Origin of the sequence: Streptomyces sp. NPDC052042, from assembly GCF_044548345.1 — a bacterium.
Lineage (GTDB): Bacteria > Actinomycetota > Actinomycetes > Streptomycetales > Streptomycetaceae > Streptomyces.
Map to the genome: position 1 here is coordinate 57,143 of NZ_JBIUBU010000006.1, position 57,671 is coordinate 114,813.

At 70.7% G+C, this 57,671-nt stretch carries 45 protein-coding genes and 2 pseudogenes (1 of these 47 cut by a window edge); 28 read left to right on the top strand and 19 right to left on the bottom strand.

Annotated features, from left to right (window positions below):
• The first annotated feature begins 33 nt into the window (after positions 1-33).
• From ACIHCL_RS13120 to ACIHCL_RS13155, 8 genes are all read left to right on the top strand, one after another.
• Positions 34-765 (top strand): S1 family peptidase, encoded by a 732-nt coding sequence (locus ACIHCL_RS13120; protein WP_399860696.1) that lies wholly within the window; start codon positions 34-36, stop codon positions 763-765.
• Positions 766-1,112: 347 nt separating this feature from the next.
• Positions 1,113-1,325, top strand: a complete 213-nt coding sequence (locus ACIHCL_RS13125) for a hypothetical protein (RefSeq protein WP_399860699.1) — start codon at positions 1,113-1,115, stop codon at positions 1,323-1,325.
• 87 nt (positions 1,326-1,412) lie between these two features.
• Positions 1,413-2,018: a TetR family transcriptional regulator gene (locus ACIHCL_RS13130; RefSeq protein ID WP_399860701.1), complete on the top strand. Its 606-nt coding sequence runs from the start codon at positions 1,413-1,415 to the stop codon at positions 2,016-2,018.
• Between the two features lie 55 nt (positions 2,019-2,073).
• Positions 2,074-3,675, top strand: a complete 1,602-nt coding sequence (locus tag ACIHCL_RS13135) for an MDR family MFS transporter (protein ID WP_399860703.1) — start codon at positions 2,074-2,076, stop codon at positions 3,673-3,675.
• Positions 3,676-3,925: 250 nt separating this feature from the next.
• A complete protein-coding gene (locus ACIHCL_RS13140) occupies positions 3,926-5,815 on the top strand; it encodes a glycerophosphodiester phosphodiesterase (protein ID WP_399860706.1) in 1,890 nt (629 codons plus the stop codon).
• 419 nt (positions 5,816-6,234) lie between these two features.
• A complete protein-coding gene (locus tag ACIHCL_RS13145) occupies positions 6,235-6,810 on the top strand; it encodes a 2Fe-2S iron-sulfur cluster-binding protein (RefSeq protein ID WP_399860708.1) in 576 nt (191 codons plus the stop codon).
• Positions 6,807-7,799 (top strand): FAD binding domain-containing protein, encoded by a 993-nt coding sequence (locus tag ACIHCL_RS13150; protein WP_399860711.1) that lies wholly within the window; start codon positions 6,807-6,809, stop codon positions 7,797-7,799. The genes ACIHCL_RS13145 and ACIHCL_RS13150 overlap by 4 nt, the downstream gene beginning before the upstream one ends.
• A complete protein-coding gene (locus tag ACIHCL_RS13155; protein ID WP_399860712.1) occupies positions 7,796-9,928 on the top strand; it encodes a xanthine dehydrogenase family protein molybdopterin-binding subunit in 2,133 nt (710 codons plus the stop codon). Before ACIHCL_RS13150 ends, ACIHCL_RS13155 begins: the two co-directional genes overlap by 4 nt.
• 298 nt (positions 9,929-10,226) lie before the next feature.
• On the opposite strand, the gene ACIHCL_RS13160 is transcribed toward ACIHCL_RS13155, so the two are convergent.
• The 4 genes from ACIHCL_RS13160 to ACIHCL_RS13175 all read right to left on the bottom strand — a co-directional run bounded on the left by ACIHCL_RS13160 (position 10,227) and on the right by ACIHCL_RS13175 (position 14,664).
• Positions 10,227-10,841, bottom strand: a complete 615-nt coding sequence (locus ACIHCL_RS13160; RefSeq protein WP_399860714.1) for a hypothetical protein — start codon at positions 10,839-10,841, stop codon at positions 10,227-10,229.
• A 588-nt stretch (positions 10,842-11,429) separates the two neighbouring features.
• Positions 11,430-11,870 (bottom strand): MarR family winged helix-turn-helix transcriptional regulator, encoded by a 441-nt coding sequence (locus ACIHCL_RS13165; protein WP_399860717.1) that lies wholly within the window; start codon positions 11,868-11,870, stop codon positions 11,430-11,432.
• Between the two features lie 437 nt (positions 11,871-12,307).
• On the bottom strand, positions 12,308-13,672 hold the full coding sequence (locus ACIHCL_RS13170; protein ID WP_399860720.1) for a radical SAM protein: 1,365 nt from the start codon (positions 13,670-13,672) through the stop codon (positions 12,308-12,310).
• 155 nt (positions 13,673-13,827) lie between these two features.
• Positions 13,828-14,664, bottom strand: coding sequence for a pentapeptide repeat-containing protein (locus tag ACIHCL_RS13175; protein ID WP_399860722.1), 837 nt, complete (start codon positions 14,662-14,664; stop codon positions 13,828-13,830).
• A 337-nt stretch (positions 14,665-15,001) separates the two neighbouring features.
• Between ACIHCL_RS13175 and ACIHCL_RS13180 the strand changes: the two genes are divergently transcribed.
• From ACIHCL_RS13180 to ACIHCL_RS13200, 5 genes are all read left to right on the top strand, one after another.
• Complete coding sequence (locus ACIHCL_RS13180; RefSeq protein WP_399860724.1) at positions 15,002-15,505, top strand: hypothetical protein; 504 nt, start codon at positions 15,002-15,004, stop codon at positions 15,503-15,505.
• 148 nt (positions 15,506-15,653) lie between these two features.
• Positions 15,654-15,881, top strand: a complete 228-nt coding sequence (locus ACIHCL_RS13185) for a hypothetical protein (protein ID WP_399860727.1) — start codon at positions 15,654-15,656, stop codon at positions 15,879-15,881.
• Positions 15,882-16,340: 459 nt separating this feature from the next.
• Positions 16,341-17,507, top strand: a complete 1,167-nt coding sequence (rhaI, locus tag ACIHCL_RS13190) for an L-rhamnose isomerase (protein WP_399860730.1) — start codon at positions 16,341-16,343, stop codon at positions 17,505-17,507.
• A gap of 81 nt (positions 17,508-17,588) precedes the next feature.
• Complete coding sequence (locus ACIHCL_RS13195) at positions 17,589-19,634, top strand: bifunctional aldolase/short-chain dehydrogenase (protein ID WP_399860732.1); 2,046 nt, start codon at positions 17,589-17,591, stop codon at positions 19,632-19,634.
• Positions 19,635-19,644: 10 nt separating this feature from the next.
• A complete protein-coding gene (locus ACIHCL_RS13200; RefSeq protein WP_399860735.1) occupies positions 19,645-21,171 on the top strand; it encodes a rhamnulokinase family protein in 1,527 nt (508 codons plus the stop codon).
• 493 nt (positions 21,172-21,664) lie between these two features.
• On the opposite strand, the gene ACIHCL_RS13205 is transcribed toward ACIHCL_RS13200, so the two are convergent.
• A complete protein-coding gene (locus ACIHCL_RS13205) occupies positions 21,665-22,732 on the bottom strand; it encodes an enoyl-CoA hydratase/isomerase family protein (protein ID WP_399860738.1) in 1,068 nt (355 codons plus the stop codon).
• Positions 22,733-23,068: 336 nt separating this feature from the next.
• Between ACIHCL_RS13205 and ACIHCL_RS13210 the strand changes: the two genes are divergently transcribed.
• Entirely contained in the window at positions 23,069-25,222 is a 2,154-nt protein-coding gene (locus ACIHCL_RS13210) for a SpoIIE family protein phosphatase (RefSeq protein WP_399860740.1), read from the top strand.
• Between the two features lie 77 nt (positions 25,223-25,299).
• Here ACIHCL_RS13210 and ACIHCL_RS13215 read toward each other — a convergent pair whose 3' ends face one another.
• The 3 genes from ACIHCL_RS13215 to ACIHCL_RS13225 form a co-directional block, all read right to left on the bottom strand.
• Entirely contained in the window at positions 25,300-25,788 is a 489-nt protein-coding gene (locus ACIHCL_RS13215) for a GNAT family N-acetyltransferase (RefSeq protein ID WP_399860742.1), read from the bottom strand.
• Positions 25,789-25,939: 151 nt separating this feature from the next.
• Complete coding sequence (locus tag ACIHCL_RS13220) at positions 25,940-26,353, bottom strand: roadblock/LC7 domain-containing protein (protein WP_399860745.1); 414 nt, start codon at positions 26,351-26,353, stop codon at positions 25,940-25,942.
• Positions 26,354-26,717: 364 nt separating this feature from the next.
• The gene (locus ACIHCL_RS13225) at positions 26,718-28,160 is read right to left on the bottom strand and encodes an LCP family protein (protein WP_399860747.1); all 1,443 of its coding nucleotides are present in this window, start codon (positions 28,158-28,160) and stop codon (positions 26,718-26,720) included.
• 540 nt (positions 28,161-28,700) lie between these two features.
• On the opposite strand from ACIHCL_RS13225, the gene ACIHCL_RS13230 reads away from it, so the two are divergent.
• Positions 28,701-29,276, top strand: a complete 576-nt coding sequence (locus ACIHCL_RS13230) for a TerD family protein (protein ID WP_399860750.1) — start codon at positions 28,701-28,703, stop codon at positions 29,274-29,276.
• A gap of 402 nt (positions 29,277-29,678) precedes the next feature.
• Positions 29,679-30,278 carry a class I SAM-dependent methyltransferase gene (locus ACIHCL_RS13235; RefSeq protein ID WP_399860752.1) on the top strand — a complete coding sequence of 200 codons (600 nt, stop codon included), beginning with the start codon at positions 29,679-29,681 and terminating at the stop codon, positions 30,276-30,278.
• Positions 30,279-30,473: 195 nt separating this feature from the next.
• On the opposite strand, the gene ACIHCL_RS13240 is transcribed toward ACIHCL_RS13235, so the two are convergent.
• Positions 30,474-31,379, bottom strand: coding sequence for an oxygenase MpaB family protein (locus tag ACIHCL_RS13240; protein WP_399860755.1), 906 nt, complete (start codon positions 31,377-31,379; stop codon positions 30,474-30,476).
• Between the two features lie 220 nt (positions 31,380-31,599).
• Between ACIHCL_RS13240 and ACIHCL_RS13245 the strand changes: the two genes are divergently transcribed.
• The gene (locus ACIHCL_RS13245) at positions 31,600-32,670 is read left to right on the top strand and encodes a hypothetical protein (protein ID WP_399860758.1); all 1,071 of its coding nucleotides are present in this window, start codon (positions 31,600-31,602) and stop codon (positions 32,668-32,670) included.
• 241 nt (positions 32,671-32,911) lie between these two features.
• On the opposite strand, the gene ACIHCL_RS13250 is transcribed toward ACIHCL_RS13245, so the two are convergent.
• The 3 genes from ACIHCL_RS13250 to ACIHCL_RS13260 form a co-directional block, all read right to left on the bottom strand.
• Positions 32,912-33,466, bottom strand: coding sequence for an MOSC domain-containing protein (locus tag ACIHCL_RS13250; RefSeq protein WP_399860761.1), 555 nt, complete (start codon positions 33,464-33,466; stop codon positions 32,912-32,914).
• Between the two features lie 5 nt (positions 33,467-33,471).
• A complete protein-coding gene (locus tag ACIHCL_RS13255) occupies positions 33,472-33,654 on the bottom strand; it encodes a hypothetical protein (RefSeq protein WP_399860763.1) in 183 nt (60 codons plus the stop codon).
• Positions 33,655-33,758: 104 nt separating this feature from the next.
• Positions 33,759-34,814: an acyl-CoA desaturase gene (locus tag ACIHCL_RS13260; protein ID WP_399861220.1), complete on the bottom strand. Its 1,056-nt coding sequence runs from the start codon at positions 34,812-34,814 to the stop codon at positions 33,759-33,761.
• Between the two features lie 435 nt (positions 34,815-35,249).
• Between ACIHCL_RS13260 and ACIHCL_RS13265 the strand changes: the two genes are divergently transcribed.
• From ACIHCL_RS13265 to ACIHCL_RS13305, 9 genes and pseudogenes are all read left to right on the top strand, one after another.
• Positions 35,250-38,192 (top strand): DEAD/DEAH box helicase, encoded by a 2,943-nt coding sequence (locus tag ACIHCL_RS13265; RefSeq protein ID WP_399860765.1) that lies wholly within the window; start codon positions 35,250-35,252, stop codon positions 38,190-38,192.
• On the top strand, positions 38,189-39,784 hold the full coding sequence (locus tag ACIHCL_RS13270) for an SWF or SNF family helicase (RefSeq protein ID WP_399860768.1): 1,596 nt from the start codon (positions 38,189-38,191) through the stop codon (positions 39,782-39,784). The genes ACIHCL_RS13265 and ACIHCL_RS13270 overlap by 4 nt, the downstream gene beginning before the upstream one ends.
• 1,198 nt (positions 39,785-40,982) lie before the next feature.
• Positions 40,983-41,576, top strand: coding sequence for an N-acetylmuramoyl-L-alanine amidase (locus ACIHCL_RS13275; protein WP_399860770.1), 594 nt, complete (start codon positions 40,983-40,985; stop codon positions 41,574-41,576).
• Between the two features lie 110 nt (positions 41,577-41,686).
• The gene (locus tag ACIHCL_RS13280; RefSeq protein WP_399861223.1) at positions 41,687-42,946 is read left to right on the top strand and encodes a GAF domain-containing protein; all 1,260 of its coding nucleotides are present in this window, start codon (positions 41,687-41,689) and stop codon (positions 42,944-42,946) included.
• Positions 42,947-43,047: 101 nt separating this feature from the next.
• Positions 43,048-44,571 carry an aldehyde dehydrogenase family protein gene (locus ACIHCL_RS13285; protein ID WP_399860773.1) on the top strand — a complete coding sequence of 508 codons (1,524 nt, stop codon included), beginning with the start codon at positions 43,048-43,050 and terminating at the stop codon, positions 44,569-44,571.
• 210 nt (positions 44,572-44,781) lie between these two features.
• Positions 44,782-45,303, top strand: a complete 522-nt coding sequence (locus ACIHCL_RS13290; protein ID WP_399860777.1) for a hypothetical protein — start codon at positions 44,782-44,784, stop codon at positions 45,301-45,303.
• A gap of 144 nt (positions 45,304-45,447) precedes the next feature.
• Positions 45,448-45,689: pseudogene (locus ACIHCL_RS13295) on the top strand (transposase); the annotation flags it as partial.
• Positions 45,690-46,132: 443 nt separating this feature from the next.
• The gene (locus ACIHCL_RS13300; protein ID WP_399860780.1) at positions 46,133-46,936 is read left to right on the top strand and encodes an IclR family transcriptional regulator; all 804 of its coding nucleotides are present in this window, start codon (positions 46,133-46,135) and stop codon (positions 46,934-46,936) included.
• A gap of 330 nt (positions 46,937-47,266) precedes the next feature.
• On the top strand, positions 47,267-48,208 hold the full coding sequence (locus ACIHCL_RS13305; RefSeq protein WP_399860783.1) for an AraC family transcriptional regulator: 942 nt from the start codon (positions 47,267-47,269) through the stop codon (positions 48,206-48,208).
• Positions 48,209-48,351: 143 nt separating this feature from the next.
• Here ACIHCL_RS13305 and ACIHCL_RS13310 read toward each other — a convergent pair whose 3' ends face one another.
• The 4 genes from ACIHCL_RS13310 to ACIHCL_RS13325 form a co-directional block, all read right to left on the bottom strand.
• Positions 48,352-49,827: an aldehyde dehydrogenase family protein gene (locus tag ACIHCL_RS13310; RefSeq protein WP_399860785.1), complete on the bottom strand. Its 1,476-nt coding sequence runs from the start codon at positions 49,825-49,827 to the stop codon at positions 48,352-48,354.
• A gap of 82 nt (positions 49,828-49,909) precedes the next feature.
• The gene (locus ACIHCL_RS13315) at positions 49,910-50,473 is read right to left on the bottom strand and encodes an NADPH-dependent FMN reductase (RefSeq protein WP_399860788.1); all 564 of its coding nucleotides are present in this window, start codon (positions 50,471-50,473) and stop codon (positions 49,910-49,912) included.
• Positions 50,470-50,976, bottom strand: a complete 507-nt coding sequence (locus ACIHCL_RS13320) for a flavin reductase family protein (protein WP_399860791.1) — start codon at positions 50,974-50,976, stop codon at positions 50,470-50,472. Before ACIHCL_RS13320 ends, ACIHCL_RS13315 begins: the two co-directional genes overlap by 4 nt.
• 27 nt (positions 50,977-51,003) lie before the next feature.
• The gene (locus ACIHCL_RS13325) at positions 51,004-52,146 is read right to left on the bottom strand and encodes an LLM class flavin-dependent oxidoreductase (protein ID WP_399860794.1); all 1,143 of its coding nucleotides are present in this window, start codon (positions 52,144-52,146) and stop codon (positions 51,004-51,006) included.
• Between the two features lie 245 nt (positions 52,147-52,391).
• Between ACIHCL_RS13325 and ACIHCL_RS13330 the strand changes: the two are divergent.
• Positions 52,392-52,616 (top strand): annotated as a pseudogene (locus ACIHCL_RS13330) (transposase family protein); the annotation flags it as partial.
• Positions 52,617-53,064: 448 nt separating this feature from the next.
• Here the strand turns inward: ACIHCL_RS13330 and ACIHCL_RS13335 are convergent.
• Positions 53,065-53,445, bottom strand: coding sequence for a hypothetical protein (locus tag ACIHCL_RS13335; protein ID WP_399860796.1), 381 nt, complete (start codon positions 53,443-53,445; stop codon positions 53,065-53,067).
• Between the two features lie 118 nt (positions 53,446-53,563).
• Here ACIHCL_RS13335 and ACIHCL_RS13340 point away from each other — a divergent pair, with 118 nt between their 5' ends.
• Complete coding sequence (locus ACIHCL_RS13340) at positions 53,564-55,666, top strand: prolyl oligopeptidase family serine peptidase (protein ID WP_399860799.1); 2,103 nt, start codon at positions 53,564-53,566, stop codon at positions 55,664-55,666.
• Between the two features lie 63 nt (positions 55,667-55,729).
• Here ACIHCL_RS13340 and ACIHCL_RS13345 read toward each other — a convergent pair whose 3' ends face one another.
• The gene (locus tag ACIHCL_RS13345) at positions 55,730-56,746 is read right to left on the bottom strand and encodes an ABC transporter ATP-binding protein (RefSeq protein ID WP_399860802.1); all 1,017 of its coding nucleotides are present in this window, start codon (positions 56,744-56,746) and stop codon (positions 55,730-55,732) included.
• Positions 56,743-57,671: the 3' portion of an ABC transporter ATP-binding protein gene (locus ACIHCL_RS13350; RefSeq protein ID WP_399860805.1), read on the bottom strand. 76 nt of this gene lie beyond the right edge of the window; only the last 929 of its 1,005 coding nucleotides appear in the window; its start codon lies off the right edge, out of view; it ends in the stop codon at positions 56,743-56,745. Before ACIHCL_RS13350 ends, ACIHCL_RS13345 begins: the two co-directional genes overlap by 4 nt.

A 57,671-nucleotide genomic window follows, 5' to 3' on the forward strand; every position in this document is an offset into this window, starting at 1 on the left:
ACACACCGCGTGTGTCCCACGAAACGAGGAAGCATGCGCATATCCAGACTGGTCCCCGCAGTCTCGGCCGCGGCGGTCACCGTCCTCGCCCTGCTCTCCCCCAGCGCCTCGGCAGCCGCAGCGGTCCCCACCCAGGCGGCGCCGGTGACCAAGGCCGTACAGCCCATCATCGGCGGCGGAAACGCCCAGAACGCCCCCTGGGCCGCGCGGCTGTTCTCCAACGGCCGGGAGACGTGTTCGGCCACGATCATCGCGCCGACGTGGATCCTCACGGCCAAGCACTGCGTCACCGGTGGCGGGTTGTCCTTCCGGATCGGCAGCCTCGACCAGCACAGCGGCGGCACCACGGCGAACGGAACTCAGGTCTACACCCACAGCGCCGACCTGGCACTGGTGCGCCTGGATCGTTCCGTCCAGGCGACCTACTCCCAGCTCGGGCAGCCCGGGACGGTCAAGGTCGGGCAGAACGTGCAGGTATGGGGCTGGGGTGCCACCTCGCAGTGCGGCTCCGAGATCAACTGCCAGTCCCGGTACCTGAAGGTGGCCAATGTGACCGTGACCAGCGGCTGCACCGACGCGTACGGTGGTTCGGCGATCTGCGCCCGGCGGGGCGACGGCATCACCGCCGGCGGTGATTCCGGCGGCCCGATGACGCTGGGTGGCGTCCAGGTCGGTGTCGCCTCCACCAGCGACCGCCAGACCACGACGGCGTACACGAACGTCACGGCGTACCGCTCCTGGATCCAGTCGATCGCGGGCGTCTGATCACGCACAAAGCCTTTCGGCCCGTCGAGGCCGCATCAAGGGTCGCCTGATTCTCGCTGGTCCGTGGCGTCCGCACCGCGTGTGCGGGCGCCACGGACCGTTCGGGCTACGCCATGACGACCGCGGCAGAACCGGCGTGTCCTCATCGGTCCGCCGCGGCCGAGAAAGCAGGATCTGAGCGAAACGCGCCGCGGCTGCGGGCTTCTCCATGAGAATCGGCGCGACCGGTGCGGGGCACCGACCTCGATGGGTACGGCGCCGGCCTCCACGGATACGGGGACATCGGCCGGCTCTCGCCGCCACCGGCACGTTCCCCGGACCGTCCGGACGGCCTGGCGGGGCCACCGATGGGCGCCGCACCCCTGGTTGCGGCGCAGCTCGGCCCCGGGCTGGTACTGTTCAGCGCCGACGTCGGTGACGACGTGCCCGCGACCGTGGTCGGCCGCATCGGGATCCGCTTCGGCGGGGATGTCGGCGTGCGTGCGCGGGTCTCCTTCGAGGCGCAGGCGGTCGCCGCGCTTCTGCCCCGCCGCCGGGTACGAGCTGGAAACTCTCTGTGAGCGCCGTTCCGCCTGGCTCGACTCGTCTTCCTTTCTCGGTCGTAAATAATTTTGCACGGCGCGCAAAATTTTCTAGCATGCACGTTTGTGAGTACCGCCGATCTTCCCCTTGGGCTGCGTGAGCGCAAGAAGCGCGCGACACGTGTCGCCCTTGCGGATACGGCGCTGCGCATGGCCGCGGAGCACGGGATCGAGAATGTGACCGTGGAAGCGGTCACCGTCGCGGTCGGCGTCTCGGTTCGCACTTTCTTCAACTACTTCCGATGTCTGGAAGACGCGATCACACGGCCTGACCAGGACAACACCGAGCGGATCCGCCGGGCCGTGTTGGACGCGCCCGAGGAGGTCACGGCAGTCGATGCTCTGCGGGAGGCCATCGCGGGGGAGCTCGCCCACGTCGAGGAGGACCACGAGCGCTGGGAACTCCAATGTGCCGTGCTCAGGAGGAATCCGTCACTGCTGCCGGTTTTCCTGGCCGCCCAGGGCGCTGACGAACGCGCGCTGGTCGGGGCCGTGGCAGAACGTCTCGGCCTGGATCCCGACTCCGACCTCCGCCCCCGGCTCCTCGCTCATGTGACCGTCGCCGCCGTACGCGCCACCGTCGAAGTCTGGGTGGCCTCGGGGCGGAGCCGTGCCTTCGAAAGCATCTATCGCGAGGCGTTCGCCTCGCTGGCCGCCGGTCTGAGCGGCTGAAGCACCGTCCGGGCCCCACCGGGGCCCTTCACCAGAAAACGAGGAACGTCAGCCGATGACCGCTGCTGTCACACCCGATGCAGACGCCACCGGTGTGCCCGACGGGGCCGCACCAGCCATGACGCGCCGGCAGATACTCCAGGCCATGTCAGGGCTGATGGCCGGCATGTTCGTGGCCATTCTGGCCTCCACCGTGGTCGCCAACGCCCTTCCCAGGATCATCGCCGATCTGCAGGGCAGCCAGTCCTCCTACACCTGGGTGGTCACCGCCGAACTCCTGGCGATGACGGCGACCGTCCCCATCTGGGGCAAGCTGTCCGACCTCTACGACAAGAAGCTGCTCATCCAGCTTTCCCTCCTGATGTTCGTCCTCGGCTCGCTCGTCGCAGGCTTCTCCCACAGCGTCGACCTGCTCATCGTGAGTCGTGTGGTGCAGGGCATCGGGGCGGGCGGCCTCACCGCGCTCGCCCAGGTGGTGATGGCCTCGATCGTGCCGCCGCGTGAGCTCGGCCGCTACTCCGGAATATTCGGAGCCGTCTTCGCCGTCGGGACGGTCGCGGGTCCGCTGATCGGCGGTGTGCTCGTGGACACGTCGTGGCTGGGATGGCGCTGGTGCTTCTTCATCGGCGTGCCGTTCGCGCTGCTGGCGATCGTGCTGCTCCAGCTGACCCTGAAGCTGCCCACGGTCCGCAGACAGGTGAGGATCGACTACCTCGGCGCCCTGCTCATCATGAGCGGGGTCAGCGCCCTGCTGTTGTGGGTGACCCTTGCGGGCAACAGGTTCGACTGGCTGTCGTGGCAGACCGCCGCTCTGGTCATCGGCGGTGTGGTGCTGCTGGCCGCCGCAATCCTGGTCGAGGCCAGGGCCGTGGAGCCGATCATTCCGCTGAGCCTCTTCCGCAACCGCACGGTGGCGCTGTCGACCACGGCGAGCATGCTGGTCGGTGTCGCCATGTTCGGCGGCACGGTGTTCCTCTCCCAGTACTTCCAGATCTCGCTCGGCAAGTCGCCGACCGCCGCGGGCCTGATGAGCCTGCCGATGATCCTCGGTCTGATGATCTCCACGACCGTCGCCGGGCAGATCATCGCCTCCCGGGGCAAGTGGAAGGGCTTCCTGATCGCGGGCGGCATCATCATGACGGCGGGCATGGGCCTGCTGGCCACGATCGGCGCGGACTCCTCGTTCGGGACGCTCAGTGTCTACATGGTGGTGCTCGGCGTCGGCGTCGGCATGCTGATGCAGAACCTGGTGCTGGCAGCGCAGAACGACGTTCCCGCGTCCGAGCTCGGCTCGGCGACCTCGGTGGTGTCGTTCTTCCGCAGCCTCGGTGGTGCGATCGGCACCAGCGCGCTGGGCGCCGTGCTCAGCAACCGGGTGACGAGCGAGCTGGAGAAGAGCTTCGGCGGGGCGGGGGGTGGGGGCACCACGCGCAGCGTCCCCGACCTCGCCACTCTTCCCGAACCGGTCCGGCAGGTGGTGGAGCAGGCCTACGGGGTCGCGACCGCGCAGGTCTTCCTGTTCGGCACCCCGTTCGCGCTTCTCGCCCTGATCGCCGTGCTGTTCATCAAGGAGAAGCCGCTGAAGACGCAGAGCGGCTTGGAGCGGCTCGCGGAGGAGAACGCCGCGGCGAAGACGTCGGCCGCGGTGACGCACTGACCACAGCGGTCCGAGGGGAAAGGCCGCCGTTCCCGGAGAGAACCCGCGGGCGTGCGTGATGCCGCGTGAGGGCGGTGGCCGGGCCGGCGACAACGGCGAATGAGGAGGACATGACCAGGTCCTCCTCATTCGCCGTTTTCTGATCCTTTGTGGCCGGGCATCCGGTGCGGCTACAGGGTCCGCGCGCCGTCCAGACTTCGATCCCCTGACCGTCAGAGGCTGTTGATCTTGTGACCGTACGTTTCTGGCCATGTCTCGTCGATCAATACGCGTCGCCTTCGCGCTGCTGACCACAGCCGTACTCGTCCCCCTGTTCGTGGCCGAACCCGCCGGGGCCGGAACCAAGCCGGCCGGCTCCGCCTCGGCCGAAGGCCGGGTCGTCGTCTCGGAGGACTTCTCCGGCACCTCCCTGCCCGCGGGATTCCGGCCCGCGGAGGGCACCTGGGAGGTCAGGAACGGCCGGCTGTACGGCACGTCGGCCGACAGCGACCAGCAGAGCCGGATCACTTTCGGTGAGCACCTCAACGACTTCCGCATCGAGGTGACCGCCCGGTTCGAGTCCGTGAAGGACTCCGCCCGTTGGACCGCGATGGGCCTGGACGTCCCCGCCAACGGCTCCGTGCCGTGGTCGATCGCCACCATGCGCAGCGGCACCACCGCCTCCAACGGCCTGGAGTTCGCGCAGCGCACCACGGCGGGAGCGTGGAACGTCACCGACACCGCCGCCGCTCCCTCAGCGGCCGGAACCGGTCGCAACGTCCGCATCGCCGTGGAGGTGCACGGCACGAAGGCGCGCTGGTTCTTCGACGGCCGCGAGGCCATGCGCACCACCCGGCTCGCCCGCTCCGCCGACGGTGTCGAGGCCCTCGTCGTCAACGGCTCCACCGTCTCGTTCGACGACCTGAAGGTCACCGAGCTCCCCTCCGAGAGCTGGATCCGCCCCGCCGGTTCGCCGATGACCGTGATCGCGCACCGCGGCGCCTCCTCGGCCGCTCCGGAGAACACCCTGGTGTCCGACGAGGTCGCCCGGCGCGGCGGGGCCGAGTACATCGAGAACGACGTTCAGCCGAGCAAGGACGGGGTCCCGTACGTCCTGCACGACAGCACGGTGGACCGCACCACCAACGGCAAGGGCTCCATCCGCAGCCTGACCTCCACCCAGCTCGACGCGCTGGACGCCGGTTCCTGGTTCGGTCCCTCGTACGCGGGCACCCGCATCCCCACGCTGGCCGCGCAACTCGACGACCTGCGGACCCGTGGTGGCGACATGCTGCTGGAGATCAAGGGTGCGCACACCCGTGACGAGGTCGCGGCGATCGTCAAGACCGTCCGGGACCACGGCATGGCCGATCGCGTGTTCGTGCAGAGCTTCGAGGTCGACGCGCTGAAGTACACCTACGAGCTGGCGCCCGAGCTGCCGCTCGGCCTGCTGCGCGGCTCTCTGGACGACGACCCGGTGGCCCTCGCCAAGGAACTCCACCTCGCGTCCTACAACCCGTCGGACGACGCGCTGTCCAAGCGGCCCGGCGTCGTGGCCGATCTGCACCGCGCGGGCGTCGCGGTCATGGTCTGGACGGTGGACAGCCCGGCGCGCTGGCAGGCCCTGGAGACCGGCGGAGTGGACGGCATCATCACCAACCGCCCGGCCGAGCTGTCCGGTTGGAACGCGGCGCAGCAGCAGGAGCGTCCCACGACGCCCTCGGCGCCGACCGTGACCATCGCCTCCCCCGTCGCGGGGACCTCACTGGACCGCTCGCAGACGCCGGTCGCCGCGGTCCAGGCCACCGGGGCCGACAAGGTCGCTCTCACTCTGGACGGTGACGCCGTCACCCCCGGAAAGCCGCTCGACCTCACCGCGCTGGCCGCCGGCGGGCACACTCTGCGTGCCGAGGCCACCGGCCCGGGAGGCACTGCCACCGCCACTTCGGTCTTCACCGTCCGTGCCACCCCGACCGGTCTGGCTCACCTGATCCTGACCTCCGGCGCCGATGCCAACCGGATCGCCACGATGACCACCATGCTGGGCCACGGCCACTACTCCCAGCTCGCCAACTGGGCCGGGCACCAGTCCGGGAACGGCCTGCCGGCCGCCCGTGCCGCGCTGATCGTGGCCGAGGCGCGGGCCCTGGCCGCCGGATAGCGCGTACCCCGGTGTGAGCCTTCCCGCCGGTCGGTGTTCCGGGCGGTTCGTTCCCGCCCACCGCCCTGCGGCCATGGAATCGACGACACTCCGGATAGGGCCCCGGGGGCGCGGCAATCGCCGCGCCCCCACCGGCGTTTCGCACAGCGGGCGATGGGCGCCGGCTTCGCCGTCGAGACCGCCTTGCTGAGCGATCAGCGGTCCACTAGGTTCGACGCCTGCCGGACTGCGATCCGTTCGCGCTCACCGCGGTGTCGGATCCGGCCGGTAGGGCCGACCAGCACCATCGGGATTTCTCACACCTGTACCGCCCACTCGCCCGGACGAGTCCCCCTCCGGTAGGGGCACGTCCCCTTCGGGAGCACCTGGTGGGACCGTCTCGTCCCGGCGCGCGTCCGCCATGCGGAGGAAGGCTGATCATGGCCCCATCGACTTCCAGTGTCATCACCTTGAAGATCAACGGAGAGCAGTACACGTTACCCGTCGACCATCGCACCACGCTGCTCGACGCCCTGCGCGAGCGCCTCGGTCTGACCGGCGCCAAGAAGGGGTGCGACCAGGGCCAGTGCGGGGCCTGTACGGTGCTGCTCGACGGGCGCCGAATCGTTTCCTGCCTGCAGTTGGCGATCGCCGCCGAGGGGTGCGCGATCACCACCATCGAGGGCGTGGCCGATGGTGATCGGCTGCATCCGGTGCAGCAGGCCTTCCTCGATCTGGACGGCTATCAGTGCGGATACTGCACGCCCGGGCAGATCTGTTCGGCACTCGCGGTGATCGAGGAACACGCGGCGGGCTGGCCGAGCGCGGTGACCGGTGACGTCCGGTCCGAAGCGGGAGTTCCCGTGCTCAGCGCCGAGGAGATCCGTGAACGGATGAGCGGCAACCTGTGCCGGTGCGGCGCCTATGTCTCGATCGTGGCGGCCGTTGCGCGGGCCGCCGAGGCGGCCGGGGCGGGAACGGAGCCCGGGGACGGGGTCGAGGAGGCCGTGGCGTGAGGGAGTTCGGGTACGAGCGTGCCGTCGACGTCCCGGGTGCCGTCGCCCTGCGCGGCACCGGCCCCGAGGCCCGCTTCCTCGGCGGCGGTACCAACCTCGTCGACCTGATGAAGGCGGGCGTGGAGCGGCCCGCGCTGCTCGTCGACGTACGCCGGCTCCCCCTCGACCGGGTCGAGTCGACGGCCGACGGCGGGCTGCGTATCGGTGCGACGGTGACCAACAGTGATCTGGCGGCCCATCCGGACGTGCGACGCCGGTATCCGGCGCTGGCGCAGGCCGTCCTGGCCGGAGCCTCGGGCCAGTTGCGCAACATGGCCACGGTGGGCGGGAACCTGCTCCAGCGGACGCGTTGCGGATACTTCACCGATGTCAGCGGTCCGTGCAACAAGCGTTCTCCCGGCAGTGGTTGCCCCGCACTCACGGGTGAGCACCGCAACCACGCGGTCCTCGGCGCGTCCGAGCACTGCGTCGCCGTCCATCCCTCGGACATGGCGGTCGCACTGGCCGCCTTCGACGCCGTCGTCTCGTACGAGACGGCCGATGGGCCGGGCAAGTTGCCGATCGCGGGGCTGTATCCCCCGGTCGGTGACGCGCCGCACGTCGAGACCGCCCTGCCGCCGGGCGCGCTGGTCACCGGTGTCACGCTGCCCCCGACGCCCTCGGCTGCGGCGTCGCGGTACCGGAAGGTGCGCGAGCGCGCCTCGTACGCCTTCGCGATCGGCTCCGTCGCCGCCGCGCTCGATGTCCGGGACGGTGTCGTCCGCGAGGCGCGTCTCGCGTTCGGGGCGGTCGCGTCCCGGCCGTGGCGGGCCCGGGTGGCCGAGCGGGCCCTGGTCGGCGGGCCGGCGGTGGCGGAGGCGTTCGGCGCGGCGGCCGACGCCGAGCTGGCGGTGGCCGAGCCGCTTCCGGGGAACGCGTACAAGGTGGCGCTGATCCGCAATCTGGTCGTCGCCGTGCTCACCGAACTCACCGAGGAGGCCACCCGATGACCGCGACGACCGAGACCGCCGCGCCGACGGGAGCCGTCGGCTCCGCGCACACCCGTGTGGAGGGCCGTGCCAAGGTGACCGGGGCCGCCCGCTATGCCGGGGAGATCCACTTCACCGATCTGGCGCACGGCTGGTTGGTGCTGTCGACGGTGGCCCGCGGCCGTGTCCGCTCCGTCGAGGACGCCTCCGTCCTGGCGATGCCCGGTGTGCTCACCGTGCTGCATCACGGGAACGCGCCGCGCGTCGAGACCGACTACGTGGGCATGCTGGGCCGCCCCAACCCGGTCCTCGGGATCTTCCAGCACGACCGTGTGCCCTTCGTGGGCTGGCCGGTGGCGCTGGTCGCGGCCGAGACCTCCGAGCAGGCCAGGGAGGCAGCCGAGGCGCTGGTGGTCCGCTACGACGTGGAACCGCACGATGTCGCGTTCCACTCCCGACGTGCCGACGCGTACACGCCGGACGCCCATCCGATGGTGACGGTCGAGACGGCGAAGGGGGACGTGGAGGCCCGGCTGGGCGCTTCCGCCGTCGTCGTGGACGAGGAGTACACCACGCCGGAGGAGCACCACCACCCGATGGAGCCGCACGCGGCGACGGCCCGCTGGGACGCCGGACGGCTCGACGTCGTCGATTCCAACCAGGGGAGCACCTGGGTGGCGGGCGAACTCGCCCATCTGTTCTCCCTCGATCCCGCCTCCGTGCGGGTGCGGTCCGAGCACGTCGGAGGTGCTTTCGGTTCGAAGGGGGCCGGCCCGCACCAGGTGGCCGCCGTGATGACCGCGACCGTGCTCGGCCGCCCGGTGCGCGTCGTGCTGACCCGCCGCCAGATGTTCTCCCTCATCGGCTACCGCAGCCCCACGGCTCAGCGGATCAGGCTCGGTGCCGACGCGGACGGCCGACTGCGCGCGTTCGACCACCAGTCGCTGAATCTGACCTCGGCGGTGCACGAATTCATCGAGTCGGGCGCCGCGATGGGGCGCGTGATGTACGACGCCGACGCGCACCACACCCTGCACCGGCTCGTACGGCTCGACGTGCCGACCCCGTCCTGGATGCGCGCTCCGGGCGAGGCTCCGGGTTCCTTCGCCCTCGAATCCGCCCTCGACGAACTGGCGGAGAAGTGCGGCGTCGACCCGATCGCCCTGCGTGTACGCAACGAGCCCCTGACGGGTCCGGTCTCCGGACTGCCGTTCAGCAGCCGCAGGGTGCTCGACTGTTTCGAGGAGGGTGCGCGCAGGTTCGGCTGGGCGGACCGCGACCCGCGGCCGGGCGTGCGCCGCGAGGGGCGCTGGCTGCTCGGTACCGGCACGGCGGCCGCCACCTATCCGTCCGGAGTCGGCGCGGCCACGGCGGCCGTGACCGCCGAGCCGGACGGGACGTTCACCGTGCGGATCAACGCGGCGGACATCGGCACCGGAGCGCGCACCGCGATGGTCCTGGTCGCCGCCGATGTGCTGAGGGTGGCTCCGGACCGTGTCCGTGCGCGGATCGGGGACAGCGACCTCGGCCCGGCGATGATCGCGGGCGGTTCGATGGGGACGCGCTCCTGGGCCTGGGCGGTGACGCTCGCGGCGGAGGAACTGATGAAGCGGCTCGCTCCGGGCGGCGGCGTTCCGCCCGAGGGGGTCACCGCCCGGTCGGACACCGCGGAAGCCGTCGGTACGCTGGCGAAGAAGGAACGGCACTCCTTCGGAGCGCAGTTCGCCGAGGTCGCGGTGGACGTGACCACCGGTGAGGTGCGGGTGCGGCGCCTGCTCGGCGTCTTCGCGGCGGGTACCATCGTCAACCCGCTCACCGCCCGCAGCCAGTTCATCGGCGGGATGACCTGGGGGCTGTCCATGGCCCTCCATGAGGAGGCGGTCAGGGACCATGCGTCCGGCGGGCATGTCGGCGCCGACCTCGCCGGGTACCACTTCGCCACACACGCGGACGTGCCGCTGATCGAGGCGGACTGGGTGGACGACCCGGTGCCGGACGACCCGGTCGGGATGAAGGGCATCGGCGAAGTCGGCGTCGTGGGCGTCGCGGCCGCGATCGCCAACGCCGTGTGGCACGCGACCGGTGTGCGCCACCGGCACCTGCCGCTCCGCCCTGACCGGATCCTGACCGCCGCCCGAGGACGTTGCTGAACACGCCTCGGGCGGGGTCTCGTCACCAGGTGGCGGGGTGGGGTGTGTCCGGCATCGCCGACACGCTCGGCACGGCCGGCAGGACGCGAGCGACTCGCCGCGGTGTCCGCCGCTCGGCGTGACGCGGCGTCGGCGCCCTGCGGGCTTCTCCGGTGCGGGCGGCGGATGCCGGAGCGAGCGTTCCGCGGCTCACTCGGCCGCTTGCCTCTGGTCCTGCGGTTTGTTCCGGTGGTGGAGAGACACACAACCCCGGCCCGATTCCGGCGGGCCGGGGTTGTGTGTGGGGTGGGTGGTCGGGTCAGTCGCGGCCGCCGAAGTCGTCGTCGTAGTCGCCGCCGTATCCGCCGCCGTCACCGCCGTGGCCGCCGTGGTGGCCGTGGTGGTGGTGATGGATCACGCGGAAGCTGCCGACGATCCCGTTGTGGACGTGGACGCCGCCCTTCACGCGGCCCGGGTGGACCCCGTCGCTGGAGCTCCAGGGCCCGACGGTGGCGATGGGGGCGCCGTTGTCGCAGGTGACGCCGCGGAACACCTCGATGGTGCGGTGGCTCTCGTTGCGGATGTTGAGGGTCCTGGAGCCCAGACCGCTGATCACGGTCACGCAGCCGCCGCGCTCGTCGGAGTAGGTGCGCTCGTTGATGTGGATACGGCCGTGGTGGTGCCGGTGGTGGTGGCGGCGCTTCTCGTGTCCGCCTCCGCCTCCGCCGCCGTAGCCCTTGCCCTCGTTGCCCTTGCCCTCGTTGCCCTTGCCGGAGTCTCCGCCGGTGAAGGCCGTGGTGGGGGCGGCCTGCTGGACGATGGGGGCCGCCTGGGCCGGCTCGGAAGTGGCGGCCGAGGCGTAAGTGATGCCGGTGGCCGCCAGGGCCGCCGCGGCCGCGACAGCACCGGTAACAACGGTGGAACGGGTAACCATGTCACTTCTCCTGTCTCAGGGAGGCCGGCTGAGCAGTCGGCCCGTGATTGAACGTACTGACGGTCCCCATACCTGTCATATCGGACACGTTGCCGTGCGGCGCCGGAACGCCCATCGGGGGACACACCGTACGCCGAATGCTATTTCCAGATAATCTGATGATCTCTCAACTGACCTGAATGCAGGCTCTCTTGAGATCCCGTTGGGCTGACTGGGCGACTTCTGGAACCCTGCTCACCCCCGCGGAAGCGTGTCATTCATTGACACGCCCCGAACGCCGAACATCCCGTTTCCACCCAGGGCCCTTCCACCGCGCCCGCAGCCCCGCGCTGCCGCCCGATACGCCCCTCGTCCGGTGACCACCGTCCCCGCCACACGTCGGTTCCGTGCCGTGACGGACCACCCCGCGAGCGTGGGCGCGCCGGGTGCCGCGACGCCATAAAGGCCCCGCACCGGCAGCCAGGGTTCAGGCCGCCTCGACGCCCGGCCCGCAGCAAGGAGACCGGAGGGCCATCACAGCGCCCGAACCACACCGCTGCTATGGGGACGGCCCCGATCCTCAACCGGCGAAGGCAACGACGCCCCGGGTCACCGGCCCACTCCATGGGCGTGGACGCGGCGCAGCAATACGGCCAACTGCTCCTGTTCGGAAACGGTCAAAGGGGCGAGCAGTTCCCGCTGCACGCCCAGCGCCTCGGCCTGCAGGTCCGCCAGCACCGCGCGCCCCGCCGGGCTGGACGTCACGGTCACCCGGCGGCGGTCAGCGGTGTCGCGGGCCCGGTCCACGAGTCCGGCCACCGCGAGATCCTCCACGATCTTGACGATGTCGCTCCGGTCGATCCCCAGCCGCGACGCCAGCTCCCGCTGCACATGGGGGCCGAAGTCCACCAGTGCGGACAGCACGGCCATGTGCCACAGCTTCAGGTGCCGCTCGGCGAGCCTCGCCGCCACCCTGCTCCGTGCGGTCTTTCCGGTCCAGGACAGCAGGTAGGTCGTGAGTCCCAGAAGGCTGGGCGGGGTCTCGCTCATCGCCCTCATCCTAGGAGGGCCCCCACAGTGGCTCCGCACCCACCGCGCGCAGCGGGTCACGGGTGGCGCCCGGTGTGCGCCCGATCACGTGCACCGTCACAAGCCCGCTATGTACCGGGCTCCTGACCGGCCCGCATCGACCGGCCTCGCCGCCGGCCCCGGCGGTTCGCCACGGCCTCCCGGGCCCGCCTCGCCGGTCCCGGCCCGTACCGCCGGGCTCGGCGCACACCGTGCCTCGACGGCCCCGCACGAACCCGTCGTTGCGCGCAGCGGTACGGGGCGGTCGGCGCCGATGGCGAACGGCTCCCCCGCACGGGCCCCTCGCACCCCCGCCGGGGCGTCGAGCGGCCCCGGCGGGAAACGCCCACCACCCCGGCTGCGCGCCGCGTGCTCTGTCTCGCCGAGCCCGGCGAGCCCCTACGGGGTGGGCGGCGAGGCTATGCCTGGCCGCCGTCCGGCTGCGCGGGAAGGCTGTCCATGAACGAGCTGACGGAGAAGACGGCACGGCCGGCACCGGGCGGGCCGTAGCCGGGAGGCGAGCTGAGACCGAACTCCTCCATGGTCGCGCGGTAGGCGTCGAGCAGGCGGATGTGGTACTCCAGCGGTGCCCCGTCCGGATTGGTCTTCCCGAGCGGGGTGGTGGGCTCCGGGCACCAGGTGGTGAAGCGCGGCGTGATGCCGTGCGACATGAAGAACCGCAGCCCCTCCGTGGTCGAATCGATGGCTTCCCTCACCGTGGTGAAGCCGAACGGCGCGGCCATTTCCACACCGGCCACGAAGTTGGGGATGACGTTGCGGGCACCGAACACCTCGGCCGAGTCCAGGATGCGGCGGTGCCACTCGTCGCGGCCCACATAGCGTTCCTTGCCCGGGCAGTAGAGCTCGAAGAGGCGGCGGTCCCACACCTCGTAGTTGGGGTGGTAGATCTGGATGCCGTAGTCGTGGAAACGCTGGACATCCGCCTTGGGCAGCGCCTGGGCGACGACCTTGCCGATCCACCGGCCGGGGAAGCGCTCCTCGATCGCCTTGGCGTACTGCCCGTAGAAGTCGGCCTCGTCGCGGCCTTTGATGTGGGAGGTGATGGCGCCGCCGGTGAGGGTGTACGCGGTGGACGTCCTGGCGGTGTCGTACCTGTCGATGATGGCCAGGGCCTCCAGGACCTCCTCGACCGGCTTCACACCGGTGTAGGGGCGTCCGGCCGCCTTGTGCTGGCGCCAGTTGTGGTTGATGTCGCAGTACTGGCATTCCTCCTTCGCCCCGAAGTACTGGCAGACCCGGAAGACCGTCAGGTAGACGAGGTATCCCCACTGGATCGTGGGGGCGACCTCCATCACGGACTTGCCGTTCTCAAGGGTGTGCCGGTAGTAGTCCGGCATCGGGGGCAGTCCGACATCGGAGATCCGCCGGCCGTCCAGGTACAGCCCCAGCACGCCGTCGGCATCGGCCGCGACGCGGTACGGCGAAGCCGGGTTCACCCGTACCGAGACCACGGTGCGGCGCAGTTCGTACGGGCCTCCGGTGAGCACGATCTCCTCCGGAGGCCGGCGCAGTGCGGCGGCGCCGAGTTCGGGAAGCGTCCCGTGGTCGAACGAGAAGATGAAGTACGACTTCGGCTTGACGTCGCCGGCCTCGTTGTCGCTGAGCGCCGATTCGTCGAACGCCACGCCGCCGCGCAGCAGGTCCTCCTTGATGACGGCTTCCCGGGGTACGTGCGGGAACTGCTCCATGAGCCGCTCGACCAGGCGGGTGCGGCCGCCGTCGGTGGGGCTGTGCTCGGTACTGCGATCGGTACTGCTGGGCATGTACGGGACTCCTCGGGTCCGGTCGATGGCATTCCGGTTACGTCGCACTGTGCAACGAACCGCGGGTGCCGGAGGTGCCCGGCCGCAGTCGGTCTGTCCCCCGGCTGCGGCGCGGCTGGTGTCCGGGCCGTCGGTGGCGCGGTCCGGGTCGGGGTTCAGTCGCTCCAGTGCGCGGGGCGGGCGAGTGTGGGCGGTAGCCTCGTCACCGCATCGCCCTTGGCCGCGTTGAGCTGGGCCTGGGTGAGGAAGAGGCTCTCGGTGAGGTCGGCGGCGGACAGGTCGGCGTCCCGGAGGTCGGCGCCGATCAGGTCGGCCAGCCGCAGGTCGGCACCGGTGAGGTCCGCCGCGATGAGGTACGCGCCCCGCAGGTCGGCACCTCTCAGGTCGGCGCCGCGGAGCCGGGCACCCATGAGGTCCGCGCCGCGGCGGTCGCGCTTCTTGCCCCGGGGCGCGGTGGCCCTCACGTCCCGGCTCACGCGGGACAGGAGTGCGGCGACCTGCTCGCGGTGCGCGGCCACGTCCAGGTCCGCGAGGGCGTCCGCCGGGAGGTGCGTGAGCCGTTCCGTCTCGTCGAGACGGCGCCGGATATCGCGGTGCAGGGCACGGGCCGGTTCCAGGGACAGCGCCTCCGTGAGGTACCACAGGAGTTCGTGGAGCTGCCGCATGACCGGGAACACCTCGAACATCCGCCGGGCGGTGTGCCGGGACCCGCGCCAGTCCTGCCCCGCGAAGGTCTCGCCGGACACCTTCTGCCCGGCCCCGAAGCAGTCGTACACGGTGCAGCCGGAAAAGCCGCGGGGGCGCAGTTCGGTGTGGATGCCGCAGCGGAAGTCCTGCTGAAGATGGCGGCAGGGCTTCCCGGCTTCCTTGTCGATCGCGAAGTCCGAGGACCGGGTGAGGGTCAGCGCGACGCAGCAGAGTGCGAAGCAGTTCGCGCAGTCGGGGCGCAACGCGGCGCGTTCGGCGCCTGGTCCCGGGGCGTTGTCGGGCACGGTGGGTGAATCCTCTGGTACGTGGCTGTCAGACCGTCAACCCTATCGGGGGCGTCACTCGTACGCGCGGGTCCCTGATCGTCACCGGAGGGGCTCTCCGCCAGAGCGTCCGTCTCACCCCGTCCCTCTGGTGGAGGGAACACCTCTTCACGCCCGTACGCACACCGTCTGCCACCCCGCCCCGCCCCGCCCCGGCCGACCCCAGCTCGTTCAGGCACGGGGCCGGATCAGCCCGGACCGTGCGTACGGTCCGGGCGCCCGCCGGTCCCCGTGTCCGTGCGATTGTCGGTGCCGCGTCGCACACTGGCGGCAGTACCGCACGGCGAAGGGGAGGCTGATGGGCATCGGGGACGACCCCGGATTCGAACCGGCCACGGGGGACGGTCCGGCGACGGTGCCGGACGAGCGGCGCGCGGCCTCCGTGCGCACGGCCTTCGAGGGGATGCTGCAGATCCGGCGGCTGACGAACGCGGGGTTCCCGGACCCGGAGGGCGTACCCGCGTCGTGGGAAGCGCACCGTCCGATACGGGCCGTCGCCCTGGCCCTGGAAGCGTCGGGCCTGGCCGCCTCCGCGGTCGACGTTTCCGGCGCGCGGACGGCGACCGGGTACCGCTTGGCGCCGGGCGAGGCGGCAGGCGGTGTGAGGGTCGAATGGCTCGGTCCGCCCGGCAGCGGGGCCGCGCACGCGGAGGCGGAGGAACTGGGCCGGTGCGCGGCCGTGCTGCGGGAGCTGGGCTGGACGGTGCTGCCGTACCGGGGCCCGCGTGGCCGCCGGTATCTGGAGGTCGAGACGCCGGCCGGACCGCGGGGCCGGGAGGGCGGACCGGGCACGGGGCGATAGCGGTGCGCCGCGCCCCATGGGCTTCCGGGGCGTTCGAAGCCGTGCCCGGCGCCGTCCGGCAGGCGCCTGGCACCGCACCGCGCGGGAGGGGTTGTCAGACCCGTGCGGAATGCTGATGGTCCGACACCTCTGAGCGGGAGATGCTGAGATGCGCAATGACGAACTCGCCGCGGCCCAGGCGTACGTCCGACTTCTGGAGGCCACTCGGGCGGCGCTGGCGGATCCCGAGGACGGTCCCTCGTACGTGCCGTTGCTCGCCTCGCCGATCGCGGAGGCCGATGGCGCGCTGGACCGGGCGGGACTGCGCGGGAACGAGTCGCGGTTCTTCGACCTCGTGCGGCTGCTCCGGCCGGGCGTGCCGAGCAGCGGTCACTGAGCGGACCGGCCGGGCGGTACCACCTTCCCGGTCGCTCCTCGCCGCCGGGCCACCGCCTCCCCCGTCCCACCGACGGGCCTGGCGAGGCCGGCCGTCTTCCTGCCCGCGTTCTTCACCTCTCGGCATCCTTGCGCCACCCTGCCGGTACAGGCCCAGGAACGAAGCCGCGGCCACCGTTCTCGACAGGCACACGTCCATCTACCGGCCGACCGGTACGACCATGTCATTTCACCCTGGGCTGCCGCTACGCCCTCGGGGTCACCGCCCTCACCGATTGAATTGATTCACTCCAACGACATCCGCCCCCTCGGCTCACACCAGGGCGCTTCGGCAACTTCCATCCTTGATGCCATCCGCGCGTCGACGTTAGCGTTGGAGGAGGTGAAGTTAAACGATTCACATCACGTGATCACGGCGGCCTCGCGACGGTCGCCGGCCGACTCCGCCTGAGAGGTGTTCATGTCCGAGCTGTCCGCCGTCAAGGCAGCCCTGAAGTCCCAGGTGATCGAGACACCGTCATGGGGCTACGGGAACTCCGGCACCCGCTTCAAGGTGTTCGCCCAACCGGGGGTTCCTCGGGACCCGTTCGAGAAACTGGAGGACGCGTCCCAGGTTCACGCCCACACGGGTGTGGCCCCGAAGGTGTCCTTGCACATCCCCTGGGACAAGGTCGACGACTACCCGGCGCTGACCCGGCACGCCGCGGATCTCGGGCTGCGGATCGGTGCGATCAACTCCAACGTGTTCCAGGACGACGACTTCAAGCTGGGGTCGGTCACCCATCCCGACCCGAAGGTCCGGCGGAAGGCGACGGACCATCTCCTGGAATGCGTCGACATCATGGACGAGACAGGGTCGCCCGATCTCAAGCTCTGGTTCTCCGACGGTACGAACTATCCGGGGCAGGACGACATCGTCGGCCGCCAGGAACGGCTCGCCGAGGCGCTGGCCGAGGTGTACGGACGACTCGGCGCAGGCCGGCGGATGCTGCTGGAGTACAAGCTCTTCGAGCCCGCGTTCTACACGACGGACGTACCGGACTGGGGCACGGCGTACGCGCACTGTCTGGCGCTCGGCCCGAAGGCGCAGGTGGTCGTGGACACCGGGCACCACGCGCCGGGCACCAACATCGAATTCATCGTCGCGTTCCTGCTGCGTGCCGGGCGGCTGGGCGCGTTCGACCTCAACTCCCGGTTCTACGCGGACGACGACCTGATGGTCGGGGCCGCCGACCCGTTCCAGTTGTTCCGGATCATGCACGAGGTGGTCAAGAACGGCGGCCTGGAACCCCGTACGAACGTCAACTTCATGCTGGACCAGTGCCACAACATCGAGCCCAAGATCCCCGCCGTGATCCGGTCGGTCGCGAACGTGCAGGAGGCGACCGCCAAGGCGCTGCTGGTCGATGCGGACGCGCTGACCGCCGCGCAGTGCTCCGGTGACGTGCTCGCGGCGAACGGCGTCCTGATGGACGCGTACAACACCGATGTCCGCCCCCTGCTGGCGGAGGTCCGCGCGGAACTCGGTCTGCCCGAGGACCCGTTCGCCGCGTATCTGGCCTCGGGCCACCAGCAGCGGATCGCCGCCGCCCGGGTGGGAGGCGAGCAGGCCGGCTGGGGCGCCTGAGTTGCTTCCTCCCTCTGTGGGCCGCGCGGCTCCGGCGGGACCGCGCCGTCTCCTCCCCGCCCTCGATCTCGAAGGAATCCCATGACGTCCGCGACGCACGCCGAGGTCGCCGCGCTCCTGGAGCGCGCCCACCGGCTCGGCTCCGATCCCCGCAACACCAACTACGCAGGAGGCAACACGTCGGTCAAGGCGGCGGCCGTCGATCCGGTCACCGGCGGCTCAACGGAACTGCTCTGGGTGAAGGGGTCGGGGGGCGACCTCGGCACGCTCACCGAGGACGGTCTCGCCGTGCTGCGTCTGGACCGGGTGCGCGCGCTCAAGAACGTGTATCCCGGCGTGGAGCGCGAGGACGAGATGGTGGCCGCGTTCGACTACTGCCTCCACGGCAAGGGCGGTGCCGCCCCGTCCATCGACACGGCGATGCACGCGCTCGTCGAAGCGACCCATGTCGATCACCTCCACCCGGACTCGGGGATCGCCCTGGCCTGCTCCGCCGACGGCGAGAAACTCACGGCGGAGTGCTTCGGCGACAGGGTGGCCTGGGTCGGCTGGCGCAGGCCGGGGTTCCAGCTCGGCCTGGACATCGCCGCGGTCAAGGCCGCCCACCCCCAGGCCGTGGGCGTGATCCTGGGCGGTCACGGCATCACGGCCTGGGGCGAGACGTCCGAGGAGTGCGAGTACAACGCGCTCTGGTTGATCCGCACCGCCGAGGAGTTCCTCCGCGAACGCGGCAGGGCCGAACCGTTCGGCCCGGTGTGGGCGGGCCGGGAGGCCCTTGCCGAGAAGCCGCGCAGGGAACGTGCCGCCGCGCTCGCCCCGCTGGTCCGCGGCCTGGTCTCCACCGACCGGCCGCAGGTGGGGCACTTCACCGACACGCAGCCCGTGCTGGACTTCCTCTCCCGCGTGGAGCACCCGCGGCTCGCCGCTCTCGGCACCTCGTGCCCCGACCACTTCCTGCGCACGAAAGTCGCGCCGATGGTGCTCGACCTGCCCGCCGACGCCCCGCTGGACGAGGTGGCGGCCCGCCTGAAGGAGTTGCACGCGGAGTACCGGCAGGCGTACCGCGCCTACTACGAGCGGCACGCGGGCCCCGGCTCCCCCGCCATGCGCGGCGCCGACCCCGCGATCGTGCTGGTGCCCGGCGTCGGCATGTTCTCGTTCGGCAAGGACAAGCAGACCGCGCGGGTGGCCGGGGAGTTCTACCTCAACGCCATCGCTGTGATGCGCGGTGCCGAGGCAGTCTCCTCGTACACGCCGATCGAGGAGTCCGAGAAGTTCCGGATCGAGTACTGGGAGCTGGAGGAGGCGAAGCTGCGCCGGTTGCCCGCATCCGAGCCGCTGGCCGCCCGGGTCGCCCTGGTCACGGGTGCGGGCTCGGGCATCGGCAAGGCGGTCGCGCAACGGCTGGTCGCCGAGGGGGCCTGTGTGGTCGTCGCGGACATCGACGCGAAGAAGGCCGAGACGGTGGCGCGGGAGCTCGGCGGACCCGACGCCGCGGTCGCGGTACCGGTCGACGTGACGTCCGAGGAGCGGATCGCCGAGGCGTTCCGGGCCGCGGCGCTGGCGTTCGGCGGCGTTGACCTGGTCGTCAACAACGCCGGGATCTCCATCTCGAAGCCACTGCTCGAAACCACCGCCCGGGACTGGGATCTCCAGCACGCCATCATGGCGCGCGGGTCGTTCCTGGTGTCGCGGGAGGCCGCGCGGGTGATGCTGGAGCAGAACCTCGGCGGCGACATCGTCTACATCGCCTCGAAGAACGCGGTGTTCGCGGGGCCGAACAACATCGCGTACTCGGCCACCAAGGCCGATCAGGCCCACCAGGTGCGTCTGCTCGCCGCCGAACTGGGTGAGCACGGAATCCGGGTGAACGGGATCAACCCCGACGGGGTGGTGCGTGGTTCGGGAATCTTCGCGGGTGGCTGGGGCGCCCAGCGGGCGGCGACGTACGGCGTCGAGGAGGAGAGGCTCGGCGCGTTCTACGCGCAGCGCACGCTCCTCAAGCGCGAGGTGCTGCCGGAACACGTCGCGAACGCGGTCTTCGCACTGACCGGCGGGGACCTCACGCACACGACCGGCCTGCACGTTCCGGTCGACGCCGGTGTGGCCGCGGCCTTCCTGCGATGAGCCGGACGGGATGCCGATGTTTGTGAGGTCGTCCGCGCGGTCCGGGCGCGACGCGGTGTTCGCGGCTGTCGACCTTGGAGCCACCAGCGGCCGGGTGATCACCGGCCGGGTCGGGCCGGGATCGCTCGCGCTGACGGAGGCGCACCGCTTCCCCAACACCCCGGTCCGTCTTCCGGACGGGATGCGGTGGGACGTGCTCGCCCTGTACCAGGGGGTGCTGGACGGTCTGAGGACGGCCGGGCTCGCCGGACCGGTCGACTCGGTCGGCATCGACACCTGGGCCGTCGACTACGGCCTGCTCGACGCCGACGGATCGCTGCTGGGGCTGCCGTTCCACTACCGCGACGGCCGCACCACCGACGCCGTCGAGAAGGTGCTGTCCGTGTGCGGGAAGCGGGAGCTGTACGCGATCGGAGGTCTGCAACACCTGCTGTTCAACACGGTGTTCCAACTCGCCGCGCATCGTACGCGTGCTCAGTGGGGAGCAGCGCGCACGCTGCTGCTGATCCCCGACCTGCTGGTGCACTGGCTGACGGGCACGGTGGGCGCCGAGATCACCAACGCTTCGACCACCGGTCTCCTCGACGCGTCCGCGGGAACCTGGTCCGATGCGCTGATCGGCCGGCTGGGGCTGGAGCGTTCCCTGTTTCCGCCGCTGCGCGAACCGGGTTCCCCCGCGGGCGCCCTGTTGCCGCATGTCGCCGAGTACACCGGGCTCGGGCCCGGAACGCCGGTGACGACCGTCGCCTCCCACGACACGGCGTCCGCGGTCGCCGCCGTGCCCGCGACCGGGCCCGGATTCGCGTATGTGTCGTGCGGTACCTGGTCGTTGGCCGGGCTGGAGCTTTCGGCCCCGGTGCTCTCGGAGGAGTCCCGGGCCGCGAACTTCACCAATGAGCGCGGGGTGGACGGGACGGTGCGCTATCTGCGCAACATCATGGGCCTGTGGCTGCTGGAGGAGTGCCGCCGCGCCTGGGAGCGGCGGGGCGGATCTCCGGAACTGCCCGAACTGCTCGCCCGGGCGGCCGGGGCCCGGCCGTTCGCGGCGGTGATCGATCCCGACGACGAAGCGTTCCTCGCCCCGGGCGACATGCCCGCGCGAATCGACGCGCATCTCGCGCGGACCGGGCAGCGGCCGCCCGACGGCCCCGGCGGGTACGTGCGGTGCGTGCTGGAGAGCCTGGCGTTGGCGCACCGCAGGACGCTGCGCGGGGCAGCCGCTCTCGCGGGGGTCGAACCGGACCGGATCCACCTGGTCGGCGGGGGTTCGCGCAACGAACTGTTGTGCCAGTGGACCGCCGACGCCACGGGACTGCCCATCACGGCCGGTCCCGCCGAGGCCACCGCGCTGGGCAACGTCCTGATGCAGGCGCGGGCCCAGGGCATGGTGGGCGACCTGATGGAGATGCGGCGACTCGTCGCGCGGACACAGGAGCTGCGCCACTACACCCCGCAGGGGAATCAGCGGGCCTGGGACCGGGCCTCCGCGCGACTGGAACAGATCCGGACCGCCCCGGGCCGGTCCGAGCCGGTCTGAGTCGGCCCGAGCCGGTCTGTCCTGCTCCGCGTGGGGCCGGTCGTCCGGGGCGGACCGGCGCATGGGCGTCCGCAGGACCGGCCGGTCGGCGGGTCCTGCGGACGCCCCGGTTCTCGTCGGCCGGCACAGGACCCGCTGGCCGGAGCACGTACCGTTGGGTGACGGAAGTGCTCGCCGGACGCGGTCGGCTGGGGCGGCGTGGCGTGCGCAGGCTGCCCGAGACCTTCCCTAAGACGCGCGGCACGCGGGCGAGTCCGGCGACGCGAGCCGGTCCGCACAGCCGAAGGCGGGCATGTCGCCGCCGAGGGCCTCAGGGCGGTGGCCGATCTGCTCGGCGTGCCCGTGCGCGTCGTCACCGGACCCGGACGGCTCCGAGGCGGTCGACGGCCCTCCGAGCCGTGCTCCTGCGCCGATCCGGGGCCGATACCCCTTCGAGGATGTGCGGCTCGCTCTGTCCTGCCTGGCCTTCCCGCGGGCTCCTTGTGCGGGCCGCCTAAGGCCGGGAGGCGGGGTCCAGGCCCAGTTCCCGGTCACCCAGCGAGACGAAGAACCGTGCGACATCGTCGTCGGTGACCTCGGCCAGGGACGCCGGGTTCCACCGGGGGCGGCGGTCCTTGTCGATGATCTGGGCCCGTACGCCCTCCACCAGGTCGGGCCGGGTGAAGGCGACGCACGACGTGCGGTACTCCTGGTCGAGCACCGCCTCCAGGCTGCCGAGCCGACGGGCCCTGCGCAGCGCGGAGAGGGTCACCTTGAGCGCGGTGGGCGACTTGGCGAGGATCGCACCCGCGGCCTGCTTGGCGGCGGTGACACCACTGCTGTCGAGCCGGTCGAGGATCTCCTCGACCGAATCCGCGCGGTAGCAGGTGTCGATCCACTCGCGGTGCTCAGCCAGTTCGCCCTCCGGCGCCGAGGCCGCGTGGGCTCGCACCACCTCGTCGATCTCGGCGGGCGTGCGGCAGTCGGCGAGGGCCGCGGTGAGGGCGCCGAGGCTCCGTGCCGGTACGAAGTGGTCGGCGAGACCGCACAGGAGGGCGTCGCTCGCTCCCACCGCGTCCGCCGTGAGCGCCAGGTGGGTGCCGAGTTCGCCGGGGGCGGCTGCCAGCAGATGCGTTCCGCCCACGTCGGGAACGAATCCGATACCGGTCTCGGGCATGGCGACGCGCGAGCGTTCGGTGACGATCCGGACATCGCCATGGGCGGAGACCCCGACGCCGCCGCCCATCACGATCCCGTCCATGATCGCCACGTAGGGCTTGGGATACCGGGCGATGCGGGCGTTGAGCCGGTATTCGTCGCGCCAGAACGCCGGCGACGCGGTGCCGCCCGCACTGGCGTCGTCGTGAATGGAGCGGATGTCGCCGCCCGCGCAGAGGCCCCGCTCCCCCGTGCCGCGGATCAGCACCGCCGTGATGGTGTCATCGTGCTCCGCTTCGGCGAGTGCTTCGCCAATGCGCAGCACCATGGGGTGGTTGAGCGCGTTGAGCGCCCGCGGGCGGTTGAGCGTGATGTGCCGGACGTGTCCCTCGGTGTGTGTCAGGACAGGGTCGTCATGGTTCATGGATGCGCTCCGGTCAGCCCCTGGTGCCGCATCGTCCGCCGCACGCGGACGATCTTCCACCGCTCATTGTCCGGGGTTGGTTCCGGGCCCCGGACGGCAGGGGTCCCGGACCCTCAGCCCACCGTCGGCCGCGGGCCGCCCGGGGCTCGTACAGCCCGGGACGCGGACGGGCTGCGCCGAGGAGCGGCCCCGGCCGCAGATCCGGCGGGGGCCACGACCGGTCCATCGTCCGCCTCCGGTCCGCTGTGGCGGCCTTCCACCACCCGCTCGACAATTGAAGGCACCCGTACGGGCGGCGCTGCCCGTCAGTCCCGCCGGACGACCTCCGGAGCAGGAATGACCGACCACGACCGGCCACCGAGCACCCCTGCCGCCCCCCGCCGACTGATCGACCAGCCGCACGGCCGCGGACCTGCGACGGCGGATACGCTCCCGATGAGCCGGGCGGGCAGTTTCGAATGGGATCTGGACACCGGCACGCTCGACATCGACGAGGTCGGCCTGGTGGTCCTCGGTCTGGACCCGTTGTCGTTCGACTCCCGGCCGGAATCGGTGGTGAAACGGCTCGCCCCCTCGGAACGAACCCGGATCGACGAGGCGATCGACGACGCTGTCGTCGAGGGGCGCAGTTCGTTCAGCGTCCGTCTGCGAATCCCGCTGGGCGACGGTGAGGACCAGTGGACGCATGTCCAGGGGCGTATTCTGCGCGACGACGACCGGGTACACCGCGTCGTCGGAGTGGTGCGGGACGCGACGGTGGAGGCCAGCCACTCGGCGTTCCTGCTGGACCTGGAGAATCGGTTGCAGCGCCAGACCAGCATTGTTGAACGCACGACGAGCGCACTGTCACATGCGGTGACCGTGGACGACGTGACCGCGGCGCTCACGGGGCCGGGCGGCCTGGCACGGCTCGGCGCGGACGGTCTCGCACTGGGCATGGTGGAGAACACCGAGCTGAACATCATCGCGCTCAGCGGCTGCGCCCTGGAGGCGATCGCGGAACTCGGCACCGATGGTGAGCCGGACCGGAGTCTTCCGCTGGCCGACGCGGTGGTCAGCGGCCGTCCCCGGTTTCTGACCTCGGTCTCGGCGCTGGTCCGCCGCTATCCCGCGGTGGCCCCGTACGCGGAGCGGCTGAGATTCCGCGCGGCCGCCTATCTGCCGCTCGTCGCCCAGGCGCGGTCCGTGGGTTCTCTGGCGCTCTACTACCTCGAACCCACGCCCTTCGACGCGGAGGAGCGCAACCTGTGCCTGGGGCTGGCCGCCATCGTGGCGCAGTCCCTGCAGAGGGCGAAGCTCTTCGACGAGGAACGTGAGTTCGCCACCGACCTCCAGGCGGCCATGCTGCCCCGGCGCATCCAGGAGATCGAGGGCGGCGAGATCGCCGTGCGCTACCACGCCGCCTGGAGCGGACGGCAGGTCGGTGGCGACTGGTACGACGTGATCGCCCTGCCCAGGAGCCGGTTCGGGATCGTGGTGGGCGACGTGCAGGGCCATGACACGCACGCGGCCGCCATCATGGGGCAGTTGCGCATCGCGCTCCGTGCGTACGCGGCCGAAGGGCATGCGCCCTCGACGGTGCTCGCCCGAGCCTCGCGCTTCCTCGCCGAGTTGGACACGGAACGCTTCGCGACCTGCACGTACGCCCAGGTGGATCTGGCTTCGGGAACCGTGCGCGTGGTACGCGCGGGGCATTTCGGCCCGCTGGTCCGGCATGCGGACAACCGGGTCGGCAGCCCACAGGTGCGCGGCGGTCTGCCGTTGGGCATCTCGTCCCTTTTCGGGGACGACGAGTACCCGGAGACCCGTCTCGATCTGGTGCCGGGCGAGACGCTCGTCCTCTACACCGATGGGCTGGTGGAGGAACCCGGGGCCGATGTCGACGTGGGTGTGCGGGCCCTGATCCATGAGGTGAGCACGGGCCCCCAGGGGGCCGAGGCGCTGGCGGACCATCTGTCGGGCCGGCTCTGGGAGCGCTGGGGATCGGCGGACGATGTCGCCCTGCTGGTGCTGCGGCGCAGTCCGGACCCGGGATCGCCGCAGGCCCCGCGGTTGCACGAGTACATCCACCAGGCGGACCCGGAAGGGCTGTCCGACGCCCGCACCATGGTGCGTCAGGCCCTGAACGACTGGGGCATGGCCGAATGGGCGGACGACGCCGAGCTGATGACCGGCGAACTGCTGGTGAACGTGCTGCTGCATACCGAGGGCGGGGCCGTGCTGACGCTGGAGGTGCTGCCGGAACCCGTCCGCCGGATCCGGCTGTCGGTTCAGGACCGTTCCAGCGTATGGCCCCGGCGCCGCAGCCCGGGTGAGACCGCGACATCCGGGCGGGGGCTGCTGCTCCTGGACGCCGTCGCCGCCCGTTGGGGCGTCGAACCGCGGGGTGAGGGCAAGGCGGTCTGGTGCGAGATCGGTCCCTCGAAGCCGCCCGGCTCCCTCCGGAAGCGTCCCCGGCGCGGGCGTGACGGCAGGCCGCGGACGTGGTGACAGGAGAAGGCGCGGGGAGAGGCACGAGGACGGATCCCGCGGCCCGTTCGGAGGGGGCGGCGCCACATCGACGGGCGTCAGAGGCGGCAGTACATGTTGTGCAGTCCGACGAACCCGTGTACGGGATGCTTGAACCCCTCCGGCAGGGTGCCGAGGATCTCGAATCCGAGCGAGCGGTAGAGCCTGACGGCGTGGATGTTCGTCTCCACCACCGCATTGAACTGCATCGCCCGGAAGCCCGAAGCGCGGGCCCAGTCCAGCGTGTGAGTGCACAGTGCCCGGCCCACGCCCCGTCCGGAGTACCGGGGGTCGACCATGTAACTGGCACTGGCGATGTGCGAGCCGTTGCCCATGTGGTTGTTGTTCATCTTGGCCGTGCCGAGGATCGTCCCGTCGGCGCCGACCGCGACGACCGTGCGATTCGGATGGACGAGCAGCCACCACGAGCGGGCTTCGTCCTCGCCGAGGTCGAGCGGATAGGTGAAGGTCTCCCCCGCGGTCACGATCTCGCGGAAGAACCGCCAGATGGCGGGCCAGTCCTCGTCGGTGGCTTCTCTGATCAGCATCAGACCACCCTGCCGATTCCTGGCCCGGAACACGAGTGAATTCACGGTGGCGGTGCCGTCATGACGTTTCCGCCTTCCGGCCGGCAACTCTCTACGAGCAGAGGAGACCGGAGACGGCGCATCCGCCGGACCTGCGAAAACTCCCCGCAGGTCAGAACCTGTCGTCCTCCTCGTCCCCCGTCTGACGATCGGCGACACCGAGATGTTCGCCGACCCTGTTGACGAGCAAGGTCATCTCGTAGGCGACCTGGCCCACGTCGGCGTCGGCGGCGCTCAGCACGCACAGGCAACTGCCCTCGCCCGCGGCCGTCACGAACAACAGCGCCTCGTCGAACTCCACCATGGTCTGCCGGGGCCTCCCGGCGCGGAAGTGCCGCCCCGAACCGCGGGCGAGGCTGTGGAGACCCGACGAGACCGCGGCGAGATGTTCCGCGTCCTCACGCGTCAGTCCCGTACTCGCTCCGGTCACGAGCCCGTCGTTCGACAGCACCAGTGCGTGCCGTATGTGCCCGACCCTGTTCGTCAGATCGTCAAGGAGCCAGTCGAGTTCCTTGTCCAGCGCCATCAGGCCGTTCCTCCCCGCTCATGCGTTCCCCGTGCCCCACGTTTCGCGTAAGCCTTCCGTACTGGTCACGAACGGGCAAGCACCCCTCGGTCATGTGGCCGGGTCCAGGCCCTTCCACGCCCTGGTGACCGCGGCGGGCCCGGCTCACCGAGGCCGCGGAGCGATCCGCGCGGAGCATCCGACCGGCCGGCACCATCGGCCGCCCCGTCCGTCTCAGCCGAGCCCCCTCGCCCCCTCGCGAACCGCTCCCCCCGTGCCGGGCATGGTCGGGTCCAACTCGGCCCCGTCTCCAGCGCGGTCGGCATGTGCTGCGCGCAGGCGCCGAGCCCGGCGTACCCGGCCGGGCTCCGCTCCGTACACCGGCTCATCCGTACGAGAGGTCGGCACAAGGGTCGTCATCGGCCGAACGGGCCTCTTCGGCGACCGCGGCAGGCACCGCGCCGGGGGGCTCGGCACTTGGCTCGGCCGCCGGGGCCGGAACGTAGGAGCTGCCCAGGACCACGCGGATTCCGGCGGTCTCGGAGGCGGTCGCCCTGGCTCCGGGCAGCAGCCGGGCGGTCGCCTCGGCCTCGGTCCGCAGACCCGGTCCGTATTCGACGACGGTGAAGACGTGGTCTTGGCGGCTCGCCGTGGCCGTTGCGGTGACCGTGAACCCCCGGGAGCGCAGGAGTTCGCTCGCCCGGCCCGCGAGGCCGGTGACCGTGGTGCCGTTGTAGACGGCGACGCTGATGTCCTTCCCCGGCAGCTCCTTCTCCGGCAGCGGGTCGGCGGTCCCGGGCCGGTCGGCGTCGCCGTCCGGCCGGTCGTGCCCGGCGGTCCGCCCGCCGCCGGCGTCCTTGCCTTCGATGGTGCGGTCGGCCTTCAACGCCGCCCAGAGCGCGTCGGCGTCGGATTCGACGATCGCGACGCGCGCCCCTTCGTAGCGCCACGGGACGGTGACGAACTTGGTGTTGTGCAGGTCGATGTCCTTCATCGACATGGCGAACGAGAGCAGCCGGTCCGCCGACCCGAGTCCGGGGTCGACGGTCAACGCGTCGGTGGCCGCGTCGGCGAGGGGCAGCAGTGCGCTCGGGTTCATGCCCCGCGCCTTGACCTTCTTGATGAGCGCGGCGACGAATGCCTGCTGGCGTTTGATGCGCCCCAGGTCCGAGCCGTCGCCGATGCCGTGCCGCAGCCGGACGTAGTCGAGTGCCCGCTGCCCGGAGACGGTCTGCGGGCCCTTCGTGAAGATCCGCGCGCCACGGGTGGGCAGTTTGGGGCTGAGGTCGCGTTGATGGATGTCGTGGGGAAGGCAGACCGGCACGCCTCCGACCGCCGAGGTCAGTGCGGCGAACCCGGCGAAGTCGACGACGACGGTGTGGTCGACGCGGAGTCCGGTGAGGTGTTCCACGGTGTTCTGGGTGCAGGCCGGATTGCCCTTGGCCGTCTCCCCCACCGAGAACGCCGCGTTGAACATGGCGTCGTGCCGCGGAGCCGTCCACTGGCCTCCCGGGAGTTTGCAGGCCGGGATGTCGACGAGGGAGTCCCGGGGGATCGATACGGCGACGGCGTGCTTGCGGTCGCCGTACACGTGAAGGAGGAAGGCGGTGTCCGACCGTCCCACCGTGCCCGTGCCGCCGCCGAGTTGGCTGTTGCTCCCCGCCCGCGAGTCCGATCCGATGACCAGGACGTTCTGCCCCAGCGACGCGCCGGGCGGCCGGTCTCCGGAGATCCCGTCCGCGCTGAAGGTGTCGATGCCGCCGTTGAGCTTCAGGTACACCCACCCGGTGCCCGAGACGAGCAGCACGAGAAAGGACAGTCCGGTCACGATCGTCCGCCTCAGACGGCCGCCCCGCGTCCTGTCCGTCGCCGCCCTGCCACGTGTTGTCATCGGCCACCCCGTCCGTCCGGTCCAGAGAGCGAGGACCCGGCTTCCGTCCGGGAAGACGCGCCCCACCTCTCTGTGGTTTCACAGTTGCGCAATGCAGCGAGTGCCGTTGTTCGAACGGAGCACCGGACCTGCCCACAGCCGACCACAAGCACTTCCCAGGAACGTCGAACGCAAACACCGACCGAAACACCATAGGGACTTGTGATGAGTACATGCCGCACGACGATCGGCATGTCTCGCACCGGTCGGCCGTGACGGTCGTGATGCGCCCACCGATCGACCGGTGGCGTCCCGGAGAGCCGCATGCCCGACTCGCGCGCGGAGGCCGACGGAACGACATGCACGCCCACCCCGCGCCTCACTTCAGGAATTGCGCAATTATGGGAACCAAGGGCTCGTCATCGGCGTTCACCCTGGTGACGACCGAAGAGCGCTGATCATCGGATCGCCGAAGCGCTGTATCACTGGAGGATGTTCATGGGTGTGAGCCTGGCCAAGGGCGGCAACGTCTCCTTGTCGAAGGAGGCGCCCGGCCTGACCGCCGTGACGGTCGGTCTGGGCTGGGACGTGCGGACGACGACGGGCGCGGACCATGACCTGGACGCAAGCGCCCTGTTGTGCTCGCAGACCGGAAAGGTCCTCTCCGACCTGCACTTCGTCTTCTACAACAACCTCACGAGCCCCGATGGTTCGGTCCAGCACACCGGTGACAACCTGACCGGCGAGGGCGAGGGCGACGACGAGTCCATCAATGTGGACCTCACCGCCGTTCCCGCAGAAGTCGCCAAGATCGTTTTCCCGGTCTCCATCCACGATGCCCAGAGCCGCGGGCAGAGCTTCGGTCAGGTCCGCAACGCCTTCATCCGTGTGGTGAACCGGGCGAACGGCGTGGAGCTCGCCCGTTACGACCTCAGCGAGGACGCCTCGACCGAGACCGCCATGGTCTTCGGCGAGCTCTACCGGCACGGCACGGAGTGGAAGTTCCGGGCGGTCGGCCAGGGCTACGCGTCCGGGCTTGCCGGAATCGCGGCCGACTACGGCGTCAACGTCTGATCCCGCGGACCGGTCTCCCCCGGTCGAACCGGCGGCGGCCGGCCAAAGGCGTGGCTGCGCGGCGTCCGGCGCGTGCGATCGCGAGGCGCGGAGTCGTCCTCGTACCGGACGTACGAGGACGACTCCACGGCGAGCGACGAGGGTTCCCCTTCCCGAGCGGAGCCGGGAGCTGGGGAAAGTACCAGACACCGCACAGCAGACGGACCGCCTGAACACACGGCCGAGCCGGCTCCTCTCCCCATGCCCGCCGACGGTTGGCGGAGAGGAGCCGTCCGAATCACGTATCCGCCCCACGGTGTCGCCGCATCGTCCGAGCGCAGCCGCGCGCCGTCGGCCCCATTGCGGAGCATGTCGGTGGGGTGCCGCGTTCCGTTCTCCAGACGATCGCGCGATCATGTCCGTATGCCCAAGAACCACGCACACGTCCAGGAGTTCTTCACGGCCCGCGCGGCGGACTGGGATACGCGGTTCCCGGACGATGGGCCCGCCCACGCCGCCGCGGTCGGGGCCCTCGGTCTGCGTGCCGGCGACGCGGTGCTCGACGCGGGCTGCGGCACGGGGCGGGCGCTGCCGGCTCTGCGTGCGGCCGTGGGACCGGGCGGCACGGTTCTGGGCGTGGATCTGACACCGGCCATGCTGGACGCAGCCGTACGGGCGGGCCGCGACACGAGTGGAGTGCTGCTCCTGGCCGATGTCGCCCGTCTGCCGTTGCGGTCGAGATCGCTGGACGCGGTGTTCGCCGCCGGGCTCGTCTCCCACCTGGCGCAGCCGGAACCGGACCTGGCCGCACTAGCACGAGTGGTGAGGCCCGGCGGGCGACTGGCGCTGTTCCACCCTCTCGGCCGTGCCGCGCTGGCAGCGCGCCATGGCCGAACGGTCACGGACGACGATGTGCGGGCCGAGGCCAACCTCCGCCCGCTGCTGGCACGTTCCGGATGGCGGCTCGACGCGTACACCGACGAGGACGACCGGTTCCTCGCGCTCGCCGCGCGTACGCGCTGACGCTCGTCATGCGAAGCACGGGTGTGTGCCGCATGAACGCTCCGCCGCTTGCCACGCAAGTACACACGTGATCGCTCCGGCACGCCCGCACCCTCCGCCATGCGCCGCATGAGCGGTCCGAAGCCCGGAGAGTGCGAGGCACAGGCCGGCAGAAGCGCGCACAACAACCGGCGGGCGTCCCTCACCCCGTCCGCTTCACCCCTGTCCCGCCACGTCGGCGCGCCGCCCGTGCGGAACCGGGCAGCCGCGGACGCCCGGAGCGGGGAACGTACCGAGCCGGGCGACTTCGTAGCCGTTCGGATAGCCCTTGACCTCGGGGTTCTGCCGTGAGTAGTGCGGGCTGGTGCGCGGCGGGAGCAGTCGCACGGCCCGCGCCCTCAGGCGCAGCGCGCCGCGGGTGAGGTTACGGGTCACCGGCCCCGGGCGCTCGTACCGGAACGCCCGGAGCAGCGAGTCGTCGAGGAGCGCGAGGGCCGCCTTCCGCACGAGGGGCGCGAGGGGTCCGGGGTACCACGACCCCATCAGGTCCAGCGTCGCGTCGGAGACGCGGCGTCCGCCCTCGTCCCAGCCGAAGTGCTCGGCCTCGTAGGCATCCAGGGTGCGCTCGAAGTCCTCGTACGTCTGCGGCAGGTCCTTGATGCCCATATGGGCGCCCAGCGTCCGGTAGTAGGCGGCGCAGGCCCGCAGTTCATGCGGGGAGAGCCGGCGCCAACCGTAGAGGTCCAGCCACCGCTTCGGCGTGACGACGAAGGTGCACAGCACATAGCGCATGTCGTCGTTGCTGATGTCGTAACTGCGGTGCATCTGGTTGATCCGGCGGATCGCCGTCCGCCCCGCCTCACTGGCGAAACCGTGCTCCACGACCGTGTCGAGGAGAAGTGCGGTGTCGTCGTAACGCTTCTGCGACCGGTCCGTCAGCTCGGCGGTCTCGGCGAGGAGGCGGCCGATGCTGGGTACGGCATAGGTGCGGTACAGGGCCAGTTCGAGTGCGCGGGTGATGTCCCAGGGAAACTCGTAGGTCGCCGTGATCCGATAGATCCGAAGGAAGTCTCTTTCAGGATCGAGACGTTGAATCTCCTTCAGATGGTCGTACCGTTTCACCGCAGTGCCCCCTTGCGCCGGTCGGATGCCCAACTCTACGTCGGCGAGGGGCTTCTACCGCAAACGCATGCACACCACGAGGCCGGATCCGGGCCTGCGCGGCGAGGAATCGAGAGGCGCGGTACACCGGCTCACGAACGGTTCGCCGGGGCCTCGACGAGTGGGTTACCGGCTGGTTAAGGTGCGCCGACGGACAACCGTGACGGACGAGGAGAGCGCTGTGGCAGGGACGGGTGATGCGGTCGCCGACGACGACTCGCTGTACGTGCTCACCGCGGCGCTGCTGACGCCCGCGCAGTTCCCGAGCGCGCTCGGTGACGACTACGCCGCAGCCTGTGCGGCGCTCGCTCTCGAACCGTGCGCCGAGGGATACGGGCTGGTCCTCGGCCAGGACGCCGGGGGCGCGCGCTGGACCGTGGTCGTGGACGACGTGTCGCTGGTCGCCGTCGCAATCGCCGCCTGGGACTGCGGAATGGAGTACGACCTCTCGCCCGACGACCGCTCGGTGGTCAGCGCGCTGCCGGGTTGGCCGCTCGCGGTCGGGGTCGCCGCTCCGGGGCTCGCCAGGCCGCATGATCCGCCGCCGGATCCGGAGGCGGGCGGCCCCGGCCCCGTTCCCCTCACGCCGCCCGACCCGGAGACGTGGGGGCCGGCCCAGCGGCGTATGGGGGCGGACGAGATCGCGCACCGATGGACGTCCTGGCGGGACCGATTGGACGACGGAACAGCCTTCGTCGGCCCGGACGCCGCGAACGGCACGCAGACCGGGACGGGCCACGGGGCGGGCACCGGATCCGACGACGGCGCGGAGGACGGGCCAGGAATCGGGGCAGGCGCCGAGGACGGTGCGAGGACCGGGAACGGTACGGGCGCCGGGAACGGCGTGAGGGCCGGTGACGGCGCAGGGCCGGGGAGCGAGAACCACGTCCGGGACGGGACCGTGGCCGTGGCCGGGAAGTGGCCCGCCGCCGGCGGCGGCGGGCCCGGCACCATCACCCCCACGGCTCCCTCCCCCGTCGTGGCCCACTCCGGCCTGCGGCGGGCGCTGGCAGAGGCACACGCCTATCTGGACGCACCTCCGCCACCGGGCCGCATCCGATCCTCCTTCGCCGCGGAGGACGCCCGGATGCTGCGCGTCGACGGTCCCGGCTGGTCCATGGTCGCCAGGACGGACGACGTCGCGTTCGTGCTGCTGGACGACGAACCGGGAGAGGTGTTCCCGGTCGGGCGTGGCGCACGACTCCCCGGTCTGCTGGAGGCCCTGGAAGCGATCGCGGTGCGGCCGGTCTGAGCCTCGTTCCGCCGACCGACGTCACGGAACCGGGGCCTCCGGCATCCGGGGCACGGGTGTCTCCGCGGTTCCGATGCCCACGGTGTTGCGAACTCCGCCCCGAACACCGCGACCTGCCTCCGGCAGCCCGGATACGGCGCCGATGGACGCCGACCGCCGATCCGCGGCGCGGCGACCCGAACGCGCCGTGACAGAAAGGCCCCGCTGAGCTTTCACGACACGCTACGGAGCGCGCCCCGCCTCACACTCGTTCCAGCGGCCTGCGCGGTTCCGGAGGAAGCTCGATCCCGATGGAGTCGCCCGGCCTGACCACTCCGCCGGCCGTGACGATGCCCATGATCCCCGCCTTGCGGACGACATGTCCCTCCGCGTCGCGCCCCACGACCTGTCTCAGGAGCCCGGACTGGAACGTGTCGATCTGGAGGCAGGGGTTGCGCAGTCCGGTGACCTCGACGACCGCCTCGTCGCCCAGGTGCAGCAGGGTCCCGACGGGCAGGCCGAGCAGGTCGACGCCCCTGGTGGTGACGTTCTCCCCCAGGTCGCCCGGGGCGACCTCGAATCCGGCGGCTCGTAGTTCGCCGAACAGTTCCTCGTGGATGAGGTGGACCTGGCGCAGATTCGGCCGGGTGGGATCCTGCGCCATGCGGGACCGGTGTCTGACCGTGGCCCCCGCGTGCGCATCCCCCTCGACACCGAGTCCCGCCACCAGGGTGACGCTCTCCCGGTTCGGCTTGCTGAACGCGTACGTCTCATTCCGGCTCACGGCCGTGACCGTCCCGCTCAACGCGCCCCCCATGCGTGTCAGCGCCCTATTTCCCTGCGGGTGATCCTGCGGAGCCTGCGCCGCTGGCCGGGATCCAGCATCAGGTACGCGACCGTCGGCACCCCGATCAGGACGATCAACGACAGCCAGAACCCGATGAACGGCATCAGGACGACCGCCGCGACGACTCCCCCGATCGCGATCTTCGCACTGTTCGACATCGTCCACGCCTCCTTTGCGGCCGTAGCCGCTCCTGCCTTGAGAACGCCTGTGCGGCCTCATCGGTTCCAGCCTGCCCCACCGTCACCCCCGGGGCTCGCCGAAGTCACCTCAGCGGCTCGCCCACCTCGTGCATGTGCCGCAGCGCCTGCCGGTACGACTCGACGAGCCCGGTCTCCGTATAGGGCATGCCGAGCGCCGCGCAGTGGGCGCGCACCATGGGCTGCGCCAGGCGCAGATGAGGACGCGGCATGCTCGGGAAGAGGTGGTGCTCGATCTGGTAGTTGAGCCCACCGAGCAGCCAGTCGGTGAGGGCGCCGCCGCGTACGTTGCGCGAGGTGAGGACCTGGCGCTGGAGGTGTCCCCAGCGCTCGCCGTCAGGGTTGGGCATCTGCATGCCCTTGTGGTTGGGCGCGAAGGCCATGCCCAGGTGGAGCCCGAAGAGGGCGTGGTGCAGGAGCGCGAAGGCGGCGGCCTTTCCCGGGGACATGACCGTGAGCAGCAGCGCCGTGTAGAGGCCCAGATGGGCGACCAGGAGCAGCGCCGAAAGGGCCCGCTCCCGGGCGGGCTGACGGCTCAGGTACTGGAAACCGGTGATCTTGAGGGCGATGCCCTCAAGGAGCAGCATGGGGAAGAACAGCCGGGCCTGATGGCGGGTGACCCAGCGGGCGAAGCCCGCGCGCAGGGCGGCCTGTTTCCGGGTCCAGACCAGGGCGCCGACCGCGACGTCGGGGTCTTTGTCGATGTGATTGGGGTGGGCGTGGTGGCGCACGTGCTTGTCGTTCCACCACGCCTCATTCATGCCCAGCAGCAGGTTGCCGTGGACCAGGCCGATGGCCCGGCTCGTCCCGCGGCGGGCTGATATCTGGGCGTGTCCGGCGTCGTGCCCGATGAACGCGGTGCGGGACCAGAAGAGCGCCAGCGGCAGCGCGAGCAGCAGGTTCCACCAGTGGTCGCCGATGAGGAACATGCCGGTGACCACGGCGCCCAGAGCGAGCAGGTTGGTGGCGATGCCGGCCGCATACCAGCCGGCGCGGTGTTCCAGGAGTCCTTGTCCCCTCACCGCTTGCAGCAGGGGCGCGAAGTCGCTCCCTCTGGCCGGGCCGGATCCGCGACTCGGTGCGACGGCCGGACTCGTCGCGGCATCCGGGCCGGGTGCGATCCCCCGGTTCGGCCCGGTCCGCCGGACCACGCCGGTCACCTGTCTCGGGGTGGGTCCGTGGCCTTTTGGGGGTGTGGCACCTCCCGTACCGCCTGGGCCCGCGACGGTGGACATGGCCTGGGACATGGGGTCTCCGGTCTCTGGAAAGCAGCGTGGACCTGTTGAAACGTACGGTCGTCGGAGTCGGGGCGACCATGGCGCCACCACCCAGGAAGCGGGTGGGGCCAGCCCCCTTCCGCCGACGGGGGCTGACCGCACCCGTGAGGTGGTGTGGCCGTCCGGCGGGCGTCACGATCGAGGCACACCACTCACACGACCGAGACACACCACGAAATAGTGAGGCAGATCACAGCCCTGCTGCGCATGGGGTAGGGGCGGACGGAGTACCCTCAGCCCCTAGCTCGCTAGTCAAATTTGAGGAATACCGACATCGCTGTGCACAGGTTCCCTGCCGCAACACTCTCCGAGGTGTCCGCACTCTCCGGCTGCGCCGTGGTCTTCCTGCCCGAAGACCCCTTCCGTGCCGGCCGTATCGCCTTCTGGCATCCGGAAGGCAGCCGCCCGCCCGAAGGCCCCGGTTCCGTCGCGGAGCTCAGCGTGGTCGGGGCCGACGCACAGGTGTACGCCGTACCCGCGCTGATGCTCCCGGTCGCAGACGCGCTGCCCGTGCTGACGCGCGCGCGGCTCTCGGCGCACGCCTCCGGCGCCGCCGCGTTCTGGGGCGCCGCCGCTCTTCTCGCCCTGCAACTCGCCGCCCGTGGCCTGCTGCTGCCCGGACTGACGGCCATCGATCACGATGCCTGGCGGATGGGCCCTCTGACCGCGGACGACCAGGCGCGCATCCGCACGCTCGCCGCCTCGATGCCACCCCTCGCCCATGCCGTTCCCCTCGACGCCTCCGCGCGCCCGGTGCTGCTCCCCGAACCGGAGCGGCTGCTGCGCGCGTTCCTCGACGCGGTGGCGGACGGCCTGCCCCGTACACCGGCCGCGGCCCTCGCCACGGCGGGCCCCGCGTATGCCGTGGACGAGGCGCAGCGGCTGCCCGGTGCGCGCGGCTGGGCCGCCGATGTCGCGGCCGGGCACGACGCGGGTGTCCGGCTCTCGCTGCGGGTGGAGGTCTCGGGGCTGACGGACCCGGCGGCGGGCGGCGCATCACACCCCGGGGCGGCGGGCGGCCCGTCCTTCCGGGCCGTGCTGCAGGTACACGGTGTCGCCGATCCGGCACTGGTCGCCGATGCCGCCGATGTCTGGGCGGGGACGGGGGCAGCAGCCGCGTTCGGACCACGCGCCCGGATGGACGCGCTGCTCGCGCTGCGACGGGCCGCTCGGGCGTGGCCCGCGCTGACCCCTCTGCTGTCGGCCGCCGTGCCCGACTTCATCGAACCGGCCGACGAGGAGGTCGCGGAGCTCCTCGGTGCGGCCGGGCGGGCTCTCGCCGCGACCGGGATACAGGTGCACTGGCCGCGTGACCTGGCCCGCACCCTCACCACACGGGCGGTGATCGGCCCGCCCGAGGACGGTACGGACCAGGAACGCGAAGGGTCGGCCCGTGCCGGGGCCACAGCGCCGTCGTTCCTGTCGACGGACGGTGCCGGGGCCACAGCGCCGTCCTTCCTGTCGACGGACGCCCTGCTGTCCTTCGACTGGTGGTTCGCGCTGGGCGACCAGCAGCTCAGCCGCGCCGAGCTGGACCGGCTCGCGGAAGCCAACAGGCCGCTGGTGCGGCTGCGCGACCAGTGGGTGCTCATCGACCCCGAGGAGGTGCGGCGCGCCCGGGAGACCCGGGACCGCGAGGTCACGGCGATCGACGCGCTGGGCACGGTACTGACCGGTTCCACCGAGGTCGGCGGCCGTCGGGTCGCCGTGCGTGCCACCGGCCGGCTGGAGCGGTTGCGCCAGAGGCTGGCCGACCCGGAGTCGGGGGCGTCAGGGGACGAGCGGCGGACGATCGGTCAGCCCGCGGCGCTCGACGCCGTACTGCGCGACTACCAGCTGCGCGGTCTGAACTGGCTGCACACCATGACCTCGCTCGGCCTCGGCGGCTGCCTGGCCGACGACATGGGCCTCGGCAAGACCATCACCCTGATCGCTCTGCACCTTCATCGGCTCGCTGTCGATCCGGCCAACGGACCGACTCTGGTGGTGTGCCCGACCTCGCTCATGGGCAACTGGCAGCGGGAGATCGAGAAGTTCGCCCCGGGGACCCCGGTCCGCCGCTTCCACGGCGGGTCACGCAACCTCGCCGACCTGGCGGCCGGTGAGTTCGTCCTCACCACCTACGGCACGATGCGGCTCGACTCGGCAAGGCTCGCCGAGGTCGAGTGGGGCCTGGTGGTCGCCGACGAGGCGCAGCACGTCAAGAACCCGTACTCGGCGACCGCCGGGCAGCTGCGGACGATCGGCGCGCGGGCGCGGGTCGCGCTGACTGGTACCCCGGTGGAGAACAACCTGTCGGAGCTGTGGGCGATCCTCGACTGGACCACGCCCGGTCTGCTGGGTCGCCTCGGCACGTTCCGCACCCGCTACGCGCGGGCTGTCGAGGGTGGTGATCCGGCGGCGGCCGAACGGCTCGCCGCGCTGGTGCGGCCGTTCCTGCTGCGGCGGCGCAAATCCGATCCCGGCATCGCCCCGGAACTGCCGCGGAAGACCGAGACGGACCGGGCGGTGTCGCTGACGGCCGAACAGGCCGGCCTCTACGAAGCGGTGGTGCGGGAGACGCTGGCCGCGATCTCGGGCGCCGACGGGCTCGAACGGCGGGGGCTGATCATGAAGCTGTTGACCGCGCTGAAGCAGATCTGCAACCACCCTGCGCAGTACCTCAAGGAGAACGCGCCCCGGATCGGGGGGCGTTCGGGGAAGGTGGAGCTGCTGGACGAACTGCTCGACACGATCCTGGCGGAGGGCGCGAGCGTGCTCGTGTTCACGCAGTACGTGGGGATGGCCCGGCTGCTCGAACGGCACCTGGGAGCACGGGGCGTGCGTACGCAGTTCCTGCACGGCGGCACGCCGGTCGCGGAACGGGAGGCAATGGTGAAGCGGTTCCAGGCGGGCGATTCCCCGGTGTTCCTGCTGTCGCTGAAGGCGGCGGGCACCGGGCTCAACCTCACCCGCGCCGGGCATGTCGTGCACTTCGACCGGTGGTGGAACCCGGCGGTGGAGGCACAGGCGACCGACCGCGCCTACCGGATCGGCCAGACCCAGCCGGTCCAGGTGCACCGACTGATCGCCGAAGGCACCATCGAGGACCGGATCGCCGACATGCTGGCCAGGAAGCAGGGGCTGGCGGACGCGGTGCTCGGCTCCGGCGGGGCGGCGCTGACCGAGCTGACGAACGCGGAACTGGCCGAGCTGGTGCAGCTGCGAGGGGGCACCCGATGAACCGCGAGTACGGCGGATACGGATACGCATACGGCGCGTACGAAGGGCACGACGGACACCACGGATACGACGCCGCGGAGGACGAACATGACGGGTACGGCGGTGCCGGTTACGGCCAGGACCGCGACGACGACGCGGACCGCGACCGGGGCAGGGGGGACGGCGGACGCGGGTTCGGCGCCGGCACCCGGGGGGCCGTCGACGGCGGCCGGGACGATGGCCCGGAGCCCGCGCGGGAGCGTACCTTCGCCGCGCTGCCGCCCGCACGCGGTCGCGGCTTCGCCTCGTCCTGGATGGGACGGGCATGGCTGAAGGCCCTGGAGGAGACCGCGCTGGACGGCGCCCAGCTCAAGAAGGGACGCGGGTTCGCGCGAGAGGGCAGGGTCGGCGCGGTCTCGGTACGTCCCGGCAGGATCACCGCGGTCGTCCGCGACCGGGACGCGTCGGCATACCGCAGTGATGTGCTGCTCCAGGAGCTGCGCGAGGCGGACTGGGAGCGCTTCCTGGATGTGGCGGCCGCCCGCTCCGGGCACGTCGCAGCGCTCCTCGACCGCGAGATGCCACCACACCTGGTCGAGGACGCGGCGGCGGCCGGGGTGGAACTGCTCCCGGGAATCGGCGACCTGGACCCGGAGTGCACCTGTGAGGCCTGGGACCACTGCCCGCACACCGCGGCGTTGTGCTACCAGGTGGCCCGGCTCCTCGACCAGGACCCCTTTGTGCTGCTGCTCGTACGGGGGCGGGGCGAGCGCCGGCTCCTGGACGAACTCCAGACGCGCATCGCGGCCCGTGCCTCGGAACGGGCACCGTCCGGCCGGGGCCCCGCGATCGACGGGGCCGGCGCCGCGGACGCGGCGCCGGCGGAGCACCGGGGCGTGCGGGCGGACGAGGCGTTCGCCGCACGGGACATCCTGCCCCCGCTGCCCGCTCCCCCGCCGCTGCCGGAGGAGCCGGGCGCGGTGCCGTCGCTGGATGCGGAGACCGAACCGGAACCCGGCATCGACACGGCGGCCCTGGAACTACTGGCGGCCGACGGCGCGGCACGTGCCCACCGGATGCTGGCGGAGGCCCTCTCCCCCGACCACGCTCGACAGCCGCCGCCCAGTGAGCTGACACCGTGGCAGGACGCCGTACGACTGATCGCGGACGCCCGGCCCACGCCCTGGATCGCCAAGCGGCTCGCCGCCGGATCAGGGCGCGGCCCGGCCGCCCTCGACGCGGCGGTGCACGCCTGGCGGTACGGCGGGGCCGCGGGGATCGCCGTGCTCGAAGAGGAGTGGACCCCGGACCCGGAAACGCTGGCCGAAGCCCGTGCCCGACTCGCCGACGCGTGGGAGGAGGACGAACGGCCCCGGCTACGGGCGACGGGCAACCGCTGGACGGCGGCGGAACTCGGCGTTCAGCTCCGGTACGGGCGGGACGGCCGCTGGTGGCCGTATCGCGAGGAGGGCGGGCACTGGGTGCCGGCCGGACCGGCGGATGAGGATCCGGCGGCGGCACTGGGCGGTTCGAGCGGGGCGGACGGGGCCGAAGGACCGGACAGGCCGGGCAGGCGGCATGGAGCGGACGGGCCGAACGGTTCGAACGGCTGAACACACCACCGGACGCCCGCCGCTCACCGCCAGTCGTCCGCCGTCCACCGTTCACTGCCCGTCGTCCGTCGTCCGCCGTCCGGGAGGCTCGGACACACCTGCGCGACGGGATGCGCCCCGGCGGCGGGCTCGGCCGAGTGAAGCGGCCCGCACCTACCGGAATTGAGTCCCCGGTGTCTTCCACAGCCCGCACGACGCCCGTACGGTAGGGCGCGCCAGTGCCGCGGCAGGCAACGTTTGCCCGTCAAGGAGCGCGTCCGGTGCGTGCTCTCGGTGTGCCGGCCGGAAACCCTCGTACTGGACGTACTCGGGTTTTCGGCCGGTGCAGCGAGAGGGCGTGCCGGACGTCGCGACGGGGCGAACGTTGCCTGATGCGGCACTAGACGCTGCGCCACACATCGGACAACGCCTTCCGGACATCGGACAAAGGGGGTCGCGGGGTGTCGGGGGATTCGGGGAGCGGGCTGTTACGTGACGCCATCGGGCTGCGCGTGATGCTCTTCCAGAGCATCACGGCGACGGCCCGCGGACCTGTGGTGACCGTGGTCCCTGCTCGGCGCGGCGCTCACCATCGGCCTGGTCCACGTCCTCACCACGTACGCGATGTCCGTGTGCTTCGGGCCCGACCGGTTCGCCGGCTTCGGCGACTTCGGCGCCGAGGGCGGGGCCTCGTGACAGGACGTGGCACCTGCCTCGTTCGGGCTGTTCCGGGTGCTGCTGTTCCTCGCCGCAGTCAACTCGACGGTGGCCAACGCCCACGCATGCGCCGACGTGTCGCCCCGGACGGCCTTCGACCTCGGCCGGATCGGGGCGTATCCGAAGGCGTTCGCGCGACTCCACCCGCGCCGCCGCGCCCCCGTCAGCGGCGTGGCCGTGCAGTTCGTGATCGCGGTCGGCGCGGGTGGAGTCAGGCCGACCGCCCGTATCGAGCCCGGGACATTCCTCGACGTATGCACGGAGGACTGTTCCGCCGGGCGGGTGCGCTCCCAGCAGGATCTGGTACCCGGTCTGCGTGTTCCCCTTCCTCCACGCGCAGACCGGCCCATTCCATGGGATGGACGCGGAGCCGGGCGACACCATCACGCTGCACTTCGTCCCCATCGAACCGGCCAGGGACCGGACCGCGTCGACGAACCTCTTCCCTCTTGCCCCCCCTTCTCCACTGTCCCGTCTTTTCCCCCCACGCACAGGAGTTCTCATGCACCGCAGAAGGATCCTTCAGGGTGCCGCGGCGACCACGGCCGCGGCACTGCTGCCGGCCTCTGCCCGCGCCGCGGCCGCCACGGCGGCGAGCGACACGGACTACCCGCTCGCCCACTGGGCACCCGCCTCCACGTCCAACTACACGACCTCGACACGTCCTTCGAGCTATCCAGTCCAGCACGTGATCATCCACGTCGCACAGGAGACATTCTCGGACACGGTCCGGATCTTCCAGAACCCGGCCAAGCAGGTCTCCGCCCACTACGTGGTGCGTTCAGGGGACGGCTACGTCGCCCAGTGCGTCCGGGAGCGGGACGTCGCCTGGCACGCGGGCAACTGGGACTACAACACGCGCAGTATCGGCATCGAGCACGAGGGCTGGGTGGATCAGCCTTCGTACTTCACCAATGCCATGTACGAGAAGTCGGCGCTGCTGACCGCCTCGATCTGCGACCGCCACGACATCCCCAAGGACCGGGCGCACATCCTCGGCCATATCCAGGTCCCGGGCTCCGACCACACCGATCCCGGTCCGCACTGGGACTGGGTGCGCTACATCCGGCTCGTCAACCTGTACTCGGCCGGCTGACGCGCCCCACCCGCGCGAGGCCGCTCCGGCGTCCGCGCACACAGCGGTTGCCCCGCCGCCGGGCGGCGGTCACGATGGGTGTGCACGACGTGCTTGGACGGGAGGGCGAGTTGACGGACCCCTGGGTGGCCCTGGCAGCCGGTACGGAACGGGGGCGGTGGCTCAGCCAACTGCGGCGGGCGCACGAGGCGTTCGCCACGGACGGGCGGGTGGATCGACCGGTACGGCCGGTCGTCGGCGAGTCGTGGCGCCGTTCGGCCCGGGCCCGGGTCAGCCCCGACGGCACGGCCCCGGTCGAACTGGGCGCGGAGGACCTGGGGCCCTACCGGGACGAGCACGCCCTGGCTCCGGTCATGCCGCTGATCCGCGAGCTGGTGGGCGCGTACGCGACGGACGGGGAGCATCTGCTCGCGGTGTGCGACGCACACGGCAGACTGCTGTGGGTCGAGGGCCACCCGGAGGCCCGGCGGGCCGCCAGCCGGATGAACTTCGTGGAGGGGGCCCGCTGGGCGGAGTCCGTGGCCGGGACGAACGCCCCGGGCACGGCCCTGGCCGTCGACCGACCGGTGCAGGTCGTGGCCGCCGAGCACTACCGGAGGCCGGTCCAGCGGTGGACGTGCGCGGCGGCGCCGCTCCACGATCCGCGCTCGGGGCGGGTGCTGGGCGCGGTGGACATCACCGGAGGGGACCGGCTGGCGCATCCGCACAGTCTGGCCTTCGTCCAAGCGGTGGCGCGTGCCGCCGAGGCGCAGCTGGCCCTGCTGACGCCCGCGCCCGCCAGGCAGACCGTGCAGCTCACCGCACTCGGTCGGGACGAGGCGCTGCTCGTCACGGACGGCCGCAGGATCCGGCTCAGCAGACGACACAGCGAGATCCTGGTGACGCTGGCCCGGCATCCCGACGGTCTCGGCGGCGACGAACTCCTCGTCGAACTGTACGAGGACGAGTCGGTGACCCCCGTGACGTTGCGGGCCGAACTCTCACGGCTCCGCCGGCTCCTGGGACCCGAGCTGCTGCTGTCGCGTCCCTACCGGCTCTCGGCCCGCGTCGACGCCGACTTCGACACGGTGGCGCGCAGGCTCGGGTCGGGGGCTGTGGCGTCGGCGCTCGGCGTCTATGCGGGTCCGCTGCTGCCGGGTTCGCAGTCGCCGTCCGTCGTGCGGTTGCGACGCAGGATCGACGAGCAGATGCGGGCGGCACTGATCGCACGCGGTGACGCGGGGCTGCTGGCCGACTGGGTGCAGAGCCGTTGGGGCGAGGACGATCTGCCGGTCTGGCGTGCGCTCGCGGCGGCGACGCCTGTGGACAGACGCCCGGCGCTGCTCGCGAGGGTTCGGGGGTTGGAAACGGAACAGGGGCGGCAGAGGTAGCGCCGTCCCGCGTGTGCAACGGAGTCGCAACGTGCCGCCGTCTACCCTCGCGGCCAGAGCCGTCCAACGACGGGCGGCTCCGGATCCGGGAGGCCACAGAGATGACCCGTTACGCCGCGCCGGGCAGCGAGGGCGCCATCGTCTCGTTCGAGTCCCGCTACGACCACTGGATCGGCGGCGCGTACGTCCCGCCCGCCCGTGGCCAGTACTTCGAGAATCCCAGTCCGGTGAACGGTCGGCCGTTCACCGAGGTCGCCCGCGGCACCGCCGAGGACGTCGAGCGGGCCCTCGACGCGGCACATGCCGCGGCCCCCGCCTGGGGCGCCACCCCCGCGGCCGAACGGGCAGCGGTCCTCAACCGGATCGCCGACCGGATGGAGGCGCATCTGGAGGAACTGGCGGTTGCCGAGAGCTGGGAGAACGGCAAGCCGGTGCGGGAGACCCTGGCCGCCGACATCCCGCTGGCGATCGATCACTTCCGCTACTTCGCCGGTGTGCTGCGGGCGCAGGAGGGCACGCTCAGCGAGATCGACGACGACACCGTCGCGTACCACTTCCACGAGCCGCTGGGGGTCGTGGCGCAGATCATTCCGTGGAACTTCCCTATTCTGATGGCGACCTGGAAGCTCGCCCCCGCTCTGGCGGCGGGCAACACGGTGGTCCTGAAGCCGGCCGAACAGACCCCGGCCTCCATCCACGTGTGGCTGAAGCTGGTCGCCGACCTTCTGCCACCCGGCGTCGTCAACATCGTCAACGGCTTCGGCGCGGAGGCCGGCAAGCCCCTCGCGTCCAGCCCGCGCGTGGCGAAGATCGCCTTCACCGGTGAGACGACGACGGGGCGGCTGATCATGCAGTACGCCTCCGAGAACATCAAGCCGGTGACACTGGAGCTGGGCGGCAAGTCCCCGAACATCTTCTTCGACGACGTGTGGAACGAGGACGACGACTTCCGCGACAAGGCTCTCGAAGGCTTCACCATGTTCGCCCTCAACCAGGGCGAGGTGTGCACCTGCCCGTCGCGCGCGCTGATCCAGCGCGGCCTCTACGGCGAGTTCCTCCAGGCGGGCGTCGCCCGTACCGAGAAGATCGTGCCGGGGAACCCGCTGGACACGGACACCATGATCGGTGCCCAGGCGTCCAACGACCAGCTGCAGAAGATCCTCTCGTACCTGGACATCGGCCGCCAGGAGGGTGCGAAGGTCCTCACGGGTGGTCAGCGGATCGAGTACGACGGCGAGTTGGCGGGCGGATACTATGTCCAGCCGACGGTCCTCGAGGGCGACAACCGCATGCGGGTCTTCCAGGAGGAGATCTTCGGTCCGGTCGTGGCGGTGACGTCCTTCACCGACTTCGACGACGCGATCAGGACCGCCAACGACACCCTGTACGGCCTCGGCGCGGGGGTATGGACCCGGGATGTCAACACCGCTTACCGCGCGGGCCGCGCCATCCAGGCGGGCAGGGTCTGGACGAACTGCTACCACGCGTACCCGGCCCACGCTGCATTTGGCGGGTATAAGCAATCGGGGATCGGCCGGGAAAACCACAGGATGATGCTGGAGCACTACCAGCAGACGAAGAACCTTCTCGTGTCGTACTCGCCGAAGAAGCTGGGCTTCTTCTAGGCGCAGGAAATGGGCGCCTGACCAGGGCAGATGCCCGGCAGGCGCCCTTGGCGGCGCACATCTGAGCAGCGAGTCGAAACACGCCCTCACTCCCGTTGTCTCCTACCAGGATCTCAGCTCTGACCAGCAGTTCCGGGGCATTTCCGGGCCACGGTCTCTCCAACTGATCGTTTCGGAATGACGCGCTTGGTCGGATGGATATGCGCGGCGATGATGCGATCTCGACCGGATGGCGGTGGACGCGACTTGTTCTTCTACGGCATGCAGATCGCGACCCCCGGCCTGCCGGCCGGCACCTATGTCCCGCTCGAGATGCACCGCCAACGGCCCGAAGGGCCGGTCAACATACTCCAGGCCGCGCGGGAGCCGGGCCCGCCAGGGCTGCTGACAGTTCTGGAGGCGTGCGGTGCGATGCAGGTCTCCCTGACTCGCACAACTCCCCCGTCGACCCGTGCCCACCACGCCATGGGTGCCTCGGACCCGGCCGGTTTCGCGGCGATGGGCATCGTCGAGACCCTTCTCCACACGTACGACATCGCAGCCGGTCTTGGCATGGAATTCAACGCCCCCGACGACCTCTGTGCGCTGGTCCTCGGACGGCTCTTCCCGCATGTGGAGCACGGCGAGGAGCCGTGGCAGACGCTGCTGTGGGCGACCGGGCGAGGTGAGCTCGCGGGGCGGGAGAGGCTGCAGAAGTGGCGCTGGTACGGGGAGGTGCGTGAGGCGGAGTGAGGCTCGCTCCCGCTCAGCGCCCCGCCTGGCCGGGCCCTCCTCAGCGGACGCCAAGTCCGATCTTCCTCGGTTCGTGATCGCTCGATCGTGGCACTGATCGTCACGTCGGCCACCGTTGGGCATGTTCATGCCGAGATGTGAGGCATGGAGCGACAGCCGTACCCCAGCGACATGTCGGACGAGCAATAGGTGTGGTCGAGCCGATGATCACAGCCTGGAAGCAGGACCGGGTGAAGCGGTCGGCGACCGGCGACCCCGGGGCCTGCGATCCGAGGGAAGTCGTGAACGCGACCTTCTACCAGAACCGGACGGGCTGCCAGTGGCGCTATCTGCCAGATGACCTGCCGGCCTGGTCGGCGGTCTGCTACTACTTCGGCCTGTGGCGCGACCCCGCCGGCTGGCCACACCCGCCCCGGCCTGACGCGACACCTTCGGGCTGGCCGCCTCGGACGCCTCCTTCGCCAGGGCTTCCTCACCCAGCCCGGACGTGGCCGCTACCAGAAACGGACTTAACGCCCACTGAGGCCCTCGATCTGCGTCCACAGCGGGATCAGATTTTCGGCCTCGAAGTCCTTGTAGAGACGGGTGAGCTCCGGACTGTCGCCCTCCGTCATCCGGTTGACGACCGATCCGTGACCGATCGGGGCTGGCTCTGGGCCGTCATCGCGACTCCTCCTCTTCAGGTGCGCTCGCGCGGCGCGTGTGAGCCGCGTTTTCGCGTCGGGCGCCCGCGCGGCATCGGTTGGTGGACTGGGGGGCTCCTGTCCTGACATAGGAGGGCGATAGGCATACCTTTACGTATGACGCAAAGATTCCTTACCATGATTCTGTGCAGCAGAATGAGAACTCATATCGCGTCGAAGCGGTGGACCGTGCGCTGATCCTGCTGACGCTGCTGGCCGAGCGAGGCCGACTGAGCGTGACCGAGGCGGGGCGGGAGCTGGGTGTGGCGCCGTCCACGGCGCACCGACTGCTGGCCACGCTGTGTCACCGGGACTTCGCCGTGCGCGGCGACGACAGGGTGTACCGGCCGGGCCCCCAGTCGTTCCCGGCGGGGAGGCGTGCCGTGCCGCCGCTGCCCGACCGGATGCGTCCGTACCTGGAGAGCCTCTACGGGGAAGTGAACGAGACGGTCCACCTCATGGTGCGCACCGGCACCGAGGTGCTGTTCCTCGACGGGATCGAGGGAGTCCGGTCGTTGCGTGTGGGGTTGCGCATCGGTGTGCGCATGCCCGCGTACTGCACCTCCGGCGGCAAGGCCATGCTCGCCGACCTGGATCCAGCTGTCGTCGACGCGCTGCACTCGGGCGGACTGCCACCCTCGCCCGGCGAGAGGATCCGCGACCTGGTTGCGTTGCGCCGCGCACTCGAAACCGTCCGCCGTGACGGCTTCGGCTTCAACCAGGACGAGAGTGAGCCCGGGGTGACCGCCATCGGCGCCTCGGTCGGCCTCGTCGACGGGCATCACGTCGCCCTCGCCGTCGCTCTCCCCTCGGTCCGGGCCGGTTCGGGCGGGGTGGGGGCGTTGTCCGCGGGACTGCTGCGGACCTGCCGGAACGCTCGCCGGGAAGTCGGCTCGACCGACCGCACTCGACGCAACGGCCATCAGCCGACCAAAGCCGATCATGACTGACCGGATGGTTCATAGCGGGGCGAGGCTGCCGTAGCCGGCATCGTGCGTCCGCCAGGAGTCACGGGACAGCCCCTTGTACGGGCCGGACCGACAGAAGGGATAGATTCGTGCGATTAGAGCGTTGTAACCCATAGCGGCCGCCGGTACGAGGGCCGAGATGGCCTGAGGAGTCGCCCCCATTGCACCGGGCGAGCGAACACGCGCACAGGAGTCACCACAACGAGTCCGCATGCCGGATGCTGATCGTCTGCCCGGGGAGTTTCGATGGCCGTATCGTTCTCAAGATCTTCCGAACCGCTCCAGCAGCACGGTCGGCTCCGTACGTGCGACGTGGACGTCGCCCAGCAGGTCGTGGCCGAGGTGTACGAGCCGCACACGCTGACCCCGGTCGACCGGAGGGGCCTCGACGCCCGCCTCAACGCAGTCCAGCTCGGTGGCGTGACCCTCGGATACCTCACCTACGGCACCGAGGCGCACATCGCCCTTCCTGCGAGCGAGCACTGGTACCACATCAACATCACGCTCGCCGGCAGCAGCCTCGTCACTCGGGAGAACGGCGAACGGGGAACCACCCGGGGCATGGCCCACGCGGCGATGCTGCTACCTCACCGTGCCCAGACGATCGCCTGGGCGGCGGACGCCGCCCAGTTCGCACTCAAGATCCCGCGGGCCGACCTGGAAGGTCACCTCGCCACCCTGACTCGCACGCAGATCGCGGGCCCGATCGACTTCGACCTCGTGATCGATCTGGACTCGCGGGCGGGGAAGGGGCTGCTGCGCTGCATCGAATTCGTCAGGACGGAATGGGACGAGGAGGGAATCCTCGCGCGGAACACGGACTCCCGCCGACAGCTCGAATCCATGCTCCTGACGAACCTCCTGGTGGCTGCCGCGGGACCGCACCAGGAACTGCTTGAGCGGAGCGACGAGACCCTCAGACCGAGCACCCTGAAAAGCGCCCTCGACTACATCCACGACCACGCCGGGGACCTCCCCACATCGGCCGACCTGGCCGCGGCGACCGGGGTGAGTGTCCGGACCCTGCAACTGCACTTCCTCAACAACCTCGGCTGCACTCCGTCGCAGTATCTGCGCGACATCAGGCTGCGCGGGGTCCGTGATGAGCTGCTGTACCCGCGCTCGGCCGGGACGACGGTCACCGACGTCGCCTCCGCGTACGGCTTCCACAACCTGGGACGGTTCTCCTCGCTCTACAAGTCGGTGTACGCGGAATCCCCGTCGGAGACACTGCGCAGGAGCAGGAGTTCCTGAGCCGCAGGGGCCGACCGGTATGTTTCGCGCGCGGACGGCCGGCGCCCCCGGAATGACGCCCGGCGCTCTTCCGGCGCCACGGTGCGAGCGGATCCGCTCCAGGGGCGGAACCGCTCGCACCATCGGCCCGTCACCGGGCTGGTTCACACCACCTGGACGATGTGCTTGTACTCCTGGAACTCCATCAGCGCCCGGTTGCCGTTCAGCCGGCCGAGACCGCTCTGCTTGGAACCGCCCTCCTCGAACTGGTCGAGCACGACGGCCCAGCCGTTCGTCCATACCGTGCCCGCGTCCAGCGCGTCGGCGAGGCGCAATCCGCGTGCTCCGTCGGCGGTCCAGACCGATGCCGCGAGGCCGTACTGCGTGGCATTGGCCTTGCACACCGCCTCCTCCTCCGAGGTGAAGGTCTCGAACGTGGCGACCGGGCCGAAGAGTTCCTTCTGGACGAGGGGCGAGTCGGTGTCCTGCACACCCAGCAGCGCCGGACGGTAGTAGGCCCCGTCGGCGAGCCTCTCGTCATCGGGACGACCACCGGGCACGATAACCTCGGCGTCGCCGCGCGATTCCTCGATCAGCGCCTCCAGCTTGTCCCGGCTCGCGATGTCGATCAGCGGGCCCATCTGCGAGTCCGGGGCGTCGCCCGGTCCGACCTTGACCCGGCTCAGGGCCTCCGCGAGCCTCGTCCGCACCTCATCGGCCACCGAGGACTGCACGAGCACCCGGCTGCCGGTCATGCAGAACTGGCCGCTGAACGTGGTGATCCCGGCGGTGATCGTCGCCACGGCCGCGTCGAGGTCTGCGTCCTCGAAGACGATCATGGGGGTCTTGCCGCCCAGTTCCAGGGAGAGCCGCTTCAGTGTCGGTCCGGCATCCGTCATGATCTGCCGGCCCACGCCGGTGCTGCCCGTGTAGCTCAGGGCGGCCACATCGGGAGATGTGACCAGCAGCTTCGCGCCCACGCTTCCGGATTCGTTGAACACATTGAGCACACCGGCGGGAAGCGAGGGGCAGTCCGCGAGAATTTCGGTGAGCCGGGTGTTGACCAGGGCCGTCTGTGCGGCCATCTTCATCACCACCGTGCAGCCGGCCGCGAGTGCCGGGGCGAAGGACCGCACCGACAGCACCACCGGGGAGTTCCACGGAACGATGACGCCCGCCACCCCCACCGGCTCCGCCAGGAGAATGGAGTAGACACCCGGGCGCACCCGGCCGCCGCTCCCGGAATCGGTGAGGGCCTGCGCGGCGTAGTAGCGCAGCTTCGACGGCGTCAGGCTCAGCTCGAAGTGCGCCTCAGGAAGGATCTTGCCGTTCTCCAGCGCGAGCAGGTGCGCGAGTTCATCGGTCGCGGCCTCGACGCGGTCGGCCATCTCGTTGAGAACCTGGGCACGCAACGGGCGGTCGGTCCGCCACTGGTGGGTCGCGAAGGTGTCCTTGGCGACCCTGATGGCGTCCCGTACCTGCGCCTCCTCCACCTCGTAGTAGGTACCGAGCGTCCGCCCGTCCGCCGGCGAGACCGAGTCGCCCGTCGTAGCCGAGGCGACCCACTCTCCGCCGATGTAGTGCCGGGCCGGGCCTACCTCCTGGCCGAGGGACTTACTCTCTGCGACGTTACTGGTCACGTCGTTCCTTCCTTCTCATGTCGTCATTGGCTGAGGGCGATGTCCGGGTGGTGCGGCGAACCGGTGCCGCACCCCGGCCACCTCAGCCGGCGGTCTTCCTCGCGTATCGGACCGTCAGTGGGTCGGGACCGAACCGTCGGCCGTTCAGGGACTCCGATAGCGTCACCACCTGATCGGCGAATTCACCCAGAGCTGCGAGCACTTCGGCGTCCACCTCGTCCGTACGGAACGTCGAGTCCACGAAGAAGGCACTGTTGGGCGCGGTGAGCGCGCCGAACCAGCTGAGAATGTCGCGAAGGTGACGCTCGGCCGACAGAAAGTGCTGCGGTGCCGCCGCGACGGTGAGAATGCCGACCGGCTTCGACCGCAGCGCCTCGTTCGGCAGCATGTCGATCAGGAGTTTGAGGGTTCCCGTGAGCGATCCGCGATAGACCGGTGAGGCCAGCACGACGGCGTCGGCCTCACCGATCAGTCCCACCGCGTCGTCGTCCCAGTCGGCCACCACCGGGCTGCCAGGGTCCCGGGGCCCGATCCGCTCCACGCTCCAACCGGGGTGGCGGTCGCGGACGCCCTTCTCCATCAGCCCGAGAGCCCGCGCCATCTTCCCCGGCGGCGTGGGACTTCCGTAGACGGTTACGAGTCTCATCCGGTCACCGCTTCTCTCATGCCGGATTCGAAGTACCTGCCTCGATAGAACAGCAGCGGATCGTGTGCCCTACCGGCTTCCAGCCCGGTGACCGCGGCCACCACGACGTTGTGGTCACCGGCGTCGATCTCGTCGACCACGGAACACTCCACCCACGCCAGGGCGCCGCTGATGAGAGGAATTCCGGCCGGGGACGGCCGCCATTCGATGCCGGCGAACCTGTCGACACCCGAACGCGCGAAGCGGTCGCCGATCGCCTGCTGGTCTGCCGCCAGCACGCTGACTGCGAACAGTCCCGAACGCCTGATCCCCGGCCAGGTGGCCGACTCCTTCCGCACACACACCAGTACCAGGGGCGGGTCCAGAGAGAGCGCGGAGAACGATTGGCAGGTGAATCCGGCCGGATCTCCGCGATCGATCGACGTCACCACGGTGACCCCGGTGCAGAAATGGCCGAGGACGGTCTTGTAGTCCTGCACGTTCGTGCTGAATGAATTCTTCATTCCAAACCTCCCTGGCTCCCCGTCCCCTCAGCTCCGCAGGCCCGCTTCCTTCATCAGAGGAAGAACACGCTCACCGAAGTACTGGAGTTCCTCCACGTAGTCGAGGAATCCGATCATCATGCCGTCGACGCCCGCCTGCGAAAGGCCGGCCAACTGCTCGACGATCTGCTCCGGCGTACCGATCAGCGGATATCCGCCGTAGCCGAGGATGAACCGCTCCTGGAGAGCCTTGATCCTGTCGAACGAACCGCTCTCGCTCCCGAGCCCGCCCGAGACCATCTTGGCCACTTCCCAGTCACCCTTTTCGAGGATGTGGTCGAGCAGCGCCTTCGTCTCCTTCTCGGTGTCACGACAGATGATGTTGCCGTAGCCGAGAATTCCCAGGTCCCGCTTGTGCGAGTGTGCGATGGAACGCACCCTGGCTGCGGTGTCCTTCGCCTCGTCCGGGTCGGCGAAGGCGATGAAGTTGAAGTCGCATTCGCGTGCGCAGAACTCCAGACCGTCCGGCGAGTTACCGGCGTTCACCAGCACCGGGTAGGGCTGCTGAATCGGCTTGGGGTCGGAGAAGGCATCCTTGATGTCGAAGAACTCACCCTGGAAGTTGACGCCTTCGCCCTCGGTCCACATGCGCTTGGCGATGGTGATCCACTCAGAGCCGTAGCGGTAGCGTGCGTCGTGGTCACGCTGCGTTCCGCCGAACATCTCCATTTCGGCCTTGTACCAGCCCATGGTCATGTTGAGGCCGAAGCGCCCGTTGGAGATGTGGTCGACCGTGACCGACTCCTTCGCCGCGACGATGGGGTTCTTGGTCGGTACATGGGTGGTCGAGAACACCATGATGTTCTCGGTTGCCTGGGCCAGGCCGGCTGCCCAGGTGTGGGTTTCGAAGTTCGAGCCGTTGAAATTGGTCTCGCCGCCCATGCCCCGGTACCTGGCAACCGGGAGCATTGCCTCGAAACCGAGCCTGTCTGCGATCTGGGCGATCTTCTGAGTGTGCTGCCAGGAGAGCTCGTAGGACGACTCGGCGTGTGTCGCCATCAGCCCGTGACTGCAATTCGAGCCGAAGATTCCCAGCTTCATCTTGTTGTCGTTGAACATGGGGACGCCGCTGGCACTGCGTGCCTCGACGAGTTCGTCGTAGGAAATCCCGGGGGAGGTTCTGATGCTCATGTCTTCTCCTGCTTGCGTGGCCGCAACACCGTCTGGCGGCAAAGTCCGAAACACGTGATGACAAAGTAGGCAGACACGCGCGCAAGGGCTATCCACAATACGAAGGGGCGGAGGCCGACAAACGAAACACTGAGCCGTTTCCAACCTGATGGCGGCACCGTCGAGGCGGGCTGCTGTACAACGTGAAGAAGCTCCTGGTAGCCGGGTTCACGACCAAGATCACCCGTATCCGCCAGGAGCTTCGCGTGCTCGTCCACCCGTCATCGATCGATCAGTCCAGCCGGACCCTGCGCTACCTGACAGGACAACTTCGCGCCCGGCAACGCGAAATCGGGACACGTCGGCGACGGCTGCCGGTGGGCCGGCAGGCCGTGCTCGCCCTGGCCCACTTGAGATGCGGCGGCACCTACGCCCAGCTCGCGGCCGGATTCCGCATCGGTGTCGCGACGGTTCACCGCTACATACGCGAGCCGACCCGCTCAAGGAAGCGCTGCTGCCTCGGGACTTGGAAGACATACACCGCACCCAGCCTCCACCAGAACACCCCCCGCGTCTGCGGGGGTTGCTCTACGAGGTCCGCTTCATCGGCATGACGCACTCGCCGCGCCTGCAAGGGTTGCTCCACCAGTGTTCGAGAGCATCACCGTCTCCGGAAGTCGTACCCGCACCCGCGCGGGTTGCTCTGACGGCGCGCGCCGCTCGGCCGTCGGGAGGTGTCATCAGCCCGCTCCCGAAGCCTGATTCACCAGGGCACCACGCGCGCCAAGGTCCGGACCATACGCGGGCCAACACCGCTTCTCCGGCCTCTACATCCGCCGTTTCCGCTGATCAACGGGGTGTCAAGTCTGTACCACCAGCAGTCGAAGAATCTACTGGTGTCGCACTCGCCGAAGAAGCTGGGCTTTTTCTAGCGCCGCATCAGGCAACGTTTGCCTGATGCGGCACTAGACGCAGGAAATGGGCGCCTGACCAGGGCAGATGCCCGCGCCGCATGGAATCTTCGATCAGGGTGTTGGCGTGGTTCCGCTCTTCAGCCAGGGACTTGGCGTAGTAGCGGAAGACGTCCTGGATGCTCTGTCCAGCCCGCCGCGCACACTCTGCGGGGTCGACGCCGGAGGCCAACCAGAACGAGATGCCGGCGTGGCGCAGGTCGCATGGACGCTTCACCAGGTCAAGAGCGTGCTCGTCAAGCGTGGGAACAGCCTCGCGCGCTCGCCCCCAGGTGATGCCGTACGCCGAGGTGTCGATGGGGCTCCCCGCTGCGTTGCGAAACAGGCGTCCGTCGAGTGCAACACCCAAGCTTCGTAAGTGTTCGCGCAGCATACGAACGAGCACTGGAGGTATCAGCACCGGGCGTGTTGCCTTGGCCGCCCGAACGGTCTAGATAATGTGCTATTTCACATGTGACACTATGATCATGGATGTCTTCCTCAAGCTCTCCGCAAGCACCGCCAGATTTACCCACGGCGCCCCTCGCGCCTTCTCCTTCGGGGACGACGGCCGCCTCCTCTGGTTCCTGCGCTCCACCGGTCCCACGGACCCCGTCGACAGCCTCTGGGTCCTCGACACCGTCACCGGCGCCGAGACCCTGCTCGCCGACCCCCGCGCCCTGTGGACCGGGCCCGGCGACCTCCCCGGCCCCCTCCCCCTCGCCGAACGCAGGCTGCGCGAGCGGACCCGGCTCGTCGCCGCCGGCATCGGGGGCTACGCCCTCTCCGGTGACGGCCGGCACGCCGTCTTCGCCCTCTATGGACGGCTCTACCGAGTCCAGGCCGATGTCTCCACCGCCTCCGCCCGCGGCCCCGAGGAGATACCCGCCGCCGGTCCGGCCGTAGACCCCCGCCCCAACGCCGACGGCTCTCGCACCGCGTACGTCAGCGGCGAGGCCCTCCACGTCACCCCCGGCGGCCGGGTCAGCCCCGACGACGGAGCCCGCTGGGGGCTCGCCGAATTCGCCGCCGCCGAGGAGCTGGGCCGCTCCCGCGGCCACTGGTGGTCCCCCGACGGGGTCACCCTGCTCGCCGCCCGCGTCGACGAATCCGCCCTCCCCCGACGCTGGTTCGCCGACCCGGCGCGTCCGGAGCTCCCGGGCGAGGACTTCGCGTACCCCGAGGCGGGCGGCCCCAATGCCCGCGTCGAACTGTGGGTACTGGGCCCGGACGGCGCGCGGACGCGGCTGGAGTGGGACGCCGGGACATACCCGTACGTCTCCGACGCCGGGTGGGAGGCGGCGGACGAGATCCTGCTGACCGTCCAGGACCGGCTCCAGCGGACCGTGCTCCTGCTCTCCGCCGACCCGGCGACCGGCAGGACCCGGGAGCTGTCGCGGACCACGCACCCGCACTGGGTGGACCCGCTCCTGCCCGGCACCCCGGCCCGCCTCCCCGACGGACGGATGCTGACCGCGGCCGACACCCCCGGCGGAGCCGCCCGCGCCCTCGCGGTGGACGGGGTCCTGCTCACCGGCGACAGCATCCAGGTGCGTGCCATGGCCGGCGTCCACGAGGGGCGACTGCTGATCGAGGCCGGGCAGCGCGACCCCGCCGAACAGCAGGTGCTGCTCCTCGACCCCGCCACCGGCGCCCTCACCCCGCTCGCCGACGGGCCCGGGGTGCACAGCGTCCGGGCCGGCTCCGGGAACCTGCTGCTGACCACCGCCGACGCCGACGGGATCCGGCACACCGTACGCACCGCCGACGGCCGGGAGCTGCGCCCCGCAGACCTGTCGCAGCCGCTGCCGTACCGGGTCGAGCCCGTCCTGGAGCGGGTCACCGAGCACGCCGTCCCCACCGCCCTGGTCCTGCCCCGCGACCACGTCCCCGGCACGCGGCTACCCGTCCTCATGGACAGCTACGGCGGCCCCGGCATGCAGGACGTCTGCGCCGAGCCGCGCCGCTGGCAGCACCGCCAGTGGTGGGCCGACCAGGGCTTCGCGGTGGTGACCGTGGACAACCGCGGGACCGCGTACGTCTCCCCCGCCCACACCCACGCCATGTACCGGGGCTTCTCCGAGGTCACCCTGGAGGACCAGGTCGCCGCGCTGCACGCGCTGGCCGCCCGCCACCCCGACCTCGACCTCGGCCGGGTCGGCATCCGCGGCTGGTCGTACGGCGGCTACCTGTCGGCGATGGCGGTGCTGCGCCGCCCCGACGTCTTCCACGCCGCGGCGGCCGGGGCCGCGCCGACCGACTTCCGGTACTACGACACGGCGTACACCGAGCGGTACCTGGGCCTGCCCCAGGAGAACCCGGAGGTGTACGAACGGGACTCCCTCATTCCCGACGCCGCCGCGCTGACGCGGCCGCTGCTGCTGGTCACCGGCCTGGCCGACGACAACGTGCACCCCTCGCACACCCTGCGGCTCTCGCAGGCACTGACCGACGCGGGCCGCCCGCACCAACTGCTCGCCCTGCCCGGTGTCACCCACATGACCCCGGGCGGGACCCGGGAGAAGGTGATGGCGCTGGAGCTGGAGTTCTTCCGCCGCGAACTCGGGCTGCAGAGCCCGGGACCGCAGTAGCGGCGGCAGGGCCCCGGGGACGCCTCTTCGTCCCCGGGGCCCTGCCTCTTCCCGTGATCCCCGTCAGTCACCCGGGAAGTGACACGCCACCTCGCGCGAGGCGGCAAGCTGCAGCAACGGCCGCTCGGTGCGGCATACCTCCTGCGCCTTGGGGCAGCGCGGGTGGAAGGTGCAGCCCGGGGGCGGGGCGGCCGGGCTCGGCGGGTCGCCGAGCAGCACGATCCGCTCCCTGCGTCGTTCCGCCGCCGGGTCGGGCAGCGGTACGGCGGACAACAGCGCCCGTGTGTAGGGGTGCTGGGGGTTCTCGTAGAGGGACTTCTTGTCTCCGATCTCGACGATCCGGCCGAGGTACATGACGGCGACGCGGTCGCTGACCCGCTTGACCACCGAGAGGTCGTGCGCGATGAACACGTAGGCGAGGCCGAGTTCCGCGCGGAGCCGTTCCATCAGGTTCACGATCTGGGCCTGGACGGAGACGTCGAGGGCGGAGACCGGCTCGTCGGCCACGATCAGCCGGGGGCCGGTGGCCAGGGACCGGGCGATACCGATGCGCTGGGCCTGACCGCCGGAGAACTCATGCGGGTAGCGGTCGATGTGCTCGGGGATCAGGCCGACCAGCTCCATCAGCTCGACCGCGCGCCGGCGGGCGTCGGCAGCGCTCCGGCCCTGTACCAGCAGCGGGTCGGCAATGATCCGGGCCACGGTCTGGCGGGGGTTGAGGGAGGAGTGCGGGTCCTGGAAGACCATCTGGATGTCGCGGCGCAGCGGCCGCAGGGCCCGCTGCGAGAGCCGGCCGATCTCCCGGCCGTCGAAGGCGATCCGGCCCGAGGTGGGCTCCAGGAGCCGTACGAGCATGCGGCCGGTGGTGGACTTCCCGCAGCCGGACTCCCCGACGAGGCCGAGGGTCTGCCCGGCCGCCAGGTCGAAGGAGACCCCGTCGACGGCGCGCACGGGCGCCCCCCGGCGCCCGGTCGCGGTCCGTCTCCCGGGGAAGGTCATGGTGAGGTCCCGTACGGACAGCAGGGGTTTGGCGGCCGGGGTGTCCGTCCCGGTGACGACGGTGGTGGCGGTGGTGGTCATCGGGCGGCCTCCTCGGCGGCCTGGGAGCCGGCGTGGTGGCAGGCCACCGTCCGCGCCGGCCCGTTCGTGTCCCCGTGGGCCAGGAGCTCGGGGCGTACGTCGGCGCAGGGACCGGCGGCGCGCGGACAGCGGGGTGCGAACGCGCAGCCGGGGGCCGGGGTGAGCAGGGAGGGCGGGGAGCCGGGAATGGAAGGCAGCGGCACGTCGTCGGCGGTGTCGAGGCGGGGCAGCGAGTCGAGCAGCCCCCGGGTGTAGGGGTGGGCTGGGTCGGCGAACAGGGCCTCGGCCGGGGCCTGTTCGGCGGCCCGGCCGCCGTACATGACCAGCACCTCGTGGGCGACGCGGGCGACGACGCCCAGGTCGTGGGTGATCATGACGACGCCGAGGCCGCGCTCCTGCTGGAGGCGGGCGATCAGTTCCAGGATCTGGGCCTGCACGGTGACGTCGAGGGCGGTGGTGGGTTCGTCGGCGATGAGGAGTTCGGGTTCGCAGGCCAGGGCCATGGCGATCATCGCGCGCTGGCGCATGCCGCCGGAGAACTGGTGCGGGTACTCCCCGGCCCGGCGGGCGGGTTCGGGGATGCCGACCTCGCCGAGCATGTCGACCGCCCTCTTGCGGGCGGCGGCCCGGCGGGCCTTGAAGTGCACCCGGTAGTGCTCGGCGATCTGCTCGCCGACCGTGTAGTAGGGGTGCAGGCTGGACAGTGGGTCCTGGAAGATCATGGCCATGGTGCGGCCGCGGACCCGGGAGAGCTCCCGTTCGGACAGGCCCGTCAGCTCCCGGCCGGACAGCCTTACGGAGCCTGCGACTTCGGCCCCGGCCCGGTGCAGGCCCATGACGGCGAGGGAGGTGACCGACTTGCCGGAGCCGGACTCTCCGACGATGCCGAGGGTGCGGCCGGCCTCGACGGTGAAGCCGAGCGAGT

Bases quoted from the DNA above. Each gene is read 5' to 3' on its own strand.
- ACIHCL_RS13120 (WP_399860696.1), top strand. From the start codon at position 34: ATGCGCATATCCAGACTGGTCCCCGCAGTCTCGGCCGCGGCGGTCACC.
- ACIHCL_RS13125 (WP_399860699.1), top strand. From the start codon at position 1,113: ATGGGCGCCGCACCCCTGGTTGCGGCGCAGCTCGGCCCCGGGCTGGTA.
- ACIHCL_RS13135 (WP_399860703.1), top strand. From the start codon at position 2,074: ATGACCGCTGCTGTCACACCCGATGCAGACGCCACCGGTGTGCCCGAC.
- ACIHCL_RS13140 (WP_399860706.1), top strand. From the start codon at position 3,926: ATGTCTCGTCGATCAATACGCGTCGCCTTCGCGCTGCTGACCACAGCC.
- ACIHCL_RS13145 (WP_399860708.1), top strand. From the start codon at position 6,235: ATGGCCCCATCGACTTCCAGTGTCATCACCTTGAAGATCAACGGAGAG.
- ACIHCL_RS13155 (WP_399860712.1), top strand. From the start codon at position 7,796: ATGACCGCGACGACCGAGACCGCCGCGCCGACGGGAGCCGTCGGCTCC.
- ACIHCL_RS13160 (WP_399860714.1), bottom strand. From the start codon at position 10,841: ATGGTTACCCGTTCCACCGTTGTTACCGGTGCTGTCGCGGCCGCGGCG.
- ACIHCL_RS13165 (WP_399860717.1), bottom strand. From the start codon at position 11,870: ATGAGCGAGACCCCGCCCAGCCTTCTGGGACTCACGACCTACCTGCTG.
- ACIHCL_RS13170 (WP_399860720.1), bottom strand. From the start codon at position 13,672: ATGCCCAGCAGTACCGATCGCAGTACCGAGCACAGCCCCACCGACGGC.
- ACIHCL_RS13180 (WP_399860724.1), top strand. From the start codon at position 15,002: ATGGGCATCGGGGACGACCCCGGATTCGAACCGGCCACGGGGGACGGT.
- ACIHCL_RS13185 (WP_399860727.1), top strand. From the start codon at position 15,654: ATGCGCAATGACGAACTCGCCGCGGCCCAGGCGTACGTCCGACTTCTG.
- rhaI (WP_399860730.1), top strand. From the start codon at position 16,341: ATGTCCGAGCTGTCCGCCGTCAAGGCAGCCCTGAAGTCCCAGGTGATC.
- ACIHCL_RS13195 (WP_399860732.1), top strand. From the start codon at position 17,589: ATGACGTCCGCGACGCACGCCGAGGTCGCCGCGCTCCTGGAGCGCGCC.
- ACIHCL_RS13200 (WP_399860735.1), top strand. From the start codon at position 19,645: ATGCCGATGTTTGTGAGGTCGTCCGCGCGGTCCGGGCGCGACGCGGTG.
- ACIHCL_RS13205 (WP_399860738.1), bottom strand. From the start codon at position 22,732: ATGAACCATGACGACCCTGTCCTGACACACACCGAGGGACACGTCCGG.
- ACIHCL_RS13210 (WP_399860740.1), top strand. From the start codon at position 23,069: ATGACCGACCACGACCGGCCACCGAGCACCCCTGCCGCCCCCCGCCGA.
- ACIHCL_RS13215 (WP_399860742.1), bottom strand. From the start codon at position 25,788: ATGCTGATCAGAGAAGCCACCGACGAGGACTGGCCCGCCATCTGGCGG.
- ACIHCL_RS13220 (WP_399860745.1), bottom strand. From the start codon at position 26,353: ATGGCGCTGGACAAGGAACTCGACTGGCTCCTTGACGATCTGACGAAC.
- ACIHCL_RS13230 (WP_399860750.1), top strand. From the start codon at position 28,701: ATGGGTGTGAGCCTGGCCAAGGGCGGCAACGTCTCCTTGTCGAAGGAG.
- ACIHCL_RS13235 (WP_399860752.1), top strand. From the start codon at position 29,679: ATGCCCAAGAACCACGCACACGTCCAGGAGTTCTTCACGGCCCGCGCG.
- ACIHCL_RS13250 (WP_399860761.1), bottom strand. From the start codon at position 33,466: ATGGGGGGCGCGTTGAGCGGGACGGTCACGGCCGTGAGCCGGAATGAG.
- ACIHCL_RS13255 (WP_399860763.1), bottom strand. From the start codon at position 33,654: ATGTCGAACAGTGCGAAGATCGCGATCGGGGGAGTCGTCGCGGCGGTC.
- ACIHCL_RS13270 (WP_399860768.1), top strand. From the start codon at position 38,189: ATGAACCGCGAGTACGGCGGATACGGATACGCATACGGCGCGTACGAA.
- ACIHCL_RS13275 (WP_399860770.1), top strand. From the start codon at position 40,983: ATGCACCGCAGAAGGATCCTTCAGGGTGCCGCGGCGACCACGGCCGCG.
- ACIHCL_RS13285 (WP_399860773.1), top strand. From the start codon at position 43,048: ATGACCCGTTACGCCGCGCCGGGCAGCGAGGGCGCCATCGTCTCGTTC.
- ACIHCL_RS13290 (WP_399860777.1), top strand. From the start codon at position 44,782: ATGATGCGATCTCGACCGGATGGCGGTGGACGCGACTTGTTCTTCTAC.
- ACIHCL_RS13315 (WP_399860788.1), bottom strand. From the start codon at position 50,473: ATGAGACTCGTAACCGTCTACGGAAGTCCCACGCCGCCGGGGAAGATG.
- ACIHCL_RS13320 (WP_399860791.1), bottom strand. From the start codon at position 50,976: ATGAAGAATTCATTCAGCACGAACGTGCAGGACTACAAGACCGTCCTC.
- ACIHCL_RS13325 (WP_399860794.1), bottom strand. From the start codon at position 52,146: ATGAGCATCAGAACCTCCCCCGGGATTTCCTACGACGAACTCGTCGAG.
- ACIHCL_RS13340 (WP_399860799.1), top strand. From the start codon at position 53,564: ATGGATGTCTTCCTCAAGCTCTCCGCAAGCACCGCCAGATTTACCCAC.
- ACIHCL_RS13345 (WP_399860802.1), bottom strand. From the start codon at position 56,746: ATGACCACCACCGCCACCACCGTCGTCACCGGGACGGACACCCCGGCC.